44 protein-coding genes, 1 tRNA gene and 1 pseudogene are annotated in these 54,020 nt (G+C 65.4%); 21 read left to right on the top strand and 25 right to left on the bottom strand.

Annotated features, from left to right (window positions below; translation table 11 throughout):
- From DES41_RS11925 to DES41_RS11900, 6 genes are all read right to left on the bottom strand, one after another.
- Window positions 1-531 (bottom strand): NAD(P)H-dependent flavin oxidoreductase (locus DES41_RS11925; RefSeq protein WP_425466358.1); only part of this gene is annotated, 531 nt, incomplete at its 3' end.
- A 44-nt stretch (window positions 532-575) separates the two neighbouring features.
- Window positions 576-2,072, bottom strand: coding sequence for an AMP-binding protein (locus tag DES41_RS11920; RefSeq protein ID WP_114467884.1), 1,497 nt, complete (start codon window positions 2,070-2,072; stop codon window positions 576-578).
- Window positions 2,073-2,172: 100 nt separating this feature from the next.
- Entirely contained in the window at window positions 2,173-2,859 is a 687-nt protein-coding gene (locus tag DES41_RS11915; protein WP_170168150.1) for a TetR/AcrR family transcriptional regulator, read from the bottom strand.
- Window positions 2,860-2,897: 38 nt separating this feature from the next.
- Window positions 2,898-4,556 (bottom strand): DUF6351 family protein, encoded by a 1,659-nt coding sequence (locus DES41_RS11910; RefSeq protein WP_114467882.1) that lies wholly within the window; start codon window positions 4,554-4,556, stop codon window positions 2,898-2,900.
- Window positions 4,557-4,581: 25 nt separating this feature from the next.
- Window positions 4,582-5,556 carry a Bug family tripartite tricarboxylate transporter substrate binding protein gene (locus DES41_RS11905; protein WP_114467881.1) on the bottom strand — a complete coding sequence of 325 codons (975 nt, stop codon included), beginning with the start codon at window positions 5,554-5,556 and terminating at the stop codon, window positions 4,582-4,584.
- Between the two features lie 25 nt (window positions 5,557-5,581).
- Window positions 5,582-6,055 carry a DUF3237 domain-containing protein gene (locus DES41_RS11900; RefSeq protein ID WP_114467880.1) on the bottom strand — a complete coding sequence of 158 codons (474 nt, stop codon included), beginning with the start codon at window positions 6,053-6,055 and terminating at the stop codon, window positions 5,582-5,584.
- A gap of 112 nt (window positions 6,056-6,167) precedes the next feature.
- Here DES41_RS11900 and DES41_RS11895 point away from each other — a divergent pair, with 112 nt between their 5' ends.
- Window positions 6,168-6,968 (top strand): helix-turn-helix transcriptional regulator, encoded by an 801-nt coding sequence (locus tag DES41_RS11895; RefSeq protein ID WP_245965674.1) that lies wholly within the window; start codon window positions 6,168-6,170, stop codon window positions 6,966-6,968.
- 11 nt (window positions 6,969-6,979) lie between these two features.
- Here the strand turns inward: DES41_RS11895 and DES41_RS11890 are convergent, their stop codons facing one another.
- The gene (locus tag DES41_RS11890; protein WP_245965673.1) at window positions 6,980-8,989 is read right to left on the bottom strand and encodes a heavy metal translocating P-type ATPase; all 2,010 of its coding nucleotides are present in this window, start codon (window positions 8,987-8,989) and stop codon (window positions 6,980-6,982) included.
- Between the two features lie 61 nt (window positions 8,990-9,050).
- On the opposite strand from DES41_RS11890, the gene cadR reads away from it, so the two are divergent.
- A complete protein-coding gene (cadR, locus tag DES41_RS11885; RefSeq protein WP_114468386.1) occupies window positions 9,051-9,491 on the top strand; it encodes a Cd(II)/Pb(II)-responsive transcriptional regulator in 441 nt (146 codons plus the stop codon).
- 90 nt (window positions 9,492-9,581) lie between these two features.
- Window positions 9,582-10,766: a beta-ketothiolase BktB gene (bktB, locus tag DES41_RS11880; protein ID WP_114467878.1), complete on the top strand. Its 1,185-nt coding sequence runs from the start codon at window positions 9,582-9,584 to the stop codon at window positions 10,764-10,766.
- On the opposite strand, the gene DES41_RS11875 is transcribed toward bktB, so the two are convergent.
- Window positions 10,767-11,864: a M20/M25/M40 family metallo-hydrolase gene (locus DES41_RS11875; RefSeq protein WP_114467877.1), complete on the bottom strand. Its 1,098-nt coding sequence runs from the start codon at window positions 11,862-11,864 to the stop codon at window positions 10,767-10,769.
- Window positions 11,865-12,038: 174 nt separating this feature from the next.
- On the opposite strand from DES41_RS11875, the gene DES41_RS11870 reads away from it, so the two are divergent.
- Window positions 12,039-12,944: a LysR family transcriptional regulator gene (locus DES41_RS11870; protein WP_114467876.1), complete on the top strand. Its 906-nt coding sequence runs from the start codon at window positions 12,039-12,041 to the stop codon at window positions 12,942-12,944.
- 26 nt (window positions 12,945-12,970) lie between these two features.
- On the opposite strand, the gene DES41_RS11865 is transcribed toward DES41_RS11870, so the two are convergent.
- Window positions 12,971-14,539, bottom strand: a complete 1,569-nt coding sequence (locus DES41_RS11865; RefSeq protein ID WP_114468385.1) for an AMP-binding protein — start codon at window positions 14,537-14,539, stop codon at window positions 12,971-12,973.
- Window positions 14,540-14,648: 109 nt separating this feature from the next.
- Between DES41_RS11865 and DES41_RS11860 the strand changes: the two genes are divergently transcribed.
- Entirely contained in the window at window positions 14,649-15,332 is a 684-nt protein-coding gene (locus DES41_RS11860) for an AzlC family ABC transporter permease (RefSeq protein ID WP_170168149.1), read from the top strand.
- Complete coding sequence (locus tag DES41_RS11855; protein WP_211332959.1) at window positions 15,329-15,646, top strand: AzlD domain-containing protein; 318 nt, start codon at window positions 15,329-15,331, stop codon at window positions 15,644-15,646. Before DES41_RS11860 ends, DES41_RS11855 begins: the two co-directional genes overlap by 4 nt.
- Window positions 15,647-15,653: 7 nt before the next feature.
- Here DES41_RS11855 and DES41_RS11850 read toward each other — a convergent pair whose 3' ends face one another.
- Entirely contained in the window at window positions 15,654-18,971 is a 3,318-nt protein-coding gene (locus tag DES41_RS11850; protein ID WP_211332958.1) for an EAL domain-containing protein, read from the bottom strand.
- Between the two features lie 266 nt (window positions 18,972-19,237).
- Between DES41_RS11850 and DES41_RS11845 the strand changes: the two genes are divergently transcribed.
- The 6 genes from DES41_RS11845 to tnpC all read left to right on the top strand — a co-directional run bounded on the left by DES41_RS11845 (window position 19,238) and on the right by tnpC (window position 25,592).
- Window positions 19,238-19,311: transfer RNA gene (locus DES41_RS11845), tRNA-Gly, on the top strand.
- 471 nt (window positions 19,312-19,782) lie between these two features.
- A complete protein-coding gene (locus DES41_RS11840) occupies window positions 19,783-20,976 on the top strand; it encodes a tyrosine-type recombinase/integrase (RefSeq protein WP_114467873.1) in 1,194 nt (397 codons plus the stop codon).
- A gap of 18 nt (window positions 20,977-20,994) precedes the next feature.
- Window positions 20,995-21,540, top strand: a complete 546-nt coding sequence (locus DES41_RS11835) for a site-specific integrase (protein ID WP_114467872.1) — start codon at window positions 20,995-20,997, stop codon at window positions 21,538-21,540.
- A 1,721-nt stretch (window positions 21,541-23,261) separates the two neighbouring features.
- Complete coding sequence (gene tnpA, locus DES41_RS11830; protein ID WP_170168148.1) at window positions 23,262-23,624, top strand: IS66-like element accessory protein TnpA; 363 nt, start codon at window positions 23,262-23,264, stop codon at window positions 23,622-23,624.
- A complete protein-coding gene (gene tnpB / locus DES41_RS11825) occupies window positions 23,621-23,953 on the top strand; it encodes an IS66 family insertion sequence element accessory protein TnpB (RefSeq protein ID WP_211332957.1) in 333 nt (110 codons plus the stop codon). Before tnpA ends, tnpB begins: the two co-directional genes overlap by 4 nt.
- Window positions 23,954-24,011: 58 nt before the next feature.
- On the top strand, window positions 24,012-25,592 hold the full coding sequence (gene tnpC, locus DES41_RS11820) for an IS66 family transposase (protein ID WP_114467870.1): 1,581 nt from the start codon (window positions 24,012-24,014) through the stop codon (window positions 25,590-25,592).
- Here tnpC and DES41_RS11815 read toward each other — a convergent pair.
- The 4 genes from DES41_RS11815 to DES41_RS37750 form a co-directional block, all read right to left on the bottom strand.
- The gene (locus tag DES41_RS11815) at window positions 25,540-26,592 is read right to left on the bottom strand and encodes a DMT family transporter (RefSeq protein WP_114467869.1); all 1,053 of its coding nucleotides are present in this window, start codon (window positions 26,590-26,592) and stop codon (window positions 25,540-25,542) included. The two genes, tnpC and DES41_RS11815, sit on opposite strands and share 53 nt — an antisense overlap.
- Window positions 26,593-26,595: 3 nt before the next feature.
- Window positions 26,596-26,946 (bottom strand): DUF6488 family protein, encoded by a 351-nt coding sequence (locus DES41_RS11810; RefSeq protein WP_056659693.1) that lies wholly within the window; start codon window positions 26,944-26,946, stop codon window positions 26,596-26,598.
- Window positions 26,947-26,992: 46 nt separating this feature from the next.
- Window positions 26,993-27,784: a HupE/UreJ family protein gene (locus DES41_RS11805; RefSeq protein ID WP_114467868.1), complete on the bottom strand. Its 792-nt coding sequence runs from the start codon at window positions 27,782-27,784 to the stop codon at window positions 26,993-26,995.
- Window positions 27,785-27,962: 178 nt separating this feature from the next.
- Window positions 27,963-28,325: a hypothetical protein gene (locus DES41_RS37750; protein ID WP_147282838.1), complete on the bottom strand. Its 363-nt coding sequence runs from the start codon at window positions 28,323-28,325 to the stop codon at window positions 27,963-27,965.
- A gap of 267 nt (window positions 28,326-28,592) precedes the next feature.
- Here DES41_RS37750 and DES41_RS11795 point away from each other — a divergent pair, with 267 nt between their 5' ends.
- Window positions 28,593-28,847: a hypothetical protein gene (locus DES41_RS11795; RefSeq protein WP_114467866.1), complete on the top strand. Its 255-nt coding sequence runs from the start codon at window positions 28,593-28,595 to the stop codon at window positions 28,845-28,847.
- Window positions 28,848-29,796: 949 nt separating this feature from the next.
- Here the strand turns inward: DES41_RS11795 and DES41_RS39820 are convergent.
- From DES41_RS39820 to DES41_RS11775, 4 genes are all read right to left on the bottom strand, one after another.
- Window positions 29,797-30,270, bottom strand: a complete 474-nt coding sequence (locus DES41_RS39820) for an eCIS core domain-containing protein (RefSeq protein ID WP_425466366.1) — start codon at window positions 30,268-30,270, stop codon at window positions 29,797-29,799.
- Entirely contained in the window at window positions 30,177-30,461 is a 285-nt protein-coding gene (locus DES41_RS39020) for a hypothetical protein (protein WP_245965672.1), read from the bottom strand. The genes DES41_RS39820 and DES41_RS39020 overlap by 94 nt, the downstream gene beginning before the upstream one ends.
- A gap of 682 nt (window positions 30,462-31,143) precedes the next feature.
- Entirely contained in the window at window positions 31,144-34,806 is a 3,663-nt protein-coding gene (locus DES41_RS11780; RefSeq protein WP_114467863.1) for a caspase family protein, read from the bottom strand.
- 8 nt (window positions 34,807-34,814) lie between these two features.
- On the bottom strand, window positions 34,815-35,669 hold the full coding sequence (locus DES41_RS11775; protein WP_114467862.1) for a hypothetical protein: 855 nt from the start codon (window positions 35,667-35,669) through the stop codon (window positions 34,815-34,817).
- A 1,174-nt stretch (window positions 35,670-36,843) separates the two neighbouring features.
- Between DES41_RS11775 and DES41_RS11770 the strand changes: the two genes are divergently transcribed.
- The 5 genes and pseudogenes from DES41_RS11770 to DES41_RS39805 all read left to right on the top strand — a co-directional run bounded on the left by DES41_RS11770 (window position 36,844) and on the right by DES41_RS39805 (window position 40,204).
- On the top strand, window positions 36,844-37,563 hold the full coding sequence (locus tag DES41_RS11770) for a peptidoglycan-binding domain-containing protein (protein ID WP_114467861.1): 720 nt from the start codon (window positions 36,844-36,846) through the stop codon (window positions 37,561-37,563).
- 69 nt (window positions 37,564-37,632) lie between these two features.
- Window positions 37,633-38,280, top strand: coding sequence for a hypothetical protein (locus DES41_RS37745; protein WP_147282837.1), 648 nt, complete (start codon window positions 37,633-37,635; stop codon window positions 38,278-38,280).
- Between the two features lie 661 nt (window positions 38,281-38,941).
- Window positions 38,942-39,367 carry a hypothetical protein gene (locus DES41_RS39815; RefSeq protein WP_425466357.1) on the top strand — a complete coding sequence of 142 codons (426 nt, stop codon included), beginning with the start codon at window positions 38,942-38,944 and terminating at the stop codon, window positions 39,365-39,367.
- Window positions 39,368-39,393: 26 nt separating this feature from the next.
- Window positions 39,394-39,952, top strand: a pseudogene (locus tag DES41_RS39810) (IS3 family transposase); the annotation flags it as partial.
- A gap of 39 nt (window positions 39,953-39,991) precedes the next feature.
- Window positions 39,992-40,204 carry an IS3 family transposase gene (locus DES41_RS39805; RefSeq protein WP_425466365.1) on the top strand — a complete coding sequence of 71 codons (213 nt, stop codon included), beginning with the start codon at window positions 39,992-39,994 and terminating at the stop codon, window positions 40,202-40,204.
- Window positions 40,205-40,393: 189 nt separating this feature from the next.
- On the opposite strand, the gene DES41_RS37740 is transcribed toward DES41_RS39805, so the two are convergent.
- From DES41_RS37740 to DES41_RS11750, 3 genes are all read right to left on the bottom strand, one after another.
- Window positions 40,394-41,371: a hypothetical protein gene (locus DES41_RS37740; RefSeq protein WP_147282836.1), complete on the bottom strand. Its 978-nt coding sequence runs from the start codon at window positions 41,369-41,371 to the stop codon at window positions 40,394-40,396.
- Window positions 41,372-42,155: 784 nt separating this feature from the next.
- Window positions 42,156-42,602 carry an H-NS histone family protein gene (locus tag DES41_RS11760; protein ID WP_245965671.1) on the bottom strand — a complete coding sequence of 149 codons (447 nt, stop codon included), beginning with the start codon at window positions 42,600-42,602 and terminating at the stop codon, window positions 42,156-42,158.
- Between the two features lie 436 nt (window positions 42,603-43,038).
- Window positions 43,039-44,058 (bottom strand): PRTRC system protein D, encoded by a 1,020-nt coding sequence (locus tag DES41_RS11750; protein ID WP_342769657.1) that lies wholly within the window; start codon window positions 44,056-44,058, stop codon window positions 43,039-43,041.
- Between the two features lie 1,223 nt (window positions 44,059-45,281).
- On the opposite strand from DES41_RS11750, the gene DES41_RS11745 reads away from it, so the two are divergent.
- Window positions 45,282-46,487, top strand: coding sequence for an integrase domain-containing protein (locus DES41_RS11745; protein ID WP_114467858.1), 1,206 nt, complete (start codon window positions 45,282-45,284; stop codon window positions 46,485-46,487).
- Window positions 46,488-46,600: 113 nt separating this feature from the next.
- On the opposite strand, the gene DES41_RS11740 is transcribed toward DES41_RS11745, so the two are convergent.
- Window positions 46,601-48,652 carry a ParB/RepB/Spo0J family partition protein gene (locus DES41_RS11740; protein WP_114467857.1) on the bottom strand — a complete coding sequence of 684 codons (2,052 nt, stop codon included), beginning with the start codon at window positions 48,650-48,652 and terminating at the stop codon, window positions 46,601-46,603.
- Between the two features lie 1,044 nt (window positions 48,653-49,696).
- Here DES41_RS11740 and DES41_RS11730 point away from each other — a divergent pair.
- Window positions 49,697-50,599 carry a DMT family transporter gene (locus DES41_RS11730; RefSeq protein WP_114467856.1) on the top strand — a complete coding sequence of 301 codons (903 nt, stop codon included), beginning with the start codon at window positions 49,697-49,699 and terminating at the stop codon, window positions 50,597-50,599.
- Window positions 50,600-50,904: 305 nt separating this feature from the next.
- Here the strand turns inward: DES41_RS11730 and DES41_RS11725 are convergent, their stop codons facing one another.
- On the bottom strand, window positions 50,905-51,327 hold the full coding sequence (locus DES41_RS11725) for a VOC family protein (RefSeq protein ID WP_114468382.1): 423 nt from the start codon (window positions 51,325-51,327) through the stop codon (window positions 50,905-50,907).
- A 382-nt stretch (window positions 51,328-51,709) separates the two neighbouring features.
- Window positions 51,710-52,639 (bottom strand): haloalkane dehalogenase, encoded by a 930-nt coding sequence (locus DES41_RS11720; RefSeq protein WP_281277191.1) that lies wholly within the window; start codon window positions 52,637-52,639, stop codon window positions 51,710-51,712.
- 46 nt (window positions 52,640-52,685) lie between these two features.
- Between DES41_RS11720 and DES41_RS11715 the strand changes: the two genes are divergently transcribed.
- Window positions 52,686-53,195 carry a MarR family winged helix-turn-helix transcriptional regulator gene (locus DES41_RS11715; RefSeq protein WP_114467854.1) on the top strand — a complete coding sequence of 170 codons (510 nt, stop codon included), beginning with the start codon at window positions 52,686-52,688 and terminating at the stop codon, window positions 53,193-53,195.
- A 396-nt stretch (window positions 53,196-53,591) separates the two neighbouring features.
- Here DES41_RS11715 and DES41_RS11710 read toward each other — a convergent pair.
- Window positions 53,592-54,020, bottom strand: a 429-nt coding sequence (locus DES41_RS11710) for an electron transfer flavoprotein subunit alpha/FixB family protein (RefSeq protein ID WP_211332956.1), incomplete at its 5' end; no start/stop codon positions are given.

The raw sequence follows: 54,020 nt of genomic DNA, 5'->3' as shown, positions 1-54,020 counted from the left end.
GCCGTCGAACCATTCGCGGATCTCCTGGATCAACGCGAACGGCGACTGGAAGCCGGCATGGCCGCCGGCACCGGCCGCCACGGCGATCAGGCCGTCGGCGCCCTTGTCGATCGCCTTGTGCGCGAAGTGGTTGTCGATCACGTCGTGCAGCACGATGCCGCCCCAGGCGTGCACGGCGTCGTTGATCTCGGTGCGCGCACCCAGCGAAGTGATCACGATGGGCACCTTGAACCTGGCGCAGACCGCCATGTCGTGCTCCAGCCGGTCGTTGGAGCGGTGCACGATCTGGTTGACCGCGAACGGGGCCGAGGGGGCCTCCGGGTGCAGGCGGTCGTACTCCGCCAGTTCGGTCGTGATGCGCTCCAGCCAGACCTCCAGCTGCTCGGCCGGCCGCGCGTTGAGCGCCGGGAACGAACCCACGATGCCGGCCTTGCACTGGGCGATGACCAGGTCGGGGTTGGAGATGATGAACAGCGGCGAGGCCACGGCGGGCAGGCGCAGGCGCTGGGACAGGATGGGGGGCAGGCTCATGGTGGCAGGTCTCCGTGGAATGAAGTTCGGGATGGCAGAAGGGTTCAGATGCGGCGCGCCACACCTTCCCAGTACGGTTCGCGCAGCCTGCGCTTGAAGATCTTGCCGGTGTCCTCGCGCGGCAGGCTGTCGTGGAAGGCGATGGTGCGCGGCACCTTGTAGTTGGCCAGCCGCTCGCGCAGCCAGGCCTGCACGGCGGGAGCGTCGACCGCCGCACCGGGGTGCAGTTGCACGGCCGCCGCCAGGCCCTCGCCGAACTCCGCATCGGGGATGCCGAAGACGGCGGCGTCGGCCACGCCAGGCATGGTCAGCAGCTCAGCCTCGATCTCGGCCGGGTAGATGTTCACGCCGCCCGAGATCACCATGTCGGACTGGCGGTCGCAGATGAAGAGGTAGCCATCGGCGTCCAGGTAACCCATGTCGCCCAGCGTGACGAGGCCCTCGCGCCCGATGGCGGCGCGCGCTTCGTCGCGGCCGATGTAGGTGAAGTCGGGCATGGCCGGCTGGCGCACGTAGATGAGGCCCATCTGGCCCGCCGGCACGGGCGCGCCGGCCTCGTCGAGGATGCGCACCTGCGCCTCGCCCAGCGCGCGCCCGGCGGAACCGGGGCGCTGCAGCCAGGTGGCGCTGTCGATGAAGGTGGTGTAGCCGGCCTCGCTGGAGCCGTAGGCCTCGGTGATGACCGGGCCGAACCAGTCGATCATGCGGCGCTTGAGCTCCGGCGCGCAGGGCGAGCCCGTGGACGAGACCTGCTGCAGCGACGAGAGGTCATGGCGCGCGCGCACTGCGTCGGGCAGGGCCAGCAGGCGCTGGTACATGGTCGGCACCAGGTAGGCGTGCGTGATGCGGTGGTGCTCGATCAGCGCCAGCGTGCGCTCGGCCGAGAAGCCGGGCTCCAGCACCAGCGTGGCGCCGGCGCCGCAGCAGCTCAACACGAAGGACATGGTGGCGCTGTGGTACATCGGCGCGCTGAGCAGGGCCCGCGAGGCCGCCGTGACGCCGTAGACGGTGCGGCCGACCTGCTGGTTGGCCGCATCGATCGCCGCGCGCCGCTCGGCTGGCACGGGCAGGCGGCGCACGCCCTTGGGCCGGCCGGTGGTGCCCGAGGTGTAGACGACGGTGTTGAAGGCCACGCCGGTGGCCGGCGGCAGCACGTCCTGCCCCTGGCCGAACGCGGCCGCCCAGCCGATGCCTTGTGTTTCGTCCTGCGGCACGGCCTGCACGGCCACGCCCTCGGGCACGCCGCCTGTGATCTGCGCCTGCAGGTCGTCGTGCACCAGCAGCACGCGTGCGCCGCTGTCGGCCAGGAGGAAGCCCGCTTCCGCCGCCTTGAAGTGCCAGTTGACCGAGACCAGGTACACGCCTGCACGCCGGCAGGCGATGGTGGTGGCCACGTAGGCCGGGCCGTTGCGCAGCATCACGGCGGCGGTGTCGCCCTCGCCCAAGCCCAGCGCACGCAGGCCACCGCTGATGCGGTCGGCCAGTTCGGCCATCGCCTCGGGTGGCCAGGTGCGGTCTGCGAACACCAGGGTGGGATGCATGCTTGTCTCCGTCGTTCTTTGCGTCGTGGGCCGAACTAGGCAGTGTCTAGTTGAGCGCGAGATTAGCAGCACGCGACCTGCACCGCAAGTCGCGAAGGTGTCAGGCGTGGTCGGTCGCCAGGCCGTCGATGGCGAGCAGGCAGAAGCGCACGAGGGCTTCGCCGATCTGCTCGGCGCTCGGCCGCGGCCCGGTCCGGATGGGCGCGCCGCGCCCGTGCATGCGCAGGGTGGCCAGGCCGTGGGCCGCGGCCCAGACGATGTTCGCCACCTCGTCCTCGGTCAGCAGGTCGGCGCGCGGCGAAGGCAGCAGCGGCAGCACCACGCTGCGCAGCATGGCGAACGAGGCCGTGCCGGCCTCGACCAGTTCGGGGTAGTCGTCGCGCCGGCCCAGCAGCGGGCCGAACATGAGCTGGAAGCGCGCCGGATGGGCCTGCGCGAAGGCGATGTAGGTCAGCAGCACCGCACGCAGCTGGCCCGGGCCATCGGCCGCGTCCACCATGGCCAGCCGGCGCTGGCGCTGCGATACCAGGTCGCGGAAGCCCTGCGCCGCGATGGCGGCCAGCAGGCCGTTCTTGTCGCCGAAGTGGTGGGCGGGCGCGCCCTGCGAGACGCCGGCCAGCTTGGCCGTGGCGCGCAGGCTCATGGCCTCGCTGCCCTCGGTGTCCAGCAGGTGCGTGCCCCACTGGATCAGCGACTCGCGCAGGTTGCCGTGGTGCCACTGGCCCTCGGGCTTGACGGCGCGCACGCTCTTGCGGCGCGGGGTAGTGGCGGGCTTGGCGTCGTTCATGGGCGGCGCGATCTTAGGCCACGCGCCGCCCTGCCCCATCAGCTTGCCTCGCAGCTGAAGCTGGCCGCGTCCTCGATGCTGCCCGTGCCCTTGTACTTGGCGAACTTGGGGTAGGCGCACAGCGGCCGCGTGCGGTTCGGGAAGGTGGCGTTGGTGGCGCTGGCACGCGCGGCGATGGTGTCGGGTGCGACGCCCTTCTCCACCCAGTCGACCATGGCCTGCAGCGAGTCGTAGGTGTCGGTGGCCGGGCCGCCCGAACAGTGCGCCATGCCGGGCACGAGGAAGTTGCGCGCAAAGCCCTGCGTGGCCGCGATGCCGCCGTTGTTGGCAGCCAGGCGCTCGTAGTAGTCCGCCGTGTCCTTGGCCGAGAAGATCGGGTCGGCCATGCCATGGACGAGGAGCAGCTTGCCGCCGCGCGCCTTGTAGGCGGCGAGCCGGTCGTCGCTGTAGCTGTCGTAGACCGCCGAGAACGCGGCCATGCGCGCCGGGTCGGTGTCGAAGTTGAAGGCCAGCGCGTCGAAGCCGGGGTCGGCCGGCGTGAAGAACTCGTTGCGCAGCGCGTCCAGCATCAGCGTGATGTAGCGCGAGTTGGGCGCGGCGGTGGTCGAGGTGCCCAGCGTCCAGGCGCGCCAGCCGCTGTCGCGGATGCCCGGATCCCAGGGCTGGCCGGCGTACAGCGCCTGGCCGGCCGAAGTCTTCGGCCCGCCGAACACGTCCTTGAGCGCGCCGACCTGTGCGGCGCTGATGCAGCTGTCGGTCTTGGCGCCCGCGCACTGCAGCACCGCCGGATCGAACTGGCAGGCCCGGGCGTTCTGCACCATGCCGTCGACCACGCCGTCGCCGGCGTCGCAGGCTGCCAGCACCGCGTCGGCGACGAGGTTCAGGTCGCCATTGGAAAAGGCCTGCGACAGCACGGGCTTGCCGTCCGCGCCTGCCGGCGCGATGTCGTTGAACTTGCGGTTGTTCCACATCGCCGCCACCGTGGCGCCGCTGGACACGCGCATCGCCGGCGCGCCGGCCGTGATGCCGTCGAAGTAGCTGGGAAAGCGCTGCGAAAACATCATGCCCTGGCGCCCGCCGCCGGAGCAGCCGGAGAAGTAGGAGTAGCTGGCGGCCTTGCCGTAGCGCCATTCGATCAGCGCCTTGGCCGACTGGGCGGTCTTGTCGTGCGCGTTGTAGGCATGGTCGATGCGGGCCTGCGGATCGGCGCCGAAACTGGCGCTGGTGCCCTGGTGGCCGGCGTCGGCCGACACCACGGCGTAGCCCTGCCCCAGCGGCGACGGCGTGCCGATGGAGATGCTGGAGGACAGCGAGGTATCGCGCAACGTGCCGTCGTTGCCGCCACCGCCCAGGTACAGGAAGCGGCCGTTCCAGCGGTCGGGCAGGCTCAGTTCGAAGCCGATGGCGTAGGGCTTGCCATCGACACCCGTGCGGGCGTCGCGGCTGCCGGTCACGACGCAGTGCCCGCCCAGGAAGTCGCCGTTGGTGGCGGTACCGGGGCGCCGCGTGCCAGCGGCCACATAGCGGGTGGTGAGCGTGGTGGCGGGCAGGCCGGACTTGGCGACCATGTCGGCGCAGACGGCCTGGGCTTCGGCGGCGGTGAGGTCGAGCCGCAGGTCGTCGCCGTCGCCGCCGCAGCCGGCCAGGGCCAGCAGCGCCAGTGCGGACAAGGGAAGTGCTGTACGGGTGTTCTTCATCGGGTTGTCTCCTCCTTGGGTGTGGTCAGTCGGCCTTGAAGCCGGTGGCGGCGACGGCCTTGCCCCACTTGGCGGTGTCCGCGGCGATCACGCCGGCGAACTCCTGCTGGGTGGTGCCGGTGACGCGAAAGCCCGCGTCTTCCATCTTCTTCTGGCCGTCGGGCGAACGCATCGCGCGCACGATGTCGGCGTTGAGCTTGGCCACCACCTCGGGCGGCGTCTTCGCCGGCGCGACGATGCCGAACCAGGAGTTGAACTCCAGGTTGGCGTAGCCCTGCTCCTTGAAGGTCGGCACCTCGGGCAGCACGGCCGTGCGCTGCGCGCCGGTGCTGCCCAGCGCCACCAGCTTGCCCGACTTGACGTTGGGGCCGGCCAGCCCGGCGCTGGCGAACACGCCCGACACGTCGCCGCTGAAGATGCCGCTCATCGCGTCGCCGGTGGATTTGTAGTGCACGGGCTCGGGCTTGATGCCGATGGCGTCGCCGAACATGAAGGCGCCGAAATGTCCCGGCGTGCCGGCGCCGAAGGTGGCCAGGAAGAGGCCCTTCTGCTGGCGCGTCCAGTCCACGTACTCCTTGACGTTCTTCGCCGGCACCTTCTGTGGGTTGACCAGCAGGATGAAGTCGGCCGTGACCACCTGCGAGACGGGCATGAAGTCCTTGGCCGGGTCGTAGGGCAGCTTGTTGTAGCTGCTGGGCGCGATGCTGAGCTGGCCCGTCTCGCCCAGCATCAGCGTGTAGCCGTCAGGCGCGGCGCGCGCGGCCTCGGAGGCGGCGATCAGGCCGGCCGCGCCGGGCTTGTTGTCGACGATCACGCCCAGGTTGCCCCAGCCTTCGGACAGCTTTTGCGCGAGCAGCCGCGCCACGATGTCGGGGCCGGTGCCGGCCGGGAAGCCGACGATGATGCGCACCGGCTTGTTCGGGTAGGCCGGCGCTTGCGCCATGGCAGCGAAGGGAACGAGCGCGGCGGCGCACAGCGCCAGGCGGCGAGAAGGTTTCATGGCTTGTCTCCTTGGAATGGTGGAATCAGTCGAGCGCGAAGAAGCGCATCAGGACGCAGTCGGGCCGGCGCACGCCGCTGCCGACGAACAGGCGTTCGTTGATCCAGCCCAGCGCCTTCGAGGCGGTTTCGAAGCGCGGCTGGCAGCGGAAGTAGATCTGGCCCGGATCGACCGGCTCGCCGCGCGCGATGCGCCGCATGAGTTCGGGCGGTCCGCTGCGCACGGCCTGGTTCTGCACGAACACGAGGTCGCCGCCATCGGTCTCGACCACGTAGCGCGCGTCGAGCTCGGCATAGCCCTCGTGCACGATGAGCTGGAAGTCGGCGCCGCCGGGCAGCACGCGGCCGCTCCAGCCCTCGCCCTGCACGCTGCCGCCCAGGATGGGGATCACCCGGCGGATGCCGTGCGGCACGGCGCCGACCACCTGGGGTTCGGCCACCTGGACGGTAAAACCGGCGAAGGGCCGCAGCTGCGGCGCGGGAATCGAGTCGGGGTCCATGGGTGTGGCGAGGAAGTGGGAAATTGGGACGAGAATCGCCGCCGAGCGTAAATCCGCCCTGCTGCGGCAGCTGTCATCCCAGAGGATGACGGGAGAACCAGGAGACTCGAGCATGCGCAAATGGACCCCTGCCGGCTGGCGGCCGGGCACACCCCCTGCCGGTGTGGCCGCGGCCGTGGGCGCCATGGTCGAGCACCTGGGGGAGGACGCATTCGGCGCGCAGCTGCTGCAGCAGCTCCACCCCACCCTGCCGGCCGCCTCCTGGTCGGTCTACCGGGTCGGTCCGGGCTGTGCACCCCAGCTCTACCTGTCGGCCAGCCTGGGCATTCCCGACACCACACGCGCCTGCTGGAACGCCTACCTCTCGGGGCCCGTGCGCGAAGACCGCAGCCTGGGCTTCGATGGCGCGCCGGCGCAGCGCACCCAGCTGTGCCACATCACGTCGCGCGAGGTGGCGGACGAGCACCGCGCCCGGGTCTACGAGGCGCATGGCATGGCCGAGCGCGTGTCCATCGTGCAGCACGCCGAGGACGCTGCCCTGTTCGCCGTCAACTTCTACCGCCACGCGCACCAGCGCCCGCTCAGCGACGCGCAGATCGGCGATTTCGAGCAGTTGGCGCCCGCGCTGCTGGCCCTGGCGCGCAAGCAGGTGGCGCTGCGCGGCCCGGTGGCGGAACCGCACGTGCCCGAAGCCCTGCGCCAGCGCCTGCAGCAGCTCAACGCAGAGCTGACGGCGCGCGAGCTCGATGTGTGCACGCGGTTGCTGCGCGGCATGACGCAGGACGGCATCGCGGCCGACCTGGCGCTGTCGCTGCCGACGGTGAAGACCTACCGCAACCGCGCGTTCGGGCGGCTGGGCATCCATTTCCGCAACGAGCTGTTCGCGCTGGTGCTGCAGCGCGAGACGGCCTGAGTCTCAGGGCCTCAGCCCGCGCGGGCGCGCAGCAGGCGCAGCCCGTTGGCCACCACCAGCAGCGTGGCACCCATGTCGGCGAACACGGCCATCCACATCGTCGCCGTGCCCAGCAGCGCCAGCACCATGAACACCGACTTGATGCCCAGCGCCAGCACGATGTTCTGCCACAGCACCCCATGCGTGCGGCGCGACAGGCGGATGGTTTCGGGAATGCGGCGCAGGTCGTCGTTCATGATGACCACGTCGGCGGCTTCCATGGCCACATCGGTGCCCGCACCGCCCATGGCGAAGCCGATGTCGGCGCGCGCCAGGGCCGGTGCGTCGTTGATGCCGTCGCCCGTCATGGCGGTGGCGCCATGGCGCTGCTGCAAGGCCTCGATGGCGGCCAGCTTGTCCTCGGGCAGCAGGTTGCCCTGCACCTCCGTGATGCCGGCCTCGCGCGCCACGGTCTGCGCGGTGGCCAGGTTGTCGCCAGTCAGCATGACGGGCACCACGCCCAGGCGCTTGAATTCGGCCACGGCCTCGCGCGAGCTGTCCTTGATGGTGTCGGCCACGGCGAACAGCGCCAGAACGCCGCCGGCATCGGCCAGCAGCGTGAGCGTGCGGCCCTGCTCTTCGTGCGTGCGCAACAGGGCTTCCAGGGCGGTGCTGCACTGGCCGCGTTCCTCGATGAGCCGGTGGTTGCCCAGCACGAGTTCGCGACCGTCGACGCGCCCCTGCAAGCCGCGGCCGGGCAAGGCGCGGAAGTCGTCGACAGGCTGATGCGCAGCGGCCAGGCCCTGCACGATGGCGCGCGAGACCGGGTGGTCCGAGCGCGCCGCGAGTGCGGCGGCCAGGCCGGCCGATGCATCGCCGCCCGCGCCCAGCGCCTCCCAGTGCACCAGCTGCGGCTTGCCTGCCGTGATGGTGCCGGTCTTGTCCAGCGCGATGGCCTTGAGACGGCGCGCGTTCTCCAGGTGGCTGCCGCCCTTGACCAGGATGCCGCGCCGCGCGGCCGCGGCCAGCGCGCTGACCACGGTGACGGGCGTGGCGATCACGAGCGCGCAGGGACAGGCCACGACCAGCAGCACCAGCGCCTTGTAGACGGCATCGAGCCAGGCCATGCCGAACAGCAGCGGCCCGCCCAGCGCGACCGCCAGCGCCAGCACGAACACGGCGGGCGTGTAGATGGCGGCGAAGCGGTCGACGAAGCGTTGCGTGGGCGCACGCGTGGCCTGGGCCTGCTCGACCGCGTGGATGATGCGGGCCAGCGTGGTGTTGCCGGCCGCAGCCGTCACGCGGAACTGCAGCGCGCCCTCGGCATTGACGGTGCCGGCGAACACGGTATCGCCCGGGCCCTTGTCGACCGGCAGGCTCTCGCCCGTCACAGGGGCTTGGTCGATGCTGCTGCGGCCCTCTGTCACGACGCCATCCAGCGGCACGCGCTCGCCCGGGCGGATGCGCACGACAGCGTCCAGCGGCACCTCGGCCGCGGGCTGGGCGCGCCAGCTGCCGTCGCTCTGCAGCACCTCGGCCTGCTCGGGCGCGAGCGCCAGCAGGCCGGCGATGGCGTTGCGCGCACGGTCGGCCGCGCGGCCTTCGATGAGTTCGGCGATCGCGTAGAGCGCCATGACCATGGCGGCCTCGGGCCACTGGCCGATGAGGAAGGCGCCGGTGACGGCCACGCTCATGAGCGCGTTGATGTTGAGCCGCCCGCGGCGCAGCGCGGCGAAGCCCTGGGTGTAGGTCTCCACGCCCGACAGGCCGATGGCCACGGCGGCCACGGCCAGGCCCAGGCCCTTGGACCAGGGCGCGTCGCCGGCCAGGAAATGCAGCAGCTCGGCCGCGATGGCCAGCGCCAGCGCCGCGGCCAGCCGGCCCACGCCCGGGCCTGCACCATGGTCGTGGTCGTGCAGATGGCCGCCCTCGCCATCGTCGTGTCCGTGGTCGTGGTCGTGGTCGTGGTCGTGGCCCCCGTGGCCATGGCCAGCCGGGGCGGGATGCGCGCGCGGTGCGGGCTCGGAACAGCAATGCTTCATGCGGTGTCTTTCGTCGGTTGCAGGCATTGGAAACCCTGAAGCCGCTGTAGAGTCAAGCGCCATGAAGATCGGACAACTCGCCACTGCCACCGGCACACCGGTGGAAACCATCCGTTACTACGAACGCGCCGGCCTGCTGCCGGCCGCGCCGCGCACCGAAGGCAACTACCGCGACTACGCCGACAGCCACGTGCAGCGCCTGTCGTTCATCCGGCATTGCCGCGCGCTCGACATGGCGCTGGACGAGATCCGCACGCTGCTGCAGTTCCAGGATGCGCCGGGCGGCGACTGCGGCGGCGTCAACGCGCTGCTGGACGCCCACATCGGCCACGTGGCGCAGCGCATCCGCGAGCTGCGCGCGCTCGAGCGGCAGCTCAAGACGCTGCGCGGCCAGTGCCAGCAGGCCCATCCGACCGAGGACTGCGGCATCCTGAAGACGCTGGCCGAGGAGCCGGTGCCGCGCATGCAGTCGCGCACGCGGCACATCCATGGCGTGCACTGAATTGTTACTTTGGCAGCTTGGTGACACCTGGCCCGCGGGCCCCGTGGGAAGATCGCCGGCCAATTTTTTCTTCCCAGCAGGAGCAACAACATGGGTCGTGAAGTCGTCGTCGTCAGCGGTGTGCGCACCGCCATCGGTACTTTCGGGGGCAGCCTGAAGGATGTGCCGCCCACGCAGCTGGGTGCGCTGGTCGTGCGGGAGTCGCTGGCACGCGCCAAGGTCGAGGGCAAGGACGTGGGCCATGTGGTGTTCGGCCACGTCGTCAACACCGAGCCGCGCGACATGTACCTCTCGCGCGTGGCCGCGCTCGAAGGCGGCTGCAGCGAGGACACGCCGGCCTTCAACGTGAACCGCCTGTGCGGCTCGGGCCTGCAGGCCATCGTGTCGGCCGCGCAGTCCATCCTGCTGGGCGACACGGACATCGCCATCGGTGCCGGCGCCGAGAGCATGAGCCGCGCACCCTACGCTTCGCTCAACGCCCGCTGGGGCGCACGGATGGGCGACACCAAGCTGGTGGACATGATGGTCGGCGCGCTGCACGACCCCTTCCACACCATCCACATGGGCGTGACGGCCGAGAACATCGCCGCCAAGTGGGGCATCACGCGGGCAGACCAGGACGGCCTGGCCGTGGAGAGCCACCGCCGCGCCGCCAAGGCCAGCGCCGCGGGCTACTTCAAGGAGCAGATCGTCCCGGTGGTCTCCAAGGGCCGCAAGGGCGACGTGGTGTTCGACACCGACGAGCATTTCCGCGCCGAAGCCACCATGGAAGACATGGCCAAGCTCAAGCCGGTGTTCGTCAAGGAGAACGGCACGGTGACGGCCGGCAACGCCTCGGGCCTGAACGACGCGGCCGCGGCCGTGGTGCTGATGGAAGCGTCCGTGGCCAAGGCCCGCGGCCTGGCGCCGCTGGCACGCCTGGTGGGCTATGCGCACGCCGGTGTGGACCCCAAGTACATGGGCATCGGCCCGGTGCCGGCCAGCAAGAAGCTGCTGGAAAAGCTCGGCCTGAAGGTATCGGACCTGGACGTGATCGAGGCCAACGAGGCCTTCGCGGCCCAGGCCTGCGCGGTCACGAAAGACCTGGGCCTGGACCCGGCCAAGGTGAACCCGAACGGCTCGGGCATCTCGCTGGGCCACCCGATCGGCGCCACCGGCGCCGTGATCACCGTGAAGGCGCTGCACGAGCTGCAGCGCGTGGGCGGCCGCTACGCGCTGGTCACCATGTGCATCGGCGGCGGCCAGGGCATCGCGGCGGTGTTCGAGCGGATCTGATCAGCCGCCGTGCAGGTAGCACTGGGCCAGCATGGCCCAGTAGGCGGCGCCGACCGGCAGGTTGGATTCGTTGAAGTCCTGCGCCGGGCCATCGCCGTTGCCCAGCATCAGGTAGCTGCCCGGCACCTGCTCCAGCATGAATGCGAAGTCGTCGTGGCCCGCGAACGCATGCGCCTGCGCCTCCACCTGGCCCGGGCCCAGCAGTTCCATGGCCACCTGGCGCGCGAACTCCGTTTCCAGGGGGCTGTTGAACAGCACCGGCACCTGGCGCCGGTAGCCCACCGTGGCCTGCACGCCGTAGCTGAGCGCCTGCAGTTCGATCAGTGCGGTGATGCGGCGCTGCAGGTTGTCGCGCACGTCGGCGGCCAGGGCGCGCACGCCGAGCTGCAGGCTCGCGTGGGGCGGCCCGTTGAGCCGGACAGCCTTGGCCTCGAAGCCGCTGACCTGCACGGCGACCATCTGCTGCACACCGGTGTGGCATGCCGCGATGCTCTGCAGCCCCATGACGATGGCCGCGCCGGCCACCACGGGATCGGTCGCGCCGTCCTGCGCGACGCCGTGCAGCGTGACGGACACTTCGTCGTGCGAGGCCATGGCCGCGCCGTCGCGCAGCAGAAGCCGGCCCTGGGGCTGGCCGGCAACGCTGTGCATCGCGAAGACGGCGTCGCACGGGAACCTGTCGAACAGGCCATCTGCCACCAGGCGGCGCGCGCCACCCTCCTCCAGGTCGGCACATTGGAAAACCAGGTTCAGCGTGCCGCTGAAGTCGCCCTGGCGCGCGAGGTAGTGGGCCGCGGCGAGCAGCATGGCGGTGTGGCCGAACTGGCGCCCGGCCGCTCCTGGCTGCAGAGGCGGCGCCCCCATGTCCGCGCGCAGCCCCAGGCGCTTGCCGCCCTTGCCACGCCGCAGCTGGGCGACGATGCTTTTGCCGCCCATCCCACGGTCTACCTTGTAGCCCCACTGCTCCAGGCGCCCGGCGACGAGGTCGTCGGTGCGCAAATCCACCACGTCGCGTTCGGAGGACAACTGCAATTCGCGCCGCAGTTTCGCGAACATCTGGGCGTGGGCGGTGATGCTGTCGATCAGGGGATGGGGCATGGCTGTCGTTTTCCTTTTTTATTCCGCCGGAATTGGATGCAAGTTTTTCGCCCGAATCCTAATGTACATTTTGTACACATAAATAACGGAATAAAACCATGTTAGGAATCCCCACACCCATTTGTCCAATGCATTGTTTTTTCTTGTCCTAGAAGAAAAACTTCTAGATAGGCCATGAACCTCAAGCAACTCGAACATCTGCTGGCCGTGGCCGATGCACGGTCATTCAGCCGGGCGGCGCTGCGCATGCACATCACGCAGCCGGCGCTGAGCCGCAGCATCCGGCTGCTCGAAGAAACGCTGGGGGCCAGGCTGATCGACCGCATGGGCCGGCGCAACGAACTCACGCCGCTTGGCGAGTCCGTGGCCGCGCGCGCGCGGTTGCTGCTGTTCGGCGCGGAGGAGCTCAGGCGCAGCGTGGACATGGTCAAGAAGGGCCACTCCGGGCCCATCCGTATCGGGCTGGGCTCGGGGCCTGCGGCGGTGCTGATGACGCCGTTCATGGTGCACATGGCCAGGCACCACCCGCAGGTGCATGTGAGCATCACGCGCGGTGCCCTGGACCTGCAGTTGGGCCAGCTGCGCGCGCGCACGGCCGACGCGCTCGTGATCGACAGGCGCGCCGTTCCTCCTGCGGACGACCTGGCGGTCGAGATGGTGGCGGAGCTGCGCGCCGGCTTCATCTGCCGCAGCGGCCATCCGTTGCTGGCCCGGGGCGCGGAGGCCTACACCTTCGACGACCTGCTGCCCTATCCCCTCGCTTCCACCACCTTGACCGATGAGATCGGCAACCTGTTGATGCGACAGTACGGGCCGCGGGCCAATCCGAACACGGCGGTCGGCCTGCGCTGCGAGGAGATGGACAGCCTGATCGCGACAGTGCGACAGACCGATGTGGTCTTCTTCGGCATCGTTGCCGCAGCACGCCAGGGCATCGTCTCGGGCGAACTGGTGGAGCTGCCGGTGCGGCCTCTCTTCGGTGCCAAGGGGATGTTCGCCATGATCACGCTGGTCGGGCGCACGGAGAGCCCCTCGCTGCAGCTGTTCCGCCAGTTCGTGCAGGAGCACATGCACGACTGAGGTGCCAGGCCTGCGCCTCGCGCCACTCAGTTCACGGCGCGTGCGCCAGCCGTCCAGTGCTGCGCACGCAGCGCCTTCTTGTCGATCTTGCCAAGCGCTGTTTGCGGCAGTGCGTCGATGAAGTCGACGCGCTTGGGCGCGGCCACCGCCCCCTTGGCCTCGCGCACGGCCGCCACCAGCGCTTCGGCAGAAGGCTCCATGCCCGGCTTGGCCTGGACGTAGGCCATGACCAGCTCGCCCCATTTCTCGTCGGGAATGCCGATCACCGCCGCCGCCGCCACGCCGGGCTGGGCGCACAGCGCGTCTTCGATCTCCTTGGGATAGACGTTGAAGCCGCCCGAGATGATCACGTCCTTCATGCGGTCGACGATGTAGTACAGCCCATCGGCCCCCTTGTAGGCCACGTCGCCCGTGTGCAGCCAGCCACCGGCCAGCGCCGCGGCGGTCTCGGCCGGGTTGTCCAGGTAGCCCGCCATCACCAGCGGCCCGCGCACGCAGATCTCGCCCCGCGCACCGTCGGGGACGGTCGCGCCCTGCGCGTCGAGCAGCGCCACCTGCATCAGCGGGTACGGCCGGCCCGCAGCCGTGAGCTGGGCGTCCGTGAGCCGCGCATGGTCGTGGCGGTCCAGCAGCAGGATGTCGTTGGGCGACTCGGTCTGGCCATAGCTTTGCACCAGCACCGGGCCGCAGATGTCCAGCGCCTGGCGGATGCGCGCGGGCGTGGCCGGCGCGGCGCTGTAGATCAGCGTGTGGAAGGCGGCCCAGTCCACCTCGCGCACGCGCGGGCTGTCCAGCAGCGCATAGAGCATGGTGGGCACCAGCCAGGAGAGGTTGCAGCGGTACCTGGCGACGGCGTCGACGAAGCCGTCGGGCGCGAAGCCGCGCAGCAGCGTCACGCAACCGCCGCGCACCAGCGTGGGCACCACGAGCGAACCACCGCCATGCGAGATCGGCGCCGGACACAGGTAGCGCACCTCCTGCGGCCAGTCCTTGACGGCGAGGTCGAGCAGTGCGTTGGTGGCCAGCGCACGGTTGCTGAGCATCACGCCCTTCGGCCGGCCCGTGGTGCCGCCGGTGTAGGCCAGGCGCACGATGGTCTCGGCATCGCCGCAGGACACGAGCGGCTGCGGTGCGAGGTCCTGCACCGCCTGCAGCAGGTCGACGAAACCGTCGATGGGGCCCATGGACAGCCAGGTCTGCACCTGGCCGCATTGCGCACGCAGGGCCTGGCCGCGGGCCTGGTGGTGGCTGTCGACGACGACGGTGCGGGCGCCGCTGTGGGCGAGGATGTAGGCATGGTCGGCCTCGCTGCCCAGCGCGTGCAGCGTGACCGAGCGCAGCCCGCGCAGGTAGACGGCCGCGACCACGGCGAAGACTTCCCAGCGGTTCACGGCCAGCTGCGCCACGGTGTCGCCGGCGCGCAGGCCCAGGCGGTCGAAGTGCTGGGCGATGCAGCTGATGGCCTGGCCCAGTGCGGCATAGGACACGCGGGCTTCGTCGTTGGCGAAAGCCGCCCGCTCGGGGTATTTGGCGATGGCAGTGACGATGAGGTCGGCGACGGTGCCGCCGCGCAGGGCCTCGGGTGGTATGTGCATGGTGTCTCCCCTGGAATTCGCGCCGCATTCTGCGTGCGGGGCGCCGCGCGGCGTGTCGCCTGTGCACGCCCTGCTAGATTTGCCGTTCCAGGTATTGGGGGGGGATAGCATGGAGGCAGGCAGGACCACCGCATCCGGTGGTGGGTGGCGCGCGGGTTTCGCAGTGGGCGCGGGTTTCGGCGTGGGCGCGTTCGCGCTGGCCGTGGGCTTCGGCGCCGCCGCCGTGGCCCAGGGCTGGCCGGCCTGGCTGGCCACGTTGATGTCGGCCATCGTGTTTGCCGGCGGTGCGCAGTTCGCGCTGGTCATGGCCTTCGCCGGCGGCGGCGTGTCGGCCGCACTCGGGGCGGCCACGCTGATCAACCTGCGCTTCATTCCGATGGCGCTGACCTCCGAGTTCAAGGGCGGAGCATGGCGCCGTTCGCTGGAAGCGCAGGCGGTCGTCGATGCGTCCTGGGCCGCCGCGCGCCGGCCCGACGGGGGCGTGGACCGCGCCAAGATGCTGGGCGCCACGCTGGTGCAGTGGCCCGCCTGGGTGGCCGGCACCGCCATCGGCGCCTACCTCGCGCCCGAACCCGCGCTGGCGCGTGCGATCGGCCTGGACCTGGTCTTTCCGGGCTTCTTCCTCGTGTTCGTGCTGGACATCGTGCGCAACGAGCCCAGGCGCCGGGGCACCGTGGCGCTGGCGGTGCTCGTCACGGCCGGCATGTGCTGGCTGGTGCCGCCCGGCGTGGCACTGATGTTCGCCAGTACGGCGGCCCTGCCCTTGCTGCTGCGCCGCGGAGCCGGCGCATGAGCAGCACGAACGGCATGCTGTGGACCGTGCTGGCGTTCGCGGCCATCAACTACACGATCAAGGCCATCGGCCCGGTGCTGCTGCACGGGCGCCGCTTCCCGCCGCGCGTGGCGGCCTTCATCGACGCGCTGCCGGCCGCGCTGCTGGCCGGCATGCTGGCCAGCTCTGTCGTGGGGGCTGCCGGCCGCGGACTCGAACCCACGCTGCTGGGCGGACTGGCCGCGGTGGCCGTGGCCTGGTTCCTGCGCGCGGGCCAGTTCGGCAGCGTACTGCTGGGCGTGCTGGTGACGGCGGCGCTGCGCCACACCGGCTGAGCCGCCCTCACCCGCCGAGCCAGCTCTCATCGTCCAACGCATGGACGGGCGAGGCCTCCTCGGCCAGGGACAGGCACTTGCCGCTGCGCAGCAAGGCTTCGAACTCGGCCGCCGGCACCGGTTTGCCGAAGTAGTAGCCCTGGATCTCGTCGCAGCCATGCGCGCGCAGCAGCTGGCAGTGCTCGGCCGTCTCCACGCCCTCGGCGATGACCTTGAACTTGAGGTTGTGCGCAAGGGCGATGACGGCCCGCACGATGGTCTCGTCCTCGCTCTGCGTGAGCATGTTGCGCACGAAGGACTGGTCGATCTTGAGCGTGTCCACCCGGAAATGCTTGAGGTAGCTCAGGCTGGAATAGCCGGTGCCGAAGTCGTCGATCGACAGGCGCACGCCGACCTGCTTGAGCCGCTCGAAGGTGGCGATCATCTTCTCCACGTCCTGGGCGATCAGGCTTTCGGTCAGCTCCAGCTCGAGCAGCCCGGGCGCCAGGCCTGTCTCCTGCAGCATCCCCAGCGTCCAGGCGGCCAGGTCCTGCTGCAGCAGTTGGCGCGCCGAGATGTTGACGGCCACGGTGGTGCGCTGCAGGCCTGCGTCCGCCCAGGCCCTGGCCTGCAGGCAGGCGGTGCGCAGCACCCAGTCGCTGATCGGCACGATGAGGCCGGAGTCTTCCGCCACCGGAATGAACCGGGCCGGCGAAACCGTGCCCAGCAGGGGGTGGTGCCAGCGCAGCAGCGCCTCGCAGCCGACGATGGCACCCGTCGCCAGGCTCACCTTGGGCTGGTAGAGCAGCTGCAGCTGGCCGGCAGCGGCGGCGCCGCGCAGCTGTGTCTCCAGGTCCACGCGCTGGCGCGTCTCCTGGTTCATGGCCTGCGTGAATCCCACATAGGTGCTGCGGCCCAGCACCTTGGCGCGGTACATGGCCTGGTCGGCGTTCTTGATCAGCTGGTCGGCGCTCTCGCCGTCCTGCGGAAACACGCTGAGCCCGATGCTGCCGGACAGATGGACCTCACGCGCCTGCAGGGCCACAGGCTGCTGCAGGCTTGCGAGGATGCGGGCCGCCACCGCGTTCGCCTCGGCGGCGTCCTGCAACCCGGTCAGGAGCAGCAGGAACTGGTCGCCACCATGGCGCGCCACCGTGTCGCCAGCGCCCAGCTGGCGGACCAAGCGCTCGCCGACCAGCTTGAGCACCTCGTCGCCGAAGCGGTGGCCGTAGGCATCGTTGACGATCTTGAAGCGGTCCAGGTCCAGCAGCAGCAGCGCCAGCGGCTGGCCGCTGCGCCGTGCAGTTGCCACGGCCTGCGTGAAGCGCTCATGCAGCAATGTGCGGTTGGGCAGGTCGGTCAGCGCGTCGTGCGTGGCCAGGTGCTGCAGCCGGCGCTCGGCGCGCTTGCGCTCCGAGATGTCTGTGCCCAGGCCGACGAAGCCCTGCCGCCCGCCATGCTCGAAGCGCACGCCCGTGAACAGGCAGGGGATGCGCCGGCCGCTGGCCAGCGCGTAGTCGGCCTCGAACTGCACGCTGCCTGCATCGAACACCTGCGCGAACTGGCCGGCGACGCGCGTGCGTTCGTCCTCGGGAATGAAGACCAGCGGATCGATGCCGGCCAGCTGCCCCGCGGCGGCCCCGGTGATGCGCTCGAAGTTGCGGTTCCAGCGCTGCAGCCGCACCTGCGCGTCGCAGTGGTAGAAGACGCCGGGCAGGCTGTTGAGCACGGCGTCGGCGTAGTCGCGCTCCTCGCGCAGGCGCCGCTCGGCGCTGCGGCGAGCCGACACGTCGTTGACGACGAGCGTGCACGAGCGGTCGGCACCACGGCCCAGCACCACCACGCGCAACTCGGCATCGAAGGCGCCGTGCGGGCCGGCCAGACGGAACATCCCCGCGCCATCGGTGGCGAGGATCGCCTCCCAATCGGCCGGGCCGTCCGCAGCGGCAATGGACTGGGCGACGGGCCGGCCCACGGCCTGCTCGCGGCGCACGCCGAACAGGCGTTCCGCACCGGCATTCCATTCCACGACGGTGTGGCCCGCGTCGAGGTTGAACAGCGCCGTGTCGATCGATTCGAAGATGGCGCCCCTGAGTGCGAGCGAGGCCAGCTGCTGCTCCTTGGCGCGCAGCAGCTCGAGGTTGCTGCTGGCCAGTTGCTCCTCGCGCTGGCGCACCGCCGTGGCCATGCGCTGCAGGGCCTCGCCCAGTCGGCGCGTCTCGCGAAAGCCGCCTGCGGCCGGGGAACTCGCGAAGGCATCCGGTGCATCGGACTGCCCGGCGCGCTCGACCCGGCGCTCCAGCTCCTGCAGCGGCTTGCCGAGGCGCCGCGCCATGCGCCAGGAGATCAGCACCAGGCCGATGACCAATGCCAGGCCCATGCCCACCACGTGGTACAGCTGGCTGCGCAACGGTGCGCCGATCAGGGCCGCCTTGCGCGTGGCCACCACGACCCAATGCACACCACCGTGCAGTTCCACACGGCGCGCGGCCGCCCAATGGTCGCCATCGGGCAGCGCCATGCGGCTGGTGGCCGCCCCACCCTGCACGCCCAGGAGCGGCATCAGCGCATCCGGCACCGCCAGCGGCGCGCCCTGGGTACGCCGGTCGCCGACAAGGCGCGGCGTCTGGCCGAGTTCCACGATCTGCAGCTGCACGCCGTACTCGTCGGCGACGGCGGCCAGGAAGCGGTTCACGGCCGGCAGGTCGAAGTCGACGTCGAGCACGCCGATCCGCTGGCCGCTCTGGTCGCGCAAGACCTTCACGTAGCTGAGGCCCCACAGCGGCGCCTGGTTGTCGGCGTCGCCATGCACGATCCATTGGTAGGCCGGCAGCCAGCGCCCCTGTTCCTCGTCCTCCAGCGCCGCGCGGTAGAACGGCCGTTGGCGCGCGTCGTAGCCGTTCGAAGGCTGCTGGCCGTGCGGCGCGAACGCCCCATCGGCCAGGATGAGGTTGCGCGTCACCTGCTCGCCCGGCGCGGTGCCTGGATGCAGCCAGAGCAGGATGCGGCCATCGGCCGTGCGCTCCAGGTTGCCGTATTGGCCATGCTCCGCCAGCGCGATGCCCAGGTAGCTCAGCTCCGGGCGCTGCTCGAAGGCGGCCAGGGCCCGCTCCAGCGCAGGCTGCAGCGTCTGCGCCGTCACCCCAGGCACCCGGGCCACACGCTCGACCGAGTCGGCGGTCATCTCGGCCGCCTGCACCAGCATGCGCAAGCGCTCGACGGAACGGTCCAGCGTGCGCGCCAGGTCCTGCTCGGCGGCCTCGCGCGTGCTGGATGCCGCCTGCCACGCCATGGCGGCCAATGCAATGGCTCCGACCCCCAGCACCAAGGCGGTGACGTTCTGCACCAGTGCTCTGGAAAATGATCGGATCGGCCGGTTCATTTGCGTAACTTGTGTTGCCAATAATGTACTGCGGCGTGCGGGACGCGGCGGTGACACCGAGGTGGGCAACATGTGGTTCACGGCTTGGTGGGACGACTCAGCGCTCGTACGAACGCCTTTTCGCCTGCAGCCACCGGCCGCACGGGGGGACGTACCGGGCTGCAGCAGCACATGCCGAGGAAGCGCGCTGCCTCGGGACGGCCGCCGGACCACAGTAGAATGCGCGCCGCGCGGGTGTAGTTCAATGGTAGAACGGCAGCTTCCCAAGCTTCATACGAGGGTTCGATTCCCTTCACCCGCTCCAACGCAACGCTCGGCCTGCCGCCGCGCACAAAGGCCCCAAGCGCGAGCTGCGCTGCCGAAAGTCGTTACCTCGCTGTAACGGACTCCTGGGCCGACTCGAGCATTCCTTGGTTTGACTGCCATGGCGCGTCGCTCGGCCGAAGTTGCCCACCATCGTGGTGATGGCACGCGCCGCCCGGGCGCTCATCGTCAAGCGGCCAATAGTGAGCCAAGGGCAATGGGGCCCGATGCCCGCCAGCGCGTGTGACGAGAAGCGGTGCTGACGGGGGAGCACCAAAGAAAAACGGGCCCGAAGGCCCGTCTTGTTTTGTCTGGCGGAAACGGAGTCCGCCCCGATGGTGATTCACGTCGTCCCAGAAAGGCGCGTTCATGGCGGTATTCAGAGGGAAGACCGCTTTGCGGCTGTCTCACGCCGTCGCGCATAATCGCCACCAATCTCATCGCCTTTGATGGGTTGAAAGGTGGGTAGAAAATGGTCCGCCGAGCAACTGAACTGGGCGCGCTGGCCGTGGGACGCCTGAAAGATCCAGGCATGCACGCGGTGGGGGGCGTCTCCGGCTTGTATCTGCAGATCGCACCTGGCGGCACTAAGTCGTGGATCTTGCGGGCCACCATCGGCAGCAAGCGCCGCGAGATGGGGCTGGGAGCTTTCCCCGAGGTGCCCCTGGCCATAGCGCGTGACAAGGCGCGCGCAGCGCGAGCGAAGGTCGAACTGGGAGTTGATCCCATTCTGGCGCGCCAACGGGCGGCCAGCGCCCTGCGAGCCGAACAAGCCAAAGCCCTCACCTTCGCCGATGCCGCTAGGCAGTTCGTCACGGACAAGGGCGACCAATGGCGCAACGCCAAGCACCGCGCGCAGTGGACGGCGACGCTGGAAACCTACGCCGGCCCGACCATAGGGAAGGTACTGGTGTCCGACGTGAGCCAAGCGCACGTCCTCTCGATCCTGCGGCCGATCTGGACCACCAAGACCGAGACCGCCACTCGGGTACGCGGCCGCATTGAGCAGGTGCTGGACTGGGCCCGCGTCCGCGGCTACCGGGAGGGCGAGAACCCAGCCCGCTGGCGTGGCCATCTGGACAAGCTCCTGCCAGCGCCCACGAAGCTTGCCAAGGTCAGCCACCACCCTGCACTGCCCGTCGATGCTATGCCCGGCTTCATGAGCAACCTGCGCAAGCGTGGCGGCGTGGCCGCCCGAGCGCTGGAGTTCCTGGTGCTGACCGCCAGCCGATCGGGCGAGATCCGGGGCGCGCGGTGGTCCGAGTTCGACATTCCGGGCAAGACCTGGACCGTGCCGAAAGAGCGCATGAAAGCAGGCGTTGAGCACCGTGTCCCGCTGTCACCCCAAGCGCTCCAGTTGCTGGACAGCGTCCCCCGTGTCGACGGCAATGACCTCGTGTTCCCAGCCCCCCGCGGCGGCGTGCTGTCGGACATGTCGCTGACTGCTGTTACACGCCGCATGGAAGTCGAGGCCGTGCCGCATGGCATGCGCTCGAGCTTCCGCGACTGGGCGGCCGAGCGCACCAGCTACCCGCGCGAAGTCTGCGAAATGGCGCTGGCGCATGCCATTGAAAACAAGGTTGAGGCTGCCTATAGGCGTGGCGACCTATTCAACAAGCGGGCCGAGATGATGGCCGCATGGGCAGGTTTTTTAAGGGGGAAGTGACGCAAGCCGACAGAGAGGATGACGACGTTGATCAAAGGTGGATGGCTCGTGTTTCTGTCGGACTTCTCACTGGCTCACATCAAGAAGCTCCACGAGATCACCGGCTCCGGTGGATGGTGCTTTCCCGCGACTTCGGGAAAGGCACCGCTGGACGCGAAAGCAATGGCAAAGCAACTCGGTGACTGGCAGACCCAGTTCAAGGAACGCAGGGATCTGAGAGCGCGATGCAATGTCAACTCGCTTGTCCTTGCCCAAGGCCGAAACGGCGCTTGGACGCCGTACGACATCACGCGGACCGGCGCGGCCATGATGCAGGAATTTGGCATCACGCCAGACGTGATCGACCGGTGCCAGAACCATATGTTGCCGGGCAGCAAAGTTCGTCGCCACTACCTCCTCTACGACTTTGCGAAGGAAAAGCTCGATGCCTTGCAACTGCTCGGAAGACGGCCGCAGGAGATCTCGGAAACCTCGATGACTGACCACGCCAACATGGTGCCGGTGTCCCAGGTGCAGAACGAATGGGCGCTTCAACGCAGGCGCATGTCGTGCGCCGCATGCTGAATCTAGACGCCACTGTAGGCGCCTGACGCCTGAGGCCGTTTGCTGCATATTTCGGCCCAACGTGGACACGGCCTCCGGATGATCGTGAACTGCGAGTTCGGTAGAACGTGAACAGGAGTTTCGACACCGTGGTCAGCGGCTGGATTGCGCCCGTTGCTGTCATCCGCCTCATCGACCTGAACGTCAGCAGTGCAGCGTTTGCTGTCGGTGGCCGCTGGCGAGCGTACTCACCCCACATGGCTCCAAGGAGTCCTCGGCCTGACGACAGCGCTGGTCGCGACGACGGGTTTACGGGGCCCAAGCGAAATGGGCCGACATGTGCCCATTCCTTGAGCACCGCAGCGCAGCCCGCGCCTGGCAACACTCACGGATTCTGCATGGGGCTAGGCACAGGGTTGTCCACGGGGCGCAGGCACAACCTGGCGGGGTCTGCGTCCCTCAATGCGCCGGCGGATCGGCGCAGCCGTTAGCGACGGGGTAGGACCGCTCCACCGCCTCGTGGTCTGCCCGGAAGACCAAGCGCCCACGGTCCCCTTGGTTCCGCACAGTGAATCTGGTCAATCGGAACTGCTCGCCGTTGAACTCGGCATCGAGTGGTCCCAGCATCATCCGTTGGGCGACGGTACGCAAAGCTTCAGGAGTACCCAGAATCAGCACGTCCAAGCACTCGGCTTTCGAGCGTTGGGCAGTACATGAGGTCACGCCCGACACAGCGAAAATGCGAAGCGCATGGAACGCCATTGCCTGCTCCCGGTTGGGCGTCGCGTTGTTCTAGACGGGCGCCTTCTTAGGTTCCATTCTTGACATGACGGGTTTGCACGGTGTCACGCTGTCGCGTTGCTCCGGTGACATAACATCAGTGTATGTCTATGCGGCCTATGCAATTCTTGAAATCCATCGCGAATGCTGCATTTCCGCTGCACGTCGATGATCAAGACGCAGTGCGCGATATTCAAGCGCTTCGCGCGGCGGGCTTTATTGAAGCCTCAGTGTCCGCGCCGAGCGCCGAGGACGGTGATCGTTCATCGGTCGTTCACAGAATTGCGCCAGAGGGCCGCGCGGCATTGGCGCGAGAGCGCATGAGGCCGCCACGGTTTCCGCTCTAAGTACGTCCGTGCGCTAAGTGTTTGGCCGCTTGCGCTGCATCAATCTGCACGCCCTCACGGCTCTTGTCAGCACCCGGGCTTCCCGCACTGCGATCGCCCCTTGCTCTTGGTGCCAGCCCATAGACCAAGCGACTTGCAAGAGGCCCGGAGATTCAGGGTAGGGATTTGCGCGGGATGGCAACCCGGCGTGAAACGCGGTCCGGCCCTCATTCACAGCCCCGTCCACGCAGGTTGCCATGCGAAGGCCTGGCAAGCAGCGCTCCCACTGGCTCGGTCCGTCTTGGGAAGCAAGAACGTCCCGTTAAGCGGAGCAGGCAGACAGCATTGCGCGTAGTTTTTGCCGGGCGTCGGTTCGCAATGATGTGGCGTTTTCCTGTTCAGCGGGCGTAGCGGGGATGCCGGTCAGACTACCGCGAAACACCCGCCGTTCCGCGCGCTCAGCGACAAGATGGGCAGCCTTCCAGGCCAAGCTAGCTTGACAACAGGTCATCCGGATCACCTCAATGATGTGCCTCCTACATCTTGGCAGGCGCGTAAGCGTCCGGCAAACCCATCTTGAGATTGTCGGGCCGGCCGCCGAGGATGGTGTCCACCAACGGGATTGAAGTGGACACCATGGAAGCCAGCCAACCGGCAAAGCGCCGCCGTCATGATGCGAGCCTGAAGCAGGCAGTTCTCGAGCAGTGCGCCGCGCCTGGTGCGTCGGTGGCCAGCATCGCGCTGGCGCATGGCCTGAACGCCAACCTCGTGCACAAGTGGCGGCGCGAAGCGCGTCCTGCACCGGCCGGTCTGGGCTCAACCCATGATGTCGGTCCTGAGCCCAGGTTCATCGCGGTCACCTTGCCGCCAGCTGTGCAGCGCACCGCCGCTGAGGTGGTCCAACTGGAACTGCGCCGAGGCACGCTGACCGTCAACTGCACTTGGCCGGTGTCGTCGATGTCGCAGTGCGCGGCCTGGCTGCGCGAGATTCTGCGTTGATTCGGGTCGACGCCGTGTGGCTGGCGGTCGAGCCATTGGACATGCGCTCGGGCACGGAGTCCGCGCTGGCTCGCGTTGTGCGCGTGTTCGGCGGCGCCCATCCGCACACCGCCTACCTCTTCGCGAATCGCAGGGCCAACCGTATGAAGGTGCTCGTCCACGACGGTGTGGGCGTGTGGCTCGCAGCCAGGCGGCTCAACAAGGGCCGGTTCGCCTGGCCATGTGACGTCACCAGCACGCTGCAGCTGACGAGCCAGCAGCTCGACGCGCTGGTGCTGGGCCTGCCCTGGCAGCGCATGGGCGAGGCTGGGGTCATCCGCCTGCTCTGACGCAATTGCCGGATGTGCCGATGCGCCTTCGCGAAGGAGGCGGCAAGCTACCGGGGTGATGAACGCCGCCGAGCTGCACCACCTGGACACGCACCAGTTGCGCGAGATGGTGCAGTCGCTACAGGCCAAGGTACAGGCCACCGAGAGCGCGCTCACGTTCAAGCAGGCCGTCATCGACAAGATTACGCACGAGATGGCCGTGCTCAAGCGCATGAAGTTCGGCGCCAAGGCTGAGCGCTACAGCCCCGAACAGATTAGCCTCCTCGAAGAAGCCGTCGAAGCCGACCTGGAGGCACTGGCCAGCGAGATGGACCGCCTCGCACCGGGCAAGCAAGCCATGCCCGACCGCCAGACCGCGCGACGCATGCCACTGCCGACGCACCTGCCGCGACGCGACGTGCACTACGAGCCGCACAGCACCACTTGCCACTGCGGCTGCGCGCTCAAGCGCATTGGCGAGGACATCGCCGAGAAGCTGGACTACCAACCCGGTTCCTGCACGGTCGAGCGTCACGTGCGCGGCAAGTGGGTGTGCGCGCGCTGCGAGACCCTGGTGCAGGCACCGGTGCCACCGCACGTCATCGACAAGGGCATTCCGACCGCCGGTCTGCTGGCCCAGGTCCTGGTGGCCAAGTATGCCGACCACCTGCCGCTGTACCGCCAGGAGAGCATCTTTGCGCGGGCTGGCATGGCGCTGTCGCGCTCCACCCTGGCACAGTGGGTCGGCGCCTGCGGCGTGCAGCTGCAGCCGCTCGTGGACGCGCTCAAGCAGGAGCTGTTGCTGCACCCTGTGCTGCATGCGGACGAAACGCCCGTGGCCATGCTCAAGCCAGGCAACGGCAAGACACACCGCGCCTACCTGTGGAGCTATTGCAGCACGCGCTTCTCGGGCATGCACGCCGTGGTCTTCGACTTCGCCGAGAGCCGCGCAGGCCAGCACGCGCGTGAGTTCCTTGGCGTGACGCCAACGGGCGGATGGCGCGGCACGCTGGTTTGCGACCAGTTCTCTGGGTACAAGGCGCTCTTCGAGATGGGCGTCGTTGAAGCGGGTTGCCTGGCCCATGCGAGGCGCAAGTTCTACGACCTGTGGGTCAGCCACCAGAGCACGGTTGCCGAACAGGCGCTGCGGTTCTTCACGCGCCTGTACGACGTCGAACGGCAGCTGCAGGAGTTGAGCGCTGAGGAGCGACTCCAACGGCGCAGGAGTGAAGCCAAACCGGTGGCCGACCTGCTGCATGCGTGGTTGCTGCAGCAGCGCGCGCTGGTGCCCAGCGGCTCCGCCACGGCCCGAGCCATCCAGTACAGCCTCGGCTGCTGGAACGCGCTGACGCGCTACCTGGAGGACGGTCGGCTGCCGCCAGACAACAACCGCGTCGAAAACCAAATCAGACCAGTGGCCCTTGGACGAGCCAACTGGTTGTTCGCCGGCAGCTTGCGTGCTGGTCGACGCGCCGCGGCCGTGATGAGCTTGGTGCACTCGGCGCGGCTCAACGGGCACGACCCTTATGCCTATCTACGCGACGTGCTGGAGCGCCTGCCCACTCAGCCGGCAAGCCGTATCGGAGAACTCTTGCCGCATCGCTGGGTCAATGCGGATGCTGGTGATGTGCGTCGGGCACGTGTGGATGAGCATGTTTGACTGACGTATGGCGATGCCGGTGGCTGTGTGGGCCAGCAGGCATCACGTCATGGCCGTGCAGGTGATGGTCGTCGTCATGGGTGTGCGCGTGCTCGTGCTCGAGGGTCTCGTGCGTATGGGAGTGCTCGTGCCTCTCGGCCAGGTGCAGCACCACGCCGCAAATCATGAACACCCCACCCAGGCCCATCAACCAGGACCCCGACCGGTCGCCCAATGCAAAAGCGCCCAGGGCGCCGATGAAGGGCGCGAAGGCGAACACCGAACCCGTGCGTGCGGCGCCGAACTCGCGCTGCGCAAGTAGGTAAAAGCGCAGGCTCAGGCCGTAGCCGGTCGCACCCACGGCCAACAATGCCAGCATGGTTGCCAGGCCTGGGACCGGCTCGCCCCACAGCCAGGCCATCAGAACGGTTGCCACGGTGCCCAGCGTGGCCTTGACCACGACGACCTGGCCCGGGTCACGGTCGGCCACACCGCGCGACAGCGTGTTGTCCACGCCCCAGGCGATGGTGGCCACCGTCACGGCCAGCAGTCCGAGCAACTGAACCTGGCCGGCCAGGCCTTGCTCCAGCACCAACACCACGCCGCCCAGCAGCAACAGTGCGACGGCCGCGATGACGCGCCGGTCCAGCGTCTCGCCGTACCAGCGCCAGGCCAGGATGGCCGTGAACACGGCCTCCAGCGTCAGCATCAGCGAGGCGCTGGAACCGCTGGTGCGCTGCAGACCCCAAGCCAGCGCGACCGGCCCCACGACCGCCCCCATGCCGGCCATCGCCAGCAGGCGCGGCAGGTCGCCACGGCGCAGCTGCGCCTCGCGCGTGGCGGGCCGGCGCAGCAAGGCCGCCACCGCAGCGGCGCCGCCATACAGCAGCGCAGCCGTGGTGAACGGCCCGATGCCGGCCCCGAAGCCCTGCACCAGCGGCGTGCTCAGGCCGAACAGGGCGGCAGCGAGCAGCGCGAGCAGTCCGCCGCGCAGCGCGGGTGAGGCCAGTTCGCGCTGCATGGCTTACTGCCCGGTGAAGTTGGCGGCAATGAAGTTGCCCGGCAGGCTGTAGAACATGTACAGCGTCTGCTTGCTGGCATCGGCCACTGCCGGGTTCTTGAAGGTCAACTTCCACTCCTTGCCCTTCTTGCCGTCGATGGTCTCGACCTTCTCGGGTTTGATGGCAGTCCACGATGCATCGAGCTTGCCACCTTTGACCAGCGTCTGCTTGCGCTGTTCGGCGCAGCCGGTCACGACCGACTCGGCGGCGGGCTTGGACCCATGGAAGTGGCACGCGCCGCCCTCGTTGGCGTAGGCGGCAGGCACGCAGGCAGCGGCAGACAGGACGATGGTGGCGACGAGAGACTTGTTCATGGTGCGGTCCTTGAAGGAAGAGATAGGAGAGGAGAAGGAAACGGGTTCAGTTGAGCGTGTTGCGGCTGTCATCCTGGGTGTTCTCGATGTTCATGTCGTCGTGCACGTGGCGGTGCTCTTCGACCGGGAAACGGAAGCTGTCCGGAGCCGTGTCGTGCTGGTAGCCATGCAGCTGCGTGAACAGCAGGTAGACGCCGGCATAGACCAGCGCCAGGTTGGACGCGTAACTGAAGCGCTTGAACGAGGGCCGGTGCCGCCAGGCAGCCAGCAGCGCCACCATGGCGGCAAGCGCTGCTATCTGGCCCAGCTCCACGCCCACGTTGAAGCTCAGGATGCGTCCGAGCATCGCCGCGGGGTCGTCGCCCAGCGGCAACTGCTGAAGCCGGGTGGACAGGCCAAACCCATGCAACAACCCGAAGATGAACACGGCGCCCAGCAGGTTCGGCGACTTCATGTCGAACACTCGTTGGAAGCCGCCGTTGTTGTCGAAGCCCTTGTAGATGACGCTCGCGGCGATGATGGCGTCGACCAGGTAGTAGTTCCAGGTGATTTTGAAGTAGGTCGCGAACACCAGCGTGATGCAGTGGCCGACGGTGAAGACGGTCACGAACTTGGCCACGTCCTTGAACGTGGTCAGGAAGAACACCACGCCGAACAGGAACAGCAGATGGTCGTAGCCCGTGAGCATGTGGCTTGCGCCCAGGCCGACGTACTGCAGGTATCCGCCATCGAGCATGCGCTGTCGGTCCTCCTCGGAGATGCCGTGGGCGAGGCCCACGAGCGGGATGAAGCCAAGCAGCAGCAATGCCACCAGGCGGTTGGAAATGGTTCGGGTCATGGAGCAAGAGCCCTCTGTGTGTTGCAACAGCCCAACCCGCGCGGTGCGACGGCAGGGTTGGTCGCGGAACGATGTTCCGAGCGCGGCGCGCCTTCAGGGGCATGCCGAGCGGACAGATAGGGGGCGCTGGTGGACCACCAGCACGGCCACGGCCTAGCGCGGCCGTGGCAAAGGCCTGTCAGGCCTGTTGTGCGCTGCGCTGCGGAGGCCGCAGGGGGCCTTCGAGATAGACAGGCGCATGCCCGACGCCTGCGCTTGGCACCAGGACCGATGGGACGGGGTCGCTTGCCGCAAGGCTCATCGCCGGGGCCAACCCAGGCAGCTGCGCCGCCTGGTTGGCATGCTGGTGAGGTGGTTCGCCGCTGTCGTCCTCGACATGCAGTGTTTGGTCGGCGTGGTGGTGGTGGTCCACTTCCTGCGCGTGCACGACCATGTGCGCGATGACCTCGGCTTGGTGGTCAAGATGGGCCGGGGTGACCCACGCCAGTGCCTGCCAGACCATGGCAATCAGCAGGATGAGGGCTCGGCGTTTGGCAGTCACAGAAGAATTGTAGAGGTGGCACGAATCGCTGCGGACCCGTGACCACACGACCGCATGCCTTGCGGTTCCAAGTCAAGGCGAGTTCGCCGGACGGCTACGCAGGCGCGGCACGAGGGGTCTGCCCAAGACGCCAAGCTTGAGGCTGGTGACATGCGCAGAAGGTAGGCCGACACCGCGACCGCCGTGAACTTAGGTGCTCGACCTGCCAAGGGACAACCCCTGCGACGATTCAGCGCCAGTCGTTACGCCGTCGCCTACATTGGCTACATGCACCACTATCCGTCCGCGCTGATCCAGCTGGAGGCCATCAGGAAGGCCGCAGGACTTGCCGAGGACACGGAGGTCCGTGCGACCGCCTTGGAACTGGTCGCGCGGCTTGAGATGGATTACCACCTGCAGCGGCTGAGCAGGCCAGCAATGCTGCTGGCCCTAGACGCATTCCGGCGGCTTCCTGGGACGGACGACAGCATCAATGCGCTAGAAGCTATGGCGGCCCGGGATGCCTCAGGCAACGCGCCTTAGGTCTCAGTGTCGGCCAGGCCGGAGGCCGGCCTGTGCGTCGCAGTGAACACCAGGCGGCCTCGGTCCCCTTGGTTGAACACGGTGAAGTGCGTTAGCGCCAAGCGGACCCCCCGGAACTGAACAGTCAGGCCCCCCTGAGCCATTCTGAGAGCTATCAGGTGGATTGCAGGCGGAGCGCCAAGGACCTCGACGGAAAGGTGCTGCGAATCAATAACGGTTGCGGTGGATGTGGTGAGTAGATCGGGGCCTTGAAGACCCTCTATGGTCATCGGGTGGCTGGACGGCACAGAAGTTCCACATCACATTACGTCATGCGCGATTACAACATGTAACGATCTGTGTGTGTTGACTCTTCCGCACCGTCCGCCTGGCGCCGCAGAGGCGCTGCCGTTTTGGGGCGGACGGCCCAAGCAAGGATGACGAGAACAGTCGCAAAGCTTTCGCTGTCATGCACGCAAGACAAGAAGACTCGGCTTTGTCCGTACTCCCAATGCCGTTCATCGGCCCGGAACCGACCTTGGAGAGTGACTTCTACAGGCCGGTCAGCAACCGCCCGGCCGCCCGAGTCGAATGCCCGCTACGAGCCTGGAGCTGTCCTTCGTGGCGCCGCAGCGGGCGACTGCTCCTGAGCATCTGCGGTCGTTCAGCCAGTCACTGCCCGCGTCAGGTCGGAACTGGCTGCTCCTTGAGATCAATAGCTGAATGACCGCCGCGCGCGATACCCGCCTTCACGTTCGACGTGCGCGTCGGTCCGCTGTACTACCAACACCGGTCAGTTAGAGCTGACCATCCACCAACCCCTACGAGCGACTGCTCGTAGCAGCTATGAATTGGCGCTCTGCGCCCATAGCGTTCGCTCGGCATCTTCAGAAAGAAGTCGCTCCCCTAGTTCCATCTGGTGACCGCCGCAGCAGGGTCAGCGTGTCTGACTACGTGGAAAATGCAGACGCTATCGTGCGATCCCCCAAACGGGGCCGTACATCGAAGGGCAATAGCAGGGAGATCCAGCCGCAATCGCAATGCCCATGGGGCACGCACCGTAAGACGTTGTACATGCAGTTGCCCCGACCGGGCGCGGAAAGGCAACTTGTGGACTAGCGTACCTCGGCGCCAGTGGAGGGGATGCCGCACTCTGGCTGTTTCGCCATTGAATGTACTGGTCCTGGGCGGCGTAGGCCTCACCCTCCACCCCATTCCAGCTCCGTAGGTACCGTATCGTGAAATCCCGGGTACCCCAGTTTCGGAACTGTTGTACATGCTTCAACTCGTGAACCCACAAGACAACGTTGTTCTCGGCATCCGCCGAATTCTTAAAAACGATAGTGTCAATCAGCGTGACAGCTCCCGCACCGCCATATTGGATCGATAGATTTGCCAGATTGAAAATTCCTGCATCTCCAACCTTATAGCGAACACTGTGCAGAAGTCCTTCGTCAAAGAAGCCAGATACCTGACCTCGAATATGGTCAGGTATAGGTGATGTGCCACCATTCCGGGCAGTGTTCCTTGACTCCTGAAGCCAGCCCTGAAAGGCCGGTGCCCCAGCTTGAGCTTGTCCTTCAAGGCGGGCTCGATCAACTGCCTGACCGGCATTTCCAACTTCTCGTTCGACATTGCGGAGAATCCGGCCGGGATTCTGAAGGTCGCCTATCGGATCCCATGCGAGCGCAGCGCACGGGCAGATGGCCACACAGAGGTAGAGGACGAACTGCCTGAGGTCTATGGACATCTGGGCCTCCTAAAACGACGTAATCGCCGATGCTCGTGCCCACATCATGAAGACCCCTCAGCGCAGTGGTGAGAGTGCGTCCTGCATCGGTAGCCGACACTTGATATAGCTAGGCTGGGCTCCACAATTTTGAAACCGCCCTGTATGTTTGTCTTCCTCCAAACTGATGATGGCTGAGCGTGCGCCGAGCGATCGAAAATCAGTTGCGGCTTAGCTGTCCGTCTTGCATGGGACATTTGGAGACTCAAGAGTAGCCGACGTGACCTGGCCGAGTACCAACGAACCGAACGAGCATGGCGGCCTCGAATATTAAGTGCAACACCCCCTGCTGTAAGGTGTTTACATGCCATCCACCATCCGATTCGACCAACTCCAACCCGAAGACCGCATGACGATTCCGAGCATGCGCCAGAAGAGTGTCGGTGTGCGCGCCATCGCCCGCATGCTAAGGGCTCGCCTATCAACAGTCGCGAGCTGGCGCGCAACACCCCTGTGGATGCAGCGTATGGCTGGCACCGCGCGAGCTTGCGTGTGACGCTGAGCACCGAATGCGGCACTTCGCTCGAACTATCGCAACGATGCTAGGGCCGGTGCTGCCTTGCCGATGGACTTTGCCGCGTCGCGTACGCACGCTGCCGGATCCGCCGACGGACAGGTGGCAGTCAGATTCTGCTGCGCCTTGTCTCCTCGCACGACGACGGAAAGGGCCAATCTCCCATTCGCCGACGTGTAGAAGCCGCTCGCCGACACTCCACCCCGAATCTGTGCGACGTCGTAGAAGACGTAGGGAGCGTTGCCGATGCTGTCGCCTCTCGCGCCTTCCCTGAGGGCCTGAGTCAGCTTAGGTGTGAGCGCCAGATCATCCGCCTTCGTGTCCATGTTCAGCATCATGGGCCGCACAAGTACCGCCTTCTTGGAATGGAACGGGATGCGGCTCCGTAGGGAACTGTCGAGCGCCGCGATGTCGAAGCTTTCTGATTTCTCGTTTGGCGCGAATACGAAAGGTATTTGCACGCTCTCGATCTCCGGCGCCAGGTCCTGGACCTGTTCCTTCGCGAAATCGAACAGCGAAGAGACCGCGACGAACTTGTCGTCCCTGAACGTCGCTGCCCCGCGCAGACCTTCCAGAAGGGCGTGCGTCAGCAGGCCGCGTTCGAAGGGCGAGGCCTCGTAGCTCTCCTTGTCGCTGGCCGATCCCATCAGGACGTAGAGCCCGGCACGGTCACGCATGCGGTCCAGCGCGCGAACGATATCGGGGGTTGCGCTCTTCGGGCGTACTAGTCGCCGACCGACCGCGCCCGCTGCGCACGTGTCGAAAATCACCGCCTGCTTTCGTGCGGGCGTGGCCATCCACTTGCCGATCTCCTCGCCGCTTATCGTTCTCGCCTGACGCACGGCCGCGTCGCTGATGTCAAGGCTGTTGACTTCTTCCGTCGGAAAGTAGTACTCGTCGTGATAACTGAGGCCGTGCCCCGAGAAGTAGACGACGACGACGTCGTTCGACTTCGCTGCCTGAAGTCGATCGAAGGCCGTCCGGATGCGGGTCTTCGTCGGCCGCGACGCGGGCGCTTTTCCAGACGCGATCAGCTGAACGTCGACTTGGCCCTTTCCGAACAGCGCTTCTCCGCCAAGAAAGATGGAGCTCGCCATGTCACTGGCGTCATTTGCGGCGAACTGAAGATCGAATGCGCCGTCGGATCCCACGTACTCGGAGATCCCGATGGCCAAGACCCAGAGCCTCGGCTTGGTAGATGCAGAGAACGGCCTAGCGATCGACATCTCCAGTTTTGTGACAGGGCCGGACAGCGAGCCGTCCGCATTGAAGGCGTCCACCGTCACGGTACTAGGCGAACTGGGATCGAGCCACTTCGCCAGCGACTTCGTCGTAAGAAGATAGGTATGACTGGAGGGCGTTCGAGTTAGGGCAACCTTGTCGAGCACGAGTTTCCCGTCGACCTTGACCCGCAGCGTCCCGACGCCGCCACCTTGGTCCACGATGGACAGGCGCGCGTCGTCGAACGTCGATCGCCCTGCCGAAACGGAGACCTCCGGACCCAGCGCGACCTTCCGAAGCACAGCGGCCGCGGCCTGCGCCGGTGCGCCGCTCGCGAAGCGCTGAGCGATTAGCCCGGGACGATAGAAGCGCTCCTTGAATCTGGCGAGATCCAGCGTCTGGAGACCGGCGACCCAGTACAGGTCCGAGCCATTGCCGGCGTTGGGTTCGTCGAAGTTCCCCTCCGGGTCGATCGCGGCCCATCCGCCACTTCGGAACGAGATGAGCTTGATCAGCTCGGCCCCGGAGGCTGCGTCCCAGACGCGGATGGTGCAGTCGGAACTCGCGGACACGATGCGCTTCTCGGTGGCGGCTAGGTGAAGAATAGGCGCGTCATGGCCTACCAGCATGCGCGCGCCCGCCGCGACGTCGGCCTTGCTGAGCTGAATCACTGGCTGCTCCCCCGCAGTGACCAGAGTGTTGCCATCGGGGGCCAACGCGAAAGCGAACGTGGCAGAGCCGGTGCTATGCCCCAAGAGCAACTGCCTATCGGCCCACGACCACTCCCGCAGAATCCCGTCGTGGCTGGCGGTGAAGAGCTTTTTCCCGTCGTGGGAAAACTTCAAGGCAGCCATCTGGATACGTACTGATCCTCCGTACCTATTTAAGAACGACGACGGTCCCTGAAGTTTGGCTAATAGCTGCCCGGTCTTAACGCTCCAGACGAGCGCAGCATTCGATTCCGTCGCTGCGGCCAGGTAGTCCTCGTCTGGGGAAAGGGCGACCGCCAAGAATTTCTCCCCGCTGGACCCGAAGCGCGCGATCTCGCTCTTGCGTTCGATATTCCACAGCCTTGCCGTCCCATCAGCGCTGGCAGTGGCCAAGCGCTTTCCGTCTTCCAGGAAATGGACGTCGACGATGGCATCCAGATGGCCGGCCATCGTGGCGAGCAGCCGACCGTCTGTTGCGGACCACAGGCGAAGCGAGTTGTCCGCAATTCCCGCGCGCTGGCTTGGGTCGGTGATGCCGGAGCCGGTGGCGAGCAGGCTGCCATCGCTGGCCATTGCGATAGAAGCCACCACATCGGGCCCGGATAGGAAGGAACGCGTCTGGCGCCCGCTCTCCAGGTCCCAGATTGCGACGCGCTTGCCGCCCAGCGCGGCCGCGAGTATGCGGCCGTCCTTGGACAGCGCGATGCCCGTCACGCCTTCGGCCCTGCCTCCGAAAAAGCGTCGAACGAGCGCTGTCGAGACGTCGGCACTCAGGATACTGCCGCTGTCGAATCCGATTTGCAGGACGGAACCGTCCGGAGACCATGCCAGGGAGCGTGGCGAACGCTGGTCGCCCACCTTGGCAAGGGTGCTTAACAGCTTTCCGGTCTCGGTATCCCAGACGTCCACTTCCCCGCTCCGGTAGGCGGCAGCGACCCGCGAACCGTTGGGCGCCAGCGCGAAGGCGTTGATCGGCCTGGAGCCCAACGAACGTCGCTCGGCGAGTGTCGTCGCGTCGAGAACGACCAGAGAGCGCGTTCCGCTTCCTTCAAAGCCGGCAATGGCCCACCTTCCGTCACTCGAAAGTGTCAATCCGCTGATGTCGGCGGTGGCGAACGATGCGATGGCGACTTGCCTGCCCGAGGCGATGTCCCAGCGTCGGACAGTTCCGTCGGATGACGCGCTCAGCACCGAACTGTCGTCCGCCGAGAACAGAACGGACCTGACGGACGATGTGTGGCCTTCGAACTTGACGAGCGGCTGACCGGATGCGATCGCCCAGACGCGAACGGTCGGATCGATGATCTTGTCGGCAGGAACTGGGCCTGCCCCGGTCGCAACGAGCTTGCCGCCGCGTGAAGTCGCTATCGACTGGATCGGCGCGGTATGTCCAATGAAGCGGCCGATTTCATGGCCGCTTTCCACATTCCACAGCTGCAGTTGACCGCTGTGTCCGCCGGTGAACACCCCTGTTCCGTCATGGCTGAATCGGGCGACGCTGACACCGTCCGGAAACGCGGTGAACTGGCGTACTTCACGGCCGGAAGCAACTTCCCACAGTCGCGCGGTGCCGTCGTAGCTGTGCGAGAGCAGCCACTTCTGGCTGGGCGCATAGCTCAGCCCAATGACGGAGCCACTATGCCCGATCAAGGCGGAAAGCTTGATATCCGACTCCTTGGTCTGCGCTGCGACTGACGACGAGGCCGCAAGACAGATCAGCGCGATTCGAGCGAGGATCCGAATCATGCGGCCACCTATTCCATGTCTGTCGTTACGCCGTTGAAGAACTTGAAATCGAACGGCGGCACCGGACCCTTGGGACTCTTGCGTTCGAGAGCGATTGCCTTGTCGCGAGCCGATTTATCCCAGTCGTGGGGGTGAAACATCTGACCGGCAGTCAGGTACGTCCGACTGCGAGCGACTCCGCAGTCGCGCAGTATGGGTCCCTCGTTCGTCGGGCAATAGACATTGTCAAAGTACGCGTTCCGGTATCCGAAGCCGCCTTTCTGGAGCGAGCCCTGGGACGAGAAGTATTTAAAGCCGACAACGTTGCTGCCGTACTGAGGTAGTACTACGCCAGCCCTGTCGATGTAGCCAAGGAACACGACTGCGTGGCCGCTCTTGTTTTTGAGGCGGTTGAGGTTGACGAAGTCGCCCGGGATGAGATTCTCGAACTCCCTCTCTGTACCCATGCCGAATGTGTTCAGTGCATGGCCCGTTCCTCGCGACGCCTTGTTATCCGAGATCCAGACCATTCCTCTGAAGCTCCTGGAGCGCAAAGAACGCCACTGGAAAACTGGCAGAAACCTGTACACAGACTGGTCGCCCGTTTCGGCCGCGTACATGTTTAGGGCTTCGACGATGATTTCAATTTGCGCGGCGACGCACATCGAGACCGGCGGCCGCGTCGCGCGAAGCGGTTCGCCGCCGAAATCGAGGTTGCGAGTGTAGGCGGCGTTGGCGTAGCCCAGGCCGGATCGGGTCCGGGCCAGATGATCTACGGCCTTCAGTACGTAGTCGTTGAAGACTTTTGGCGCAGCGCTGGCGTGCTCTGCGACGCTCAGCAACAGGCAGACGGCGAACCAGGCAATGACGACGAATGAGCGCATAGTCTCTTCTCCCAATCAATGCATTGGGGTATAGCACCGAAGTCAACCAGCCGTCATCATCAGAATTGTTTAATGTCTGCGCCTTGGGTGCAGGCCCTCACACGTTGTTTGGCGCCAGCCGTGCTGAGAGACCACATCCAGCACGGTCGTGAATCAAACGCGGCATCTCAATACCGAAGCTTTGGACACGAACGCTCGTCCGAGCCGCTCCATACCGTAACAATAGTCGGCCACTGGCAAAAGGTATCACTGCAGGGGAAGTACGGGCGACGAACGGCAACTGTCGTACAGCTGCCTTTCGGGTCTTCAGGGCACGGCGCGCCGACGGATGCGGAGCACCAGTTTGCAGATGGGGCAACAGTCATTGCACGCGCCGACGCTGCTTGATCGAGCGACAGCGGCCGCAATGTCAGAAACCCGGCTAAGTTCGGTCGCCCAGCAATGCAAGCAGGGGGAGCCTGTCGGCAGCAACTTGGCCCAGACCGCGCGCTGACCTTTTCGGCGCCAGCGGCGGCAATGCTGCAGAGCTTACGTCGCCGCAAGCACGGCGACCGGCAGCAACGGGCGCAGAGCGCCAATCCACCCCTGCCGAGTGCAGGCGCTCGCCGGGGTTGAGTCGATGGTCGGCTCTGACAGACCGGTGTCGGCGGTACAGCGGACCGACGCGCAAGTAGATTGCGAATGGCGGGTTTCGCGCGCGGCGGTCACTCAACGATTAAAGTTCAAGGTCAGCAGCCAGTCTATTGCCGCCGTTGCTTCCAAGACGGCGAGCGAACGGTCTGCGCCAGTTTGCGGTCGCTGAAGCCCCTGAAGCTCGCTTGGCCCGAACGACCGCACTGGAGTGGCCTGCGGACGTCCTAGTCTTGGTCGCTCGACCGCGAAAAAAAACGGCGGTTTAACGACTGCTGCCGAGGGGTCAAAGTGGCGCGGGCACCCGTTGCAGTCGATCGACCTGCGATCGAACTGACCGCTTTGGGCGGCATAGCTGACCGCTAGCGGGCGCAGCGCTAAAACTACTTGCGCCTCGCACCTCATCCATCCACAAGATCATGATCAATGCCACAGCGCTTTCAACATTCCTGCGTCCATGACTAAAGCAGAGGTAAGAAAATGTAAATCTCCCAAAAACTCGTGATTTACATCACAATCCTTGTTCCTAAAGAGGAGACACACAATGGCAACTGGGGCTGAATTGGTAGCTTTGGCCAAGACAAGAATTGGCGAAAAATACGTCAACATTCGTGTTCCGAAAGACAACGCAAACTGGCATGGTCCATGGGATTGCGCGGAGTTTGTTTCATGGCTCGTGTTTCAGAAAACGAAGAGGCTTTATGGCTGCATAGATAACGAGTCTAATCCTGCCGTTGCCGAAGCTTATTCCGGTTCTTGGGTTCGCGACGCAAGGTCCGGCGTTCTCACCAGTTCGTCCGAAGATGACGCGGTCAACACACCCGGTGTGATATTGATCCGCAGGCCTCCGGCGCCAGGAAAGATGGGGCATGTCGCTGTCTCAGACGGATTGGGCAAGACAGTCGAGGCTGCAGGGACCGGTTTGGGAGTCAGGCCAGGAAAAGTGCGCGGGAGACTGTGGGATTTTGTGGTCAAGGTCCCTGAGTTGCAATATGCCAGCACGGGTCACGTGGCTGCAGAGGTGACCTTGCCCTTCATGCTCATATTGGAAGATCCGAACACTGCAAGCCCGCTTGTAAGAAAAGTCCAGCGCGCGCTGAAGAATGCTGGCTTTGACCCCGGGAAAATCGACGGTGAATACGGTCCTCACACGGTGGCCGCAGTGGAGGCGTTCCAGATGTCTTCGAAGTTGGTATCGGATGGTGTGGTCGGGCCGGCAACCGCTAAGAAGCTAGGGGTTGACTGGCCAAACCCTCCTGGCTGATGGATCTAGTACTTGAACCTGCCGCAGCCTGCTCAACGTGCATCGGGTAGTGGGGCTTGAGAGATGCATGTGTCCACCAGGACCTCAATTGCAGAATTGATGATTCCTGATTTTTTCGGTTTTAGCATCACCACGGGTCAGCCAAATCTTGGGAGGAGAATCATGAGGTCAATCACTTGCGCGCTGCTAGTGACGTTAGCTCTCTCCGGTTGCTCAACCATGAAAGCGCCTACGGCCAACTATTCTGCATTGGAGGCGGACAAGAAAGCCTCTGAAGCCTCGACGACTGCCAAAGAAGCTCTGGATGAAGATTTTCAAAGCGCGTTGGCCTTGTGTGATTCCAACATGACCGGGCTTCGAGATTCATTTTTTGGATCTGGACGGGCTCAAATCACCATTGCCACGGTTGGGATCATTGCGGGTTCGATCGTGGTCCCTGCGTTGGCCGCTGGAGCAGCTGCCAAATCGGCGATTGCTGCATGGGGTGGCGTTTCGGGTGCGGCCAATGCCGCACAGTACACTTTGCAGCAGAATGGCGTTTCCGGTTCACAACTTGGAATCGTGTACGAATCGACGCGTGCAGAAATCAAGGAAGCGACGACAGCGTACAGCGCTGCAAAAAACAACTCGCAGCGCATCGTTGCAGTCAATGAACTGTCGATCGCTTGCAGATTTCCGAAACTGCCAGCGGTCGAGGCCGTGAAGCCGGCGACGTAATTGGTATTCAGTACCCTTCAGAATTGGGACCTTCTCTTGTGCAGGCAAGCAGCGGTGCTTGTTAATGTGTCACGTTGAAGTGAGGGTTGGCTCGGCCGGCTCATCCTCCTCGCTCCGTGTGTATGGACGATTCGGTGGCGGTGCCTCCATCGAGTCGCTCGCGTCGTTGACGGAGGTGCCCGGCGTTGTGGGCATGCCGCAGGTGCCGTCGGTCGACGTCTGCACCGATGCGGTCCGCAGCCGCCGTGGATGCGTACCTTGGCCGCGGCCCAGGCGTTGCGACAAGAGATCGGCGTCAGCGGCAATTGGGTGTCGAACGAGCAACTAGGAGATTTGCTTGGCTTGCGGCGAGGAGACAACTGGGACGGCCAGAGCGCTAGGCCGTCGCCCTTGACTTGCCGTCGGCGCGTGGGGAAGTCAAATTCATCGCTCGTAGACGTCATCCGGAGGGCCCCTTCGAGATGGCGCGGCTTATCGTAGACCTTGTTCAGCGCGACTCATCAAGTCGCGTTCTTTGAATCGCCCCGGGGTTTGAGCTGCCCCCAGAAGTTGGACGAACTTCAAGGGGTTTCATGAAGAAGTACTGAGCGGAGTTCAAGCTGGAAGTCGTCCAGAGCTTCTTGGCGGGCGAAGGCGGCGCCTGCTGGCTCGGCGCTGGTCAGTGCCCGAAGAGAAGATCCGCACCTGGGTGAGCCACTACCGCCTGCATGGCGTTGACGGGTTGCGCCCCAAGCGCAGCACATGCAGTGCGCAGTTCAAACTGCAGGTACTGTCCTATCAAGATCGCGAACAGCGCTCCAGCCGCCAAGTCGCGGCGATCTATGACATCCGCAATCGCAACCAGGTCGTCGTCTGGCGACGCAATCTCGATCAAGGCCGCCTGCAGGCTCTCCAGAACGAGAAAGAAGAGCGCCCCAAAATGAAGCCGGAACGACGCTGTGGAGCGCCGTCGAACGTGGTCGCCCCCGATGCGGCGCAAACCCTGCGAGAAGAGAACGAGCGACTGCGCGCGGAGGTCGCGTACCAAAAAAAATTGCAGGGCTTGATCCGGTCGAAGAGGTCAGCTGCGCCGACAAAGCGCGTCTGATTGCCGGGTTAAGGCATCACCATAAATTGGCGGACCTGTTGCAGATAGCGGGCCTGGCGCGTAGCACGTTCTACTACCAGTGCCATGCGACCGAGCGCGCCGACCGGCAAAGCGCCATGCAAGCCAGGATTCGCACTGTCTATGACGAGCACAAGGGACGCTACGGCTACCGGCGTATCACGGCCGTGCTGTGCAATCCGATGGAAGAACCGGTCAACCACAAGTGCGTGCAGCGTCTGATGCAGAAGATGGGGCTGCTCGCGTTGATTCGGGCGAAGAAGCGCTCCCCGCATGTCCCGGGCATGAGCGATGCGCACGTGCCCAACGTTCTGAAGCGCGACTTCTGCGCGACCGCGCCAAACCAGAAGTGGGCGACCGATGTCACCGAGTTCAACGTGAATGGCCACAAGCTCTATCTGTCGGCCTGCATGGACCTGTACAACGGCGAGATCGTCGCGTACCGCATGGCAAGACGTCCGGTCTTCGCTGGTCTCCAGCACGCTCGAGGCAGCGCTTTCGCGGACCAGGTGCGCCGACGAACTGATCGTGCACTCGGACCAAGTCTGGCACTACAAGATGCAGCCGTACCGGGCGATGCTCGCGAGACATGGAGTCAAGCAAAGCATGAGCCGCAAGGGCAACTGCTTTGACAACGCAGTGATCGAAAGCTTCTTCGGCACCCTGAAGGCCGAGTATTTCCGCCTTGCCGCGCCCAACAGCAGTGATGCGCTCGAAGCGGGCGTGCATGATTACGTCCACTACTACAACCACGATCGCATCAAGCTCGGGCTGCAGGGGCTCAGCCCGGTGGAGTATCGGGTGAGAAGCACCGCCTGATCGACGGTATCGTGACCGTCCAACTTCTGGGGTCAGTTCAAAACCGGGCGGTTCATTGCAACGGCGCAGCTCCACCGTCGGCGTCAGCTTGTTCGTCAGCAAGTTCGTAGACGCAGTCCATGTACTTAGCGACTTCGGCCCATGGCTCTTTCGCATACAAAAATTGCTTCAAGGTATGTCCGATGTCGACTACGCTCGGCCGGGACTCACGAAGATGTGTTTCAAGGCGGTTGCTGCATCGTGGTCTCCATGCAGCTTTGCATCCTGCGCACCGTAAACTGAAAATCGAATTACCTTGGCGGGCGCTCGCGTCCCCGGCATTCCAGAGCACATGCGGCCCTGAGTTTGATGGTCTCTGACAACATGCGATGCAGAAAAGCTGTCTTGCACCATGTGAAGAAGACTTCCGAATGCGAACAGTTGCAATCCCGTTCCCCGATAGGTGCTGTCCCCAAGCAGGAACAAGTTCTCTACCGTGGCGCTCGAAGTGGGGAATAGGGCGGCCAGCGCTGGTAACGGGACATCCTTCATTTGAATGTCACCCGCTATCTCACCGAGCGCAACTTTGTAGGTGAACTCAGCCCAAAGAATGATCAAGGCCTTGGTTGTCGCCGCAGTGTCGCCTACCCGCGAAGCCATCGAATGAAAGAACTGAAGGTCACCGAAATGGCTTCGATTGAGGATGACTCCGGTTCGATAGTTGAAGTACCGACGCTTGGAGTACTCGTCGGACGCCCGAAACACCGAAAGCCAGCAGTCGCTTCGTCTAGGAAGCTTGATGGTTTCGCCCACACAGCGCGCAGCGATCGCATCCCCGTTCGGGAGTGTGAATCCCGGAGCTAGCTGAAATGGCGGGTTGTCATTCCACCTAACCCCATCCAGGACCGCTGCGGGCGCGTTCGACGCTTGGGCGCAAGAGCGACTCTCGAATGGCGCATTGCAGCCGAAGGCCCTATGGGTGGCTTCCTCATGCACGGGAGAAGAAAACCATTGCACGCCTTGTGATGTAAGGCTTGCCAGGCGCCGTTCGGACTGCGCGACGCTGAGCTTCGCAAGCTGCAAATCGAATGCGGTTCCTAATGGCTGCAGCTTGGACGCGTCTGCTCTTGACCCGATCAGCCCCAACAGCGCGATGACAGCAACGGAATTGAATATCCTGATTCTCATGAGATCCTCCTCGGGGCAGCAGTCCTGCCGTCATAGCCGCCTCTACGGACGGTCCATACACCTGCGTCGAAGTTACTACCGATTCGTGCCCGATCCGAAAATGGCGGTGACATGAATGATCGACGCGAACGCCTCGACCGAAATCAGCAATTTTGTGGACGCTATCGGTGTGTGGGGCCGGCGCCACTGTCGAGCGACCGGTTCGGACGGCGAAGCCGCCGGTCGGGCGCTGCGGATCCGAATGACCAGTTCTTGCGGGAGCGGCCGCTGGGGCTTGTACCCCGAGCGACTGAAATCAGTCTGAACAAGCCGTTCGCAGATGCGCATCGAACGACAGCAGCTGGCCGATTGCGGGTACAGAGGACGCCATGGAAACCAGTGGCGCGCGGACCAGGCCCGTAACGGTGAGAGGGTGTTCATGTGGACCGGACTACGTGGCCACGTTGCCGGAAACACTGTCCACGTCGACCGAAATCCGCAGTGTGCGAGGAATGTTGACGCCGACAGCCATCTTCTGGTGGAGTCAGCCTCGCGGTCCGGACGGAAGTTCCCGATTTGATTGCCGACCTTCTACGGTGGCTAGCGAGTTGCAAGGCGATGAAGCGATCGATGTCCAGGCCAACCTAATCCTGACACAGCGCCCCCGGCGCACGTTGAAAATCCGCGGCCGTCGATGTTGCTGAGGTCCGACCTCGCACTCGCTCCGGGGCGGGTTGCGACGCCGGCCTTGTGCGGCTGCGCGGGCTTGTCGCCTTTTGGGTCAGGATTTGGTGGAGATCAACAGTCAGGCCTTCAGGTCGTCGAGCGTCTTCCCGCCGGCCAGTGCCTCGGTGAGCCAGCGTGGCTTCGGGCCGAAGCCCGACCAGCTGTTGCCGGCATCGTCCTTGTACTTGACACCTCCCGCACCAGCGCGCGTCTTCTTGACTGGCGTCGCGGTTGAAGAAGCTCCTGCCGAATCACCGACGGCCCGCGCGGAGACTTTTGCGGGTCGAGCTGCCTTGGGCGACTTGCCACGTTTGCCTGCCGGCCCTTGCGCACCGAGACCGAGTTCAGCGGCCGTCAGGCTGTAATAGGCGATCGCCTCCTTGATCCTTTCGATCACCCCAGCCTTCTCGCTGGCGATGATCGAAGCGGCGCGCTCTTTGAGTCTCGCGATCTCCTGATCGATCTCTTTGAGCGTCTCGGTCGGTTCGGCCATCGAAGGCTTGGCAGAAGTGCGGCGGTTCTTCATAGGCGTCCATGCAGTAGCGAAAGAAGCAGCCAGTCTAATGGACGACGCCGTTGGCAATGCCATGGGCACTGACCGGCCCACGACTTCTCTTGCACTGCCAGTTCTTCCACGCCCAACGAGTGCAGACGAAGCAGACAGTCACCACCATACTCACGCAACCAGGGGTGGCTCGAACAGGGCACGCGTCACAGTGGGCGGCACTGACGCAAGCTCGCCCTGCTCGACCGGATCATTCTCGGGAGCTGCCACACCGACCGACGGCACCGCTACCAGCCCCGCGCTTGCTGCAAGCCCATCGTGTGCCAGAGTCCGGAGCCGTGCCACCCTCCTTCGCCCCTTCGCCAGGCCTGCCAACGCGTCGTACAGCAAGGGGTCATCGCTCCTGCAAAGGTCCAACGTCACGCGGATCCGCGCGGCGGCTCGCGGAGCCCGCCCATCACTGCCGCGCAGCATCGCGGCGGCTTTCCTGAGATTCGGCTTCCATCAGGTTGCTTCCAGCAATCTGGAAGCCTTTCACGTTCGCATGCATGGGCTCCCGGACCACCTGGATCTTGTGGTTCGGGAACGCGGCCTTGATGGCATCCTTGAACATGAACGCGCCTCCACCGACGAGGATGACGTTCTGGATGCTGTAGTCCTCGGTGACCCACTCCATCATCGAGGAGACAGCCCCGCGTGCGACGGCCCGTGCGGTTGGCAGGATGGGCGTGAGGTCGAACGGCTTCTGGTAGATCAGCAGCGGCTTGCCGGTCCGCAGTGCCGTGTCGATCGCAGGCAGGTCGCTGTAGGGCCGTCCGATCTCGCTGCTGATCTCCTGCGCGATGGTCTTGAGCACGTCGGACATTCCTCTGTTCACGGAGTTGCTCACCTTCAGGACCAGCCGCATGCCGCGCGACAGCAGCCAGTCGAAAGTGCGCGAACCCGGATCGACGATGAGGCTCTGCTCATGCTCGATGGTCCGTTGCTTGTGGTACGCGGCCGTGTAGTACACGAGCGCGCCTTGTGGCTGTGCGAGTGCGACCGCCCTCCTCACCTCGACCGTCTTGCCGCCGCCGAGCGCGTGCACGCCCGTCATCAGCCGCTCCAGGAATCCTTTGCGGGCCTGGAACGACGAGACCGGCAGCCCGACCATCAGCAGATCGATCACATCGACCTTCATGTAGCTCAGCGCCCCACGGGCCAGCGCCAGGTATTCGGGGGTCTCGACATATTGGTCATGCAGTTGGGTCGCCCGGAAGTTGTCCGCCGCCAGATGGACGTCCGGCCCGACCTCGTAGTACAGGCCGTCGATCGGTACGGCCACGGTCCTGCGACGTTCTGCCGAAGGCCGGACGGACGGATCCTTCGCGCTCGTGTAGGCCAGTGAGGGGAAGCACGCGCACTTGATGTCTTTGTCCGAATGCCCCACCACGAACTTCGTGTTGCCGAAGCCCACATCGATGGATCTGACGACCATGTTCACGGCAATCTCCTTAACCAGGACCTGGTGTGGAGAGAGTCCGTGACGGCGCTGAGCGATGCAACGGCGAACGCCATCCAAGTTGGCTGCCATTTCGGGATCAGGTCAGAAGGTGTGCCAGAGGCCGCAGCTGTAAGGGCCGACTCGGGCCACGCGGCGCTGCAGACCGAGAGACATCCTGGCGCAGCCTTCCTGGCACAAGACGCGGGTCAGCGATGCACTGGTTCAAGAACCCTTCAATTTTCGCCAGGGACAACCGTGCGCTTCGCCAGCTGCTTCAACATGGCTTCGATTGCACCGATCAGACCAGGAAGTTCCGCCCGGTTCCAGAACGGGCCCGTCCAGGTCGCATTCGCAACCAGAGGCCAATCGGTCAGCTGTCAAATCCCTCTCAGGCATGGTAGCCAAGCAAGGGGATGAGGCATAGAGCGATCGTGCAGCAACGCTGCGCCGCCACACCAAAACACCCGCAAGCGTCTTGACGCCCTATGCCCTGGTGCAGTCCACTCAAGCCTCCCAAAGGCTCCTGGCCTTGGCTCCCATCGGTGGAGCCCAATCAGGCGTCGCGGTCGTTACCCGCCCTTCGAGTCTCGGCCTCGAGCCGTGGTGAGCACTGCCATCGAGCAGTACTCCGGAGAGTTCTTCGTAGGGGATGCCTGCGCCTTCCAGCCCTACACGGCTGGGCGATCCTCCAGGTCGCACGCAGTGCAAGCAGAGCCAGTTGCAGGGCACTTGATGCCCATGCCAGTGTTCCCTTCACCCTTTCGAGCGCGCTTTGCGCGGCATGCGGCCGTGTTTGCCCTGATGGGCTCCACGCATGCCATCGCTCGGACATCTGACGCTCCCTGGCCACGGTCAGGGGAGCTACCCGGCAGATGGGTGGAGCTACGAATCCAGCACTGATCCTGCAGAGGTGCTTCGGCCGGACCGAAGCGCCGCGCACAGACCTCCAAGGTCGAGGCGCACTCCCCTGTACGGCGCGGAAACGTGCCCACAGGTCGGATCAAACGGTTTCATTTTTAAGAACGACCGAGTTGCCGCGGCGACGTGGCAACTGAACCCGGGACAGCGCTCGTGCGTTGCGGCCACGCACGACAGCCAGCAGGCAGGCCGTTGGGAGCCGTCTTCGGAGTCAGCCGGCTCCGCGAGCGAGCAAGCAAAGGGATTCCATCCGTCTATCGAAGGCATGCGCATGCGCGCAATCCGTCCTGGAGACAACCATGCAAGTTGCTACCACACCGCAGACCAGACCGAACCGCACCGCCGCCAGTCCCTCATCCTTGCACGGGAGGCCCGCCCAGCGCCGCGCGGCGTGGGCGGGCCTGAGTGCCGTGGATGTGCTCCAGCGCCATCCTCCCGGGTCCGCTTCGCCGGAGAAGATCCTGGAGATACTGCTGGAGCTGTTCAACGAGCAGCACACAGCAAAGCAGAAGACCGTCTCGCACAAGACGCGGCACGATCGCGCGGTCTACCTCAGGCGGTTCCTGAAGGACCTGCGCAGCAGGGCAGGCTTTGCAACCCTGCCAGACCCTCGCAACCTGGGCGGAAGGCACATCCAGGCGACCGTCGATCTGTGGCGCAAGGACCAGTTGGCAGCGGCGACCATCCAGACCTACCTGAGCTTCCTGCGCGGCTTGGCCCAGTGGATCGGCAAGCCGGGCATGGTCCTGCAGCCAGCGGCCTATGGGCTCGCCCCGTCCCAGTACCAACGACACGAGGTCGCGCAGCGCGACCGGAGCTGGACCGGTTCAGGAATCGACATCGACCCGCTGATCGAACAATTCTGTGCCAAGGATAGGCATGTGGGCGCTGCACTGCGCTTGATCCGGGCATTCGGGCTACGTCGCAAGGAAGCGGTGATGATGCGCCCGCATGCCTGCGTCGTGCCATTCGAGGCCACGGGCTTGCCGAGGGAACGCAAGAAGGCTGACCAATACCTTTGGGTCCGCCAGGGCAGCAAGGGCGGCAGGCCCCGCTTCGTGGCAATCGAGACGCAGATGCAACGTGATGCCCTGGCCTTCGCGCAGCAAGTCGCTGCCACGGCCGACGCGCATCTGAGCGATCCCAGCCACGACCTCAAGCAGAACCTGAACCACTTCAGCTACATGCTTCGCGCGTTCGGCCTGTCGCTCGCGGAGCGAGGCGCAACCGGGCACGGGCTTCGGCATGAGGCTCTGGTCGATGTTTGGCGAAGACAAACCGGGACGGAGCCACCCGTGCGCCACGGTGAGCGGCCGCCCGTGGATACTGGGGACGCCGCTCGCCAGGAGATCGCTGAGATGGCCGGGCACGCCCGTAGGCGTGCTGCCGCGGCGTACATCGGGTCTGAGCGCGTTGCCGGGCAGCGCAAGGCATCGTGTGCCGAGAACGTCGCTACTTCCTTTCTGGCAGAGACCGCCAGCAACAGGAGCCCAGTTTCCTCATAGCAATGTGCCTGCGCCGCCGACGCTCGCGGCGCTGGAGTTCATGGGCCGCGATGCTCGGTAAGCCGCCCCTGAAGTTCCGATGTCGCCACGCAGGCTGCACTCTGCGGGGCGGTTCAGTTGCCGGCCGTCTCCGTGTCACCGTCCGATTCACCGACGTCGAGCGGCGGGTCGTCGTCCGGTCCCAATGCAACATCAGCGTCTGGCACATCGGCAGGCGGGCGCAGGCGCAGGACCGTAGGCAACCAGCCCGTTCCAGCCACTGCTTGCGCGGCACGCGCGACCGCTGCTTCCTTCTTGAGAGCCTGCATCGCCGTACCGGCCGGAGCGCCTGTAGCTTCGCTGACGACCTCGGTCGCGCGTGCTTTGGACACATGCTGGAAGTACGAGGGGCCGCTCGCCTGCCACCAGTGCGTCATGTCCAGTCTTAGCGCCTGGGCCAGCCCATCGGTGCGCTGCTGAGCAGGCTCGGTTGCGTAGACACCGGTGACGGTGATGGCCACGAGAAAGGTGAAGAGTTGCCGGACGCTGTCCGGCTCCTGGGTCAGCACCCACGGGAGCATGTCTGCAGCTTGGGGCGGAAGAATGGACTGCCAGTAGCTCCGCTTGGCGTTCAGAATTTGCCAGGCCTTGCTGGCCTCGATGTCTAGCGCGTCGGCACGCAGACTGTGATGCGTGTCGGTCACAGTCAGCTTCAACGGGTCCTCGCAGCCGTAGGCTTGACGGTAGTCGTCCAGAAGCAGCGACTTCGCCATCTGGGCGGTCAGCACTGCCAGGGCCACATCGGAGCGGTCGAGCAGTTCCGCCTGGATGGCGGCCACCCGGTGTGCGGTCAGATTGCGCACGAGCTTCTCCGAGTGCACCGGACGGGTCTTCGGCTCTGGGACGGCCGCCAGCCCGGACCGGCTCGCGGCCCCGCCAAAGACTCCGCCTCGGTTGGCCTGCAGCACATTGGACCGGTCATCGGGTCGGATCAGGCCATACCGGACCGCTGGCTTGGCATCGTTGCCGACATAGACGATGCAGCCGGCCTCCGCCATCAGCTCGGGCGGCCAGATAGCCAGGACTTCCTCCAACGCAGCCACCTGGCCGGACAGCTCCTCGCGGAGAGCCTCCAGGCGCGCGCACTCCGCCTCTGTCTCCTCGTCGCTGCCATCTTGCGCGTAGAGCGCATTCAAGCGCTGCTTGTTCTCCTCCAGCTGCACGTTCAGGGCGTGCAGAGCGGCCGCTTCTTGCTCGCTGGGCTCGCGGGACGACTTGCGCAACTCGCCGTGGCGAACGTATTCGTCGTGGACGTACCGCGGGCGTACATCCACCCACTTCCAGCCTTCGGCGGCGATCTTGTTGGCCGTGCCCTGCAGCTTGCCAACGGCCAGTTGGTCGAGGAGCGCCGCGTCCAGCAGGTAGACCTTCCTGTCGCTGTCGCTCAACAGGTCTCGCCGCGTGGGACCGCCGGCCTTCTCGTATGCTTTGACGGTGACGTATCTGGCAACCGGGCTGCGGTCGGAGTCGACCTCGCCCTGGGTGAGGATGCGGCGCAGGTGATCGGAATGTCGATTCCAGGAATCCAGTCCGGCCCACGCCTGCTCCTGTCGCTCGTGGTCCTCCACCGAAGCCAGCACCATCAGACACTCCAGGTTGATGCTGCCCTCGCGGAACTGCGCCATCAGCCGCGGCGATACGGCCGCAAGCTTCATGCGGCGCTTGACCACCATGGGCGTGACGCCAAACGCAGCCGCGACATCCTCGACCGGTTTGCCGCGCGCCACGAGCTTTGCGAAAGCTTCGAACTCGTCAGCGGGATGCATGGGCAGATGGAATGCGTTTTCGGCAAGGCTGACTAGCAGGCCGCGATCCACCGCGACGATCAGTACCGGAACCGGGAAGTTCTCTGGCAGCTCGCCAGCTGCGACCAGCGCTGTCAGCGCCTCAAGTCGTCGCCCTCCGGCGCAGACCTCGTAGGTGTGACGGGCTGCTTGAACCACGATGAGGTTCTGCAGCACACCACACTCCTTGATGGACGCGGCGAGTTCGGGGATGCTGAGCCTGGGCCCGCTGCCAGAACTCCGCGCTTGGTAGTCGACCGACAGCACGAGCTGACAGAAGGAAACGAAGGTGCGCTGTGAGGCCTCGATGAGGGCCTCGAACTCCGCTTTGGACAGTTTCATGGTCACTCCTGATATCAGGCGGTGCCCGACCCCATGTCGGCCCGCACTTCAGGTTCCCACCGTGAGGGCGGCTTGCAAGGGCGCCCATCCGCGGCAGAGGTCGTTCATCGCGAAACCGTGATGCGGCAAAGCCAATGGGTCGGCGCGGGAAGATGCTTGGAGGCAAGCGGCCGCTCTTCAGCGACGGCGATTTGCCGGACACCGATTCGCACCAGGAGCAAGTCTGGTCCGGGTCCGGGTCCGGGTGCGGGTCCGGGTCCGGGTCCGGGTCCGAGTCCGAGTCTAAGTGCGGGCCCGGGTCCGGATACGGGCCTGCGCGAAGTGGCCGAGCGGCTCGTCGCGGCGAACTCGGGTCGTTGGTCGCCGTGGCGCCTGCCATGGGAAGGTTCTGTCTCCTCTCCAGCGGTCTTCACACGCTCCATCCATAGCGTCGGGAAGAGGCTGCTGCCGCTGCGCCAACCGCTTCCTAAGATGCTTTGATGGAAATCTAAAACGGTCAGCAGGTTGAAGTGCACCCCTCAGATGCTGCAGGCCAGCACGAGCAAAACCTCCTGGACGTCGGTGGACATGAACATCTGTCCGCAGGTGTCGTTCGGGCGGTTCCATCCGGTCATCGCACGGCACCTGGCCTTCACGGAGCACGAGCTGACGGTGTGCGGCATGTCGCTGGGCTACCAAATCGCAAGGTGCACATCAACCACGTGGCCACGCGCGCCGGGCCGTGCATGAGTTCGCCAGCTTTCAGCACTTCGCGGATCCCTGTGCGCGCAAAGAAGCCGAGATGCATGAGGAGCCAGGTGGGACCGCCAGCGTATGGTTGGCGCCTTGAAAGTTGAACAGTCGCCGCATTCTCGATGTGTCGGCAGATCGGGCGATTCCTTCCTGTCGACCAAAGCGCAAGAGGCCCTGCGCACTCATATGTGCCGCATATCAATGGATAGCAAAAATACGATTGGATGCGATCAGGGCCGTGGTCAATACTTGGCACCGATGCACTGAAGTTCGCTTGGGACTCAGTACTGTGCTTCCACAAGGAGTCGCGCAATGGGAGAAGGTGCTGGTGTTTTGGCTGCCATGCTGTCCAGCGGGATCGGAGGGGCCTCGATCGGTGTGACGCGTTTCATTGCTCAAGACCTTGATCCGCTCGCTATAGGCGCGTTTCGGTTCGGCCTCGGGTTCATGCTTCTGTTTCCGTTTGCCTTGAGCGGTGGGCGAAACTGGCCGCAACGAGGGGACTGGTCGCGCGTTGCAGCACTGGGGCTCCTCTTCTTTGGTGCATTCCCGATCCTGTTCAATGCGTCGCTCGCCTTCACTACGGCAGCACGCGGGGCAATAGCGTTGTCCACCCTGCCGCTGTTGACGATGGTCGTGGCGGCCGTCTTCAAGGTCGAGCCACTGACCAAACGCAAGGCACTTGGTGTTTGTACCGCTATGACGGGAGCGGCCCTGGCACTTTTGGCGGGCTTTTCAGAGGCGCCCGCAAAAGCATGGCGAGGGGACCTTCTCATGGTCCTGGCAGCCCTTTGCATGGCGATCTACAGCGTTGCATCCAAGCCATTGATCCGTCGCTCGGATCCAATCACATTTACCGTGGTGGCGATGGGCGTTGGCGCGTTCGCACTGACGTTGGCTTCGTCAGGACGTGGTAGCTTCGAACCGATCAGAGCTCTCGACTCGGGGCAGTGGGCCGCGCTCGGGTTTCTCGGCGCCTTTGGTGGGGCGTTGACGTTCTTCCTGTGGGCGTTCGCACTGCAAAGAACAACTCCCACGCGCGTTGCGATCTCAATCGCGGTCAACCCTCTCGCTGCCGCACTTGTCGGTGCCCTTCTCGTCGGCGAAGTCATTCGATGGAATCTCAGCGTGGGCATCGTTGCAGTTGTCGCAGGCATTTGGATTGCGGCACGGCCTGACTCCGCGCCGGACTGCAAGGCAGCGGCAGACTCTTGAATCGCACTGCAGTGCTGTGCCGTTGCTATGAGCTCGGGCGAGCGGAGCACCGCCCAGGTCGGCATGTAGTCGGGCCCTCAACTCCTGCCTCATCACTGAACCCTGGACCGAGCGCCAACGACGCCTCTGGCCGGCCCCATCGATCCACGGCGATCGCGTGCGTCATGGCGTCTAGCGCTTCCTGCGGTCCGACGATCGGCCTGTTTCGGCCAAGAGCATTCAACTAGCATTTCGGTTGTAACAGAGCAAGGCCCCAAGCCGCACGACAGTGGGTAGGCCCTGAACTCCGTCAGCCGTTTCGCCGCTTAGTCCTTCGGCATCATCTGAGGGTTAAAGACTACCTCCCATAGATGATCGTCCGGGTCCATAAAGTAGCCGGCGTAACCGCCGTAGAAGGTGTCTTGCGCCCCTTTGACAAGCGTGGCGCCAGCCTTGGTGGCCCGCTGCAGCACCTCGTCGACTTCCGCTTTCGACACTACGTTGTGACCAAGGGTGAACTCAAAGGGACCGCCCGCCCTAGGCGGAAGCCCCGTATCAGCAGCCAAACTGGAACGGGGCCATAGCGACAGTTTGAGTCCGCACTGCATGTCGAAGAATGCGACTGCGCCGTTGTCAAATTCTCTGCCGACGATGCCGTCGGTCGGCAGTCCCAGGCCGTCTCGATAGAAGGCCACGGCCCTGTCCAAATCCTCGACGCCGAGGGTGATGACTGAGATTCTTGGTTGCATGAGCGCTCCGAAAAGTAAGTGTGTGGAGGACATCACCCAGCAGAACGGCGGAGCACAGAGCATGCGCACGACCAATCTGCCCACGTGTTTCCACATCAGGTGACGGTCGCGGGTCTGGCAAGCCAGCGCAGAATCCTCTGTGAAGAGAATGGCCGGACTAACCATACCGACCTGTCTTTTTCGACGCGTTCATCTTAGCGTGCGTTGTGGCACGGCACGAACTGCGCGCACATCCCACCGCTGCAGGTCAGGATGCGGCCAAGAGTGGAAGTTCTAAGTTGGGGGATACATCAGGGTGGGTGCAAATCTTGGGAGCGGATTGCCGCAACTTCATTCAGGAGAGCAGTCGACCGGCCCTTGCGCTCGCCACCACGGTCCGTGTTCAGCCAATGTCGTGGAGACGGCACCAGTCCAGAAGCGCGTCGGCAATGGCGTCGGGCTGGTCCTCGGGTGCCAGGTGGCCGGCAGCGCCGCAGTGATGAATGTGCAGGGCGGCGATGTTCGCCTTGCACCAGTTCGTTAGATCGGGACCGATCATCAGTGTGGGCGAGCCCTCAAACGTAAGCAGCAGTTTCGGCACGGCCGAGCTGCTGGCCAACCAAGCACCGTAAGCCTCCACCCGAGCGACAACGTCGGCGGGGGACCCGTCGATCGGCAAGGCACGAGACCAGGCCAGCAGTGGGCGCCGGCTTTCGGGTTCAAGGAAGGGGTCCTCGTAGGCCGAGCGATCCGCGTCAGTCAACGGCGTCAGCACAGTGGCCTTCAACGCGCCCTCGAGAAACTGGTTTTGCGCGATCACCAGCTTCTCGCCCATTGCGGGGGTGCGAAACGCGCTGAAGCGAGGCCGTGCCGCAACAGGAATGTCAGCCCGCGAAAGGGGCCTGACGATCGTCTCCATGAAAGCGATGCCGCGAACGCGACTGGTATGGCGGCGCGCCCAATCGAAGCACAGCGAAGCGCCGCAATCGATGCCCACCAACGCCACGTCTTGCAGGCCCAGCGCCTCGATCCACGCGTCCAAATAGCGTGCTTGATCGTCATAGGAATAGGCAATGTCCGGCTTGCCAGAGCGGCCCATGCCGATCAGATCAGGCGCGAGGCACCGGCCCAGCCCGCGCAAGCGGGGCAGGACCTTGCGCCACAGATGAGACGACGCGGGGTTGCCGTGCAGAAGCACGAAGGCGGTGCCGGTGCACCCTGACCTGCCGTGAACGATGGCGCCCGAATCTTCGTAGTACAGGGTCGAGTCAAGGACGTGGATGTGGGGCATCGAATTTGGCTCAGAAATGGTAAGGTGCCTGTCTTGTTTCAATCATTAGACAGGCTACTGTCAAATACGCCTGTCTTCTGCATCCCCGATGGAGTCCGCCGGCACAGGGTCGCTCGGCGTGCTGCTGCGCCTGCTACACCAGCAATTCGCTGGCGCCGTGGACGAAGCGCTGGCCGAGGCCGGCTTCGACGACCTGCGCTCGTCCCATGCCAGCGTGTTCACCTTCGTACCACCAGAAGGCATGCCGGTCAGCGAGCTGACGCGGCGCGCTCGGCTTCGCAAGCAGTCCATGACGCAGACAGTGGAGGAGTTGGAGAGACTGGGCTATGTCGAGCGAAAGCCCAGCTCCACCGACAGGCGCGTACGGCTGGTGTTCCTGACGCCGCGCGGCGCGAAGATCCGCCCGTTGGCAATGGCCGCCGGCGGTCGCATCGAGGCCCAGTGGGCTGAACTGGTCGGCGTCAAGCATCTGGATGCGTTGAAGCGCGGGCTGGCCCTGCTGCTGCCCCAGTTGCAGCCACCGTCCGACGGCACAACCGCCGCAAGCGTGGCCGCTGTCACCGCGCCGCGTCGAGATGACCGCAAGCGGGATCGATGACGAATCGCGGAGGCCCCGACGAGGGCCGACGAAATTGCGTCCGCATCGGGACGCACTTCGTATTCAGTGCTGGGGCGACCTTTCTCCGTGCAAAACTTCTTTCTACGGAAGGCGTTCGTGTGGGGCCAGCGGAAGCCAGCGACCGTCTGAGGCATGGCGTAGGCGACGACCGCCTTCGCGCTGGGCGGATGGCTGCAATAGCCCCAAGCGCGCCTGCGACGAGACTGGCTACATTCGGCCATGAGCTGTCGCTCAATCAGCGGTGTTGAACGTCAGGTTTGGGGGGCAAATGAATTCCACAGACCTTCGGTTCCACAACGATGCTGGCGACTAACCGTGAATGGTTTCGAAACAAGCATGTCGTTGCTGGGGTACCGCGATGCGGTGTCCTGGAACTTAGAGCGTTTTGACCAGTTCGGGCACTGCCGAGAACAGGTCCGCCTCCAGCCCGTAGTCGGCCACCGAGAAGATCGGTGCCTCGGGGTCCTTGTTGATCGCCACGATGACCTTGCTGTCCTTCATGCCGGCCAGATGCTGGATCGCGCCGGAGATGCCGGCGGCGATGTACAGCTGCGGCGCCACGATCTTGCCGGTCTGGCCGACCTGCAGGTCGTTCGCGGCGTAGCCCGCATCCACGGCGGCGCGGCTGGCGCCGATGGCCGCGCCCAGCTTGTCGGCCAGGGGCGTCATGACTTCGTTGAACTTCTCGGCGCTGCCCAGGGCACGGCCACCGGAGACGATGATCTTGGCGGCCGTCAGTTCCGGGCGCTCGTTCTTGGCGATCTCCGAGCCCAGGAAGGTGGACTTGGCGCCAGCGGCCACGGC

Source organism: Pseudorhodoferax soli (genome assembly GCF_003337555.1).
Taxonomy (GTDB): domain Bacteria; phylum Pseudomonadota; class Gammaproteobacteria; order Burkholderiales; family Burkholderiaceae_C; genus Pseudorhodoferax; species Pseudorhodoferax soli.
This window is presented reverse-complemented; position numbering and strand designations above follow the sequence as displayed.

Excerpts from the sequence above, each read along its gene's own strand:
- DES41_RS11860 (WP_170168149.1), top strand. The coding sequence starts at position 14,649 with ATGGAGGCAGGCAGGACCACCGCATCCGGTGGTGGGTGGCGCGCGGGT.
- DES41_RS11865 (WP_114468385.1), bottom strand. The coding sequence starts at position 14,539 with ATGCACATACCACCCGAGGCCCTGCGCGGCGGCACCGTCGCCGACCTC.
- DES41_RS11745 (WP_114467858.1), top strand. The coding sequence starts at position 45,282 with ATGCAAGTTGCTACCACACCGCAGACCAGACCGAACCGCACCGCCGCC.
- bktB (WP_114467878.1), top strand. The coding sequence starts at position 9,582 with ATGGGTCGTGAAGTCGTCGTCGTCAGCGGTGTGCGCACCGCCATCGGT.
- DES41_RS11870 (WP_114467876.1), top strand. The coding sequence starts at position 12,039 with ATGAACCTCAAGCAACTCGAACATCTGCTGGCCGTGGCCGATGCACGG.
- DES41_RS11770 (WP_114467861.1), top strand. The coding sequence starts at position 36,844 with ATGGCAACTGGGGCTGAATTGGTAGCTTTGGCCAAGACAAGAATTGGC.
- DES41_RS11730 (WP_114467856.1), top strand. The coding sequence starts at position 49,697 with ATGGGAGAAGGTGCTGGTGTTTTGGCTGCCATGCTGTCCAGCGGGATC.
- DES41_RS11840 (WP_114467873.1), top strand. The coding sequence starts at position 19,783 with ATGGTCCGCCGAGCAACTGAACTGGGCGCGCTGGCCGTGGGACGCCTG.
- DES41_RS11725 (WP_114468382.1), bottom strand. The coding sequence starts at position 51,327 with ATGCAACCAAGAATCTCAGTCATCACCCTCGGCGTCGAGGATTTGGAC.
- DES41_RS11905 (WP_114467881.1), bottom strand. The coding sequence starts at position 5,556 with ATGAAACCTTCTCGCCGCCTGGCGCTGTGCGCCGCCGCGCTCGTTCCC.
- DES41_RS11760 (WP_245965671.1), bottom strand. The coding sequence starts at position 42,602 with ATGAAGAACCGCCGCACTTCTGCCAAGCCTTCGATGGCCGAACCGACC.
- DES41_RS11740 (WP_114467857.1), bottom strand. The coding sequence starts at position 48,652 with ATGAAACTGTCCAAAGCGGAGTTCGAGGCCCTCATCGAGGCCTCACAG.
- DES41_RS11795 (WP_114467866.1), top strand. The coding sequence starts at position 28,593 with ATGCACCACTATCCGTCCGCGCTGATCCAGCTGGAGGCCATCAGGAAG.
- DES41_RS11915 (WP_170168150.1), bottom strand. The coding sequence starts at position 2,859 with ATGAACGACGCCAAGCCCGCCACTACCCCGCGCCGCAAGAGCGTGCGC.
- DES41_RS11715 (WP_114467854.1), top strand. The coding sequence starts at position 52,686 with ATGGAGTCCGCCGGCACAGGGTCGCTCGGCGTGCTGCTGCGCCTGCTA.
- DES41_RS39020 (WP_245965672.1), bottom strand. The coding sequence starts at position 30,461 with ATGTCGAACGAGAAGTTGGAAATGCCGGTCAGGCAGTTGATCGAGCCC.
- DES41_RS11835 (WP_114467872.1), top strand. The coding sequence starts at position 20,995 with ATGACGACGTTGATCAAAGGTGGATGGCTCGTGTTTCTGTCGGACTTC.
- DES41_RS11815 (WP_114467869.1), bottom strand. The coding sequence starts at position 26,592 with ATGCAGCGCGAACTGGCCTCACCCGCGCTGCGCGGCGGACTGCTCGCG.
- DES41_RS11775 (WP_114467862.1), bottom strand. The coding sequence starts at position 35,669 with ATGCGCTCATTCGTCGTCATTGCCTGGTTCGCCGTCTGCCTGTTGCTG.
- DES41_RS11855 (WP_211332959.1), top strand. The coding sequence starts at position 15,329 with ATGAGCAGCACGAACGGCATGCTGTGGACCGTGCTGGCGTTCGCGGCC.
- DES41_RS11920 (WP_114467884.1), bottom strand. The coding sequence starts at position 2,072 with ATGCATCCCACCCTGGTGTTCGCAGACCGCACCTGGCCACCCGAGGCG.
- DES41_RS11810 (WP_056659693.1), bottom strand. The coding sequence starts at position 26,946 with ATGAACAAGTCTCTCGTCGCCACCATCGTCCTGTCTGCCGCTGCCTGC.
- tnpA (WP_170168148.1), top strand. The coding sequence starts at position 23,262 with ATGGAAGCCAGCCAACCGGCAAAGCGCCGCCGTCATGATGCGAGCCTG.
- DES41_RS11750 (WP_342769657.1), bottom strand. The coding sequence starts at position 44,058 with ATGGTCGTCAGATCCATCGATGTGGGCTTCGGCAACACGAAGTTCGTG.
- DES41_RS39805 (WP_425466365.1), top strand. The coding sequence starts at position 39,992 with ATGAGCCGCAAGGGCAACTGCTTTGACAACGCAGTGATCGAAAGCTTC.
- DES41_RS11805 (WP_114467868.1), bottom strand. The coding sequence starts at position 27,784 with ATGACCCGAACCATTTCCAACCGCCTGGTGGCATTGCTGCTGCTTGGC.
- DES41_RS11895 (WP_245965674.1), top strand. The coding sequence starts at position 6,168 with ATGCGCAAATGGACCCCTGCCGGCTGGCGGCCGGGCACACCCCCTGCC.
- DES41_RS37740 (WP_147282836.1), bottom strand. The coding sequence starts at position 41,371 with ATGAGAATCAGGATATTCAATTCCGTTGCTGTCATCGCGCTGTTGGGG.
- cadR (WP_114468386.1), top strand. The coding sequence starts at position 9,051 with ATGAAGATCGGACAACTCGCCACTGCCACCGGCACACCGGTGGAAACC.
- DES41_RS11890 (WP_245965673.1), bottom strand. The coding sequence starts at position 8,989 with ATGAAGCATTGCTGTTCCGAGCCCGCACCGCGCGCGCATCCCGCCCCG.
- DES41_RS11900 (WP_114467880.1), bottom strand. The coding sequence starts at position 6,055 with ATGGACCCCGACTCGATTCCCGCGCCGCAGCTGCGGCCCTTCGCCGGT.
- DES41_RS11910 (WP_114467882.1), bottom strand. The coding sequence starts at position 4,556 with ATGAAGAACACCCGTACAGCACTTCCCTTGTCCGCACTGGCGCTGCTG.
- DES41_RS11875 (WP_114467877.1), bottom strand. The coding sequence starts at position 11,864 with ATGCCCCATCCCCTGATCGACAGCATCACCGCCCACGCCCAGATGTTC.
- DES41_RS11780 (WP_114467863.1), bottom strand. The coding sequence starts at position 34,806 with ATGATTCGGATCCTCGCTCGAATCGCGCTGATCTGTCTTGCGGCCTCG.
- tnpC (WP_114467870.1), top strand. The coding sequence starts at position 24,012 with ATGAACGCCGCCGAGCTGCACCACCTGGACACGCACCAGTTGCGCGAG.